Source organism: Novipirellula rosea (genome assembly GCF_039541335.1).
GTDB classification, from domain to species: Bacteria; Planctomycetota; Planctomycetia; order Pirellulales; family Pirellulaceae; genus Novipirellula; species Novipirellula rosea.
Window position 1 is genome coordinate 2,156 of record NZ_BAABGA010000005.1, and the last position, 57,671, is coordinate 59,826.

General features: G+C 54.6%; 41 protein-coding genes (1 of these 41 cut by a window edge). 18 read left to right on the forward strand and 23 right to left on the reverse strand.

What is annotated here, in order from left to right; translation table 11 throughout:
* The 5 genes from ABD971_RS00205 to ABD971_RS00225 form a co-directional block, all read left to right on the forward strand.
* Positions 1–218, forward strand: a 218-nt coding sequence (locus ABD971_RS00205; protein ID WP_345318304.1) for a hypothetical protein, incomplete at its 5' end; no start/stop codon positions are given.
* Between the two features lie 455 nt (positions 219–673).
* Positions 674–1,726, forward strand: a complete 1,053-nt coding sequence (locus ABD971_RS00210; protein ID WP_345318306.1) for a LacI family DNA-binding transcriptional regulator — start codon at positions 674–676, stop codon at positions 1,724–1,726.
* The gene (locus ABD971_RS00215; RefSeq protein WP_345318308.1) at positions 1,719–3,254 is read left to right on the forward strand and encodes a sodium:solute symporter family transporter; all 1,536 of its coding nucleotides are present in this window, start codon (positions 1,719–1,721) and stop codon (positions 3,252–3,254) included. The genes ABD971_RS00210 and ABD971_RS00215 overlap by 8 nt, the downstream gene beginning before the upstream one ends.
* Before the next feature lie 12 nt (positions 3,255–3,266).
* Entirely contained in the window at positions 3,267–4,886 is a 1,620-nt protein-coding gene (locus ABD971_RS00220) for an FAD-dependent oxidoreductase (protein ID WP_345318310.1), read from the forward strand.
* Positions 4,883–7,759 (forward strand): exo-alpha-sialidase, encoded by a 2,877-nt coding sequence (locus ABD971_RS00225; RefSeq protein ID WP_345318312.1) that lies wholly within the window; start codon positions 4,883–4,885, stop codon positions 7,757–7,759. The genes ABD971_RS00220 and ABD971_RS00225 overlap by 4 nt, the downstream gene beginning before the upstream one ends.
* Before the next feature lie 110 nt (positions 7,760–7,869).
* Here the strand turns inward: ABD971_RS00225 and ABD971_RS00230 are convergent, their stop codons facing one another.
* The 3 genes from ABD971_RS00230 to ABD971_RS00240 all read right to left on the reverse strand — a co-directional run bounded on the left by ABD971_RS00230 (position 7,870) and on the right by ABD971_RS00240 (position 13,305).
* Entirely contained in the window at positions 7,870–11,034 is a 3,165-nt protein-coding gene (locus ABD971_RS00230) for an ATPase, T2SS/T4P/T4SS family (RefSeq protein ID WP_345318314.1), read from the reverse strand.
* A gap of 29 nt (positions 11,035–11,063) precedes the next feature.
* Positions 11,064–11,735, reverse strand: a complete 672-nt coding sequence (locus ABD971_RS00235) for a MerR family transcriptional regulator (protein WP_345318316.1) — start codon at positions 11,733–11,735, stop codon at positions 11,064–11,066.
* Positions 11,736–12,177: 442 nt separating this feature from the next.
* Positions 12,178–13,305 carry an EAL domain-containing protein gene (locus ABD971_RS00240; protein ID WP_345318319.1) on the reverse strand — a complete coding sequence of 376 codons (1,128 nt, stop codon included), beginning with the start codon at positions 13,303–13,305 and terminating at the stop codon, positions 12,178–12,180.
* A gap of 471 nt (positions 13,306–13,776) precedes the next feature.
* On the opposite strand from ABD971_RS00240, the gene ABD971_RS00245 reads away from it, so the two are divergent.
* Positions 13,777–15,102: an ATP-binding protein gene (locus ABD971_RS00245; protein ID WP_339944301.1), complete on the forward strand. Its 1,326-nt coding sequence runs from the start codon at positions 13,777–13,779 to the stop codon at positions 15,100–15,102.
* Between the two features lie 93 nt (positions 15,103–15,195).
* Complete coding sequence (locus tag ABD971_RS00250) at positions 15,196–18,468, forward strand: protein kinase domain-containing protein (RefSeq protein WP_345318323.1); 3,273 nt, start codon at positions 15,196–15,198, stop codon at positions 18,466–18,468.
* 11 nt (positions 18,469–18,479) lie between these two features.
* On the opposite strand, the gene ABD971_RS00255 is transcribed toward ABD971_RS00250, so the two are convergent.
* Positions 18,480–19,052, reverse strand: coding sequence for a hypothetical protein (locus ABD971_RS00255; protein ID WP_345318325.1), 573 nt, complete (start codon positions 19,050–19,052; stop codon positions 18,480–18,482).
* A 137-nt stretch (positions 19,053–19,189) separates the two neighbouring features.
* On the opposite strand from ABD971_RS00255, the gene bioB reads away from it, so the two are divergent.
* On the forward strand, positions 19,190–20,233 hold the full coding sequence (gene bioB, locus ABD971_RS00260) for a biotin synthase BioB (protein WP_339944295.1): 1,044 nt from the start codon (positions 19,190–19,192) through the stop codon (positions 20,231–20,233).
* 216 nt (positions 20,234–20,449) lie between these two features.
* On the opposite strand, the gene ABD971_RS00265 is transcribed toward bioB, so the two are convergent.
* Positions 20,450–21,985, reverse strand: a complete 1,536-nt coding sequence (locus tag ABD971_RS00265) for a sialate O-acetylesterase (RefSeq protein WP_345318328.1) — start codon at positions 21,983–21,985, stop codon at positions 20,450–20,452.
* Positions 21,986–22,464: 479 nt separating this feature from the next.
* Between ABD971_RS00265 and ABD971_RS00270 the strand changes: the two genes are divergently transcribed.
* Complete coding sequence (locus ABD971_RS00270) at positions 22,465–23,355, forward strand: DUF2314 domain-containing protein (protein WP_345318330.1); 891 nt, start codon at positions 22,465–22,467, stop codon at positions 23,353–23,355.
* Positions 23,356–23,438: 83 nt separating this feature from the next.
* Here the strand turns inward: ABD971_RS00270 and ABD971_RS00275 are convergent, their stop codons facing one another.
* Positions 23,439–24,047: a response regulator transcription factor gene (locus ABD971_RS00275; RefSeq protein WP_339944289.1), complete on the reverse strand. Its 609-nt coding sequence runs from the start codon at positions 24,045–24,047 to the stop codon at positions 23,439–23,441.
* Between the two features lie 1,352 nt (positions 24,048–25,399).
* On the opposite strand from ABD971_RS00275, the gene ABD971_RS00280 reads away from it, so the two are divergent.
* Entirely contained in the window at positions 25,400–26,599 is a 1,200-nt protein-coding gene (locus ABD971_RS00280) for a hypothetical protein (RefSeq protein WP_345318332.1), read from the forward strand.
* 210 nt (positions 26,600–26,809) lie between these two features.
* Complete coding sequence (locus ABD971_RS00285; protein ID WP_339944285.1) at positions 26,810–27,106, forward strand: hypothetical protein; 297 nt, start codon at positions 26,810–26,812, stop codon at positions 27,104–27,106.
* A gap of 14 nt (positions 27,107–27,120) precedes the next feature.
* Here ABD971_RS00285 and ABD971_RS00290 read toward each other — a convergent pair whose 3' ends face one another.
* The 11 genes from ABD971_RS00290 to ABD971_RS00340 all read right to left on the reverse strand — a co-directional run bounded on the left by ABD971_RS00290 (position 27,121) and on the right by ABD971_RS00340 (position 39,669).
* Positions 27,121–27,942, reverse strand: a complete 822-nt coding sequence (locus ABD971_RS00290) for a hypothetical protein (protein ID WP_345318335.1) — start codon at positions 27,940–27,942, stop codon at positions 27,121–27,123.
* A 402-nt stretch (positions 27,943–28,344) separates the two neighbouring features.
* Positions 28,345–28,866, reverse strand: a complete 522-nt coding sequence (locus tag ABD971_RS00295; protein WP_345318337.1) for a gamma carbonic anhydrase family protein — start codon at positions 28,864–28,866, stop codon at positions 28,345–28,347.
* Between the two features lie 11 nt (positions 28,867–28,877).
* Entirely contained in the window at positions 28,878–30,221 is a 1,344-nt protein-coding gene (gene accC, locus ABD971_RS00300) for an acetyl-CoA carboxylase biotin carboxylase subunit (RefSeq protein ID WP_339944280.1), read from the reverse strand.
* 15 nt (positions 30,222–30,236) lie between these two features.
* On the reverse strand, positions 30,237–30,719 hold the full coding sequence (gene accB / locus ABD971_RS00305; RefSeq protein WP_339944278.1) for an acetyl-CoA carboxylase biotin carboxyl carrier protein: 483 nt from the start codon (positions 30,717–30,719) through the stop codon (positions 30,237–30,239).
* A 56-nt stretch (positions 30,720–30,775) separates the two neighbouring features.
* Positions 30,776–31,861, reverse strand: coding sequence for a M24 family metallopeptidase (locus ABD971_RS00310; RefSeq protein WP_345318340.1), 1,086 nt, complete (start codon positions 31,859–31,861; stop codon positions 30,776–30,778).
* Positions 31,862–31,864: 3 nt separating this feature from the next.
* On the reverse strand, positions 31,865–32,701 hold the full coding sequence (locus ABD971_RS00315; protein WP_339944274.1) for a leucine-rich repeat domain-containing protein: 837 nt from the start codon (positions 32,699–32,701) through the stop codon (positions 31,865–31,867).
* Positions 32,702–33,482: 781 nt separating this feature from the next.
* The gene (locus ABD971_RS00320; protein WP_345318342.1) at positions 33,483–35,351 is read right to left on the reverse strand and encodes a hypothetical protein; all 1,869 of its coding nucleotides are present in this window, start codon (positions 35,349–35,351) and stop codon (positions 33,483–33,485) included.
* Positions 35,352–35,839: 488 nt separating this feature from the next.
* The gene (locus ABD971_RS00325; protein WP_345318344.1) at positions 35,840–36,292 is read right to left on the reverse strand and encodes an RrF2 family transcriptional regulator; all 453 of its coding nucleotides are present in this window, start codon (positions 36,290–36,292) and stop codon (positions 35,840–35,842) included.
* Between the two features lie 48 nt (positions 36,293–36,340).
* Positions 36,341–37,600: a sulfate reduction electron transfer complex DsrMKJOP subunit DsrP gene (gene dsrP, locus ABD971_RS00330; protein ID WP_339944270.1), complete on the reverse strand. Its 1,260-nt coding sequence runs from the start codon at positions 37,598–37,600 to the stop codon at positions 36,341–36,343.
* A gap of 93 nt (positions 37,601–37,693) precedes the next feature.
* Entirely contained in the window at positions 37,694–38,623 is a 930-nt protein-coding gene (locus tag ABD971_RS00335) for a 4Fe-4S dicluster domain-containing protein (RefSeq protein ID WP_339944268.1), read from the reverse strand.
* On the reverse strand, positions 38,620–39,669 hold the full coding sequence (locus ABD971_RS00340) for a hypothetical protein (protein ID WP_345318347.1): 1,050 nt from the start codon (positions 39,667–39,669) through the stop codon (positions 38,620–38,622). The genes ABD971_RS00335 and ABD971_RS00340 overlap by 4 nt, the downstream gene beginning before the upstream one ends.
* Before the next feature lie 203 nt (positions 39,670–39,872).
* Here ABD971_RS00340 and ABD971_RS00345 point away from each other — a divergent pair, with 203 nt between their 5' ends.
* The 6 genes from ABD971_RS00345 to ABD971_RS00370 all read left to right on the forward strand — a co-directional run bounded on the left by ABD971_RS00345 (position 39,873) and on the right by ABD971_RS00370 (position 45,900).
* Positions 39,873–40,145, forward strand: a complete 273-nt coding sequence (locus tag ABD971_RS00345; RefSeq protein ID WP_345318349.1) for a hypothetical protein — start codon at positions 39,873–39,875, stop codon at positions 40,143–40,145.
* Between the two features lie 124 nt (positions 40,146–40,269).
* Positions 40,270–42,693 (forward strand): molybdopterin-dependent oxidoreductase, encoded by a 2,424-nt coding sequence (locus tag ABD971_RS00350; protein ID WP_345318351.1) that lies wholly within the window; start codon positions 40,270–40,272, stop codon positions 42,691–42,693.
* Positions 42,690–43,517 carry a diheme cytochrome c precursor gene (locus ABD971_RS00355; protein ID WP_345318353.1) on the forward strand — a complete coding sequence of 276 codons (828 nt, stop codon included), beginning with the start codon at positions 42,690–42,692 and terminating at the stop codon, positions 43,515–43,517. The genes ABD971_RS00350 and ABD971_RS00355 overlap by 4 nt, the downstream gene beginning before the upstream one ends.
* 5 nt (positions 43,518–43,522) lie before the next feature.
* Complete coding sequence (locus ABD971_RS00360; protein WP_345318355.1) at positions 43,523–44,257, forward strand: 4Fe-4S dicluster domain-containing protein; 735 nt, start codon at positions 43,523–43,525, stop codon at positions 44,255–44,257.
* Entirely contained in the window at positions 44,250–44,561 is a 312-nt protein-coding gene (locus tag ABD971_RS00365) for a DUF167 domain-containing protein (protein WP_345318357.1), read from the forward strand. Before ABD971_RS00360 ends, ABD971_RS00365 begins: the two co-directional genes overlap by 8 nt.
* A 1-nt stretch (position 44,562) precedes the next feature.
* On the forward strand, positions 44,563–45,900 hold the full coding sequence (locus tag ABD971_RS00370; RefSeq protein WP_345318359.1) for a hypothetical protein: 1,338 nt from the start codon (positions 44,563–44,565) through the stop codon (positions 45,898–45,900).
* Positions 45,901–46,311: 411 nt separating this feature from the next.
* On the opposite strand, the gene ABD971_RS00375 is transcribed toward ABD971_RS00370, so the two are convergent.
* Entirely contained in the window at positions 46,312–47,757 is a 1,446-nt protein-coding gene (locus ABD971_RS00375) for a trypsin-like peptidase domain-containing protein (RefSeq protein ID WP_345318361.1), read from the reverse strand.
* Between the two features lie 1,089 nt (positions 47,758–48,846).
* Here ABD971_RS00375 and ABD971_RS00380 point away from each other — a divergent pair.
* Positions 48,847–49,344 (forward strand): hypothetical protein, encoded by a 498-nt coding sequence (locus tag ABD971_RS00380; protein WP_345318363.1) that lies wholly within the window; start codon positions 48,847–48,849, stop codon positions 49,342–49,344.
* Positions 49,345–49,674: 330 nt separating this feature from the next.
* Here ABD971_RS00380 and ABD971_RS00385 read toward each other — a convergent pair whose 3' ends face one another.
* The 5 genes from ABD971_RS00385 to ABD971_RS00405 form a co-directional block, all read right to left on the reverse strand.
* Positions 49,675–51,024, reverse strand: coding sequence for an HNH endonuclease (locus tag ABD971_RS00385; protein WP_339944254.1), 1,350 nt, complete (start codon positions 51,022–51,024; stop codon positions 49,675–49,677).
* Positions 50,981–51,724 carry an ion transporter gene (locus ABD971_RS00390; RefSeq protein WP_345318365.1) on the reverse strand — a complete coding sequence of 248 codons (744 nt, stop codon included), beginning with the start codon at positions 51,722–51,724 and terminating at the stop codon, positions 50,981–50,983. The genes ABD971_RS00385 and ABD971_RS00390 overlap by 44 nt, the downstream gene beginning before the upstream one ends.
* A gap of 942 nt (positions 51,725–52,666) precedes the next feature.
* Positions 52,667–53,551 carry a hypothetical protein gene (locus tag ABD971_RS00395; protein ID WP_345318367.1) on the reverse strand — a complete coding sequence of 295 codons (885 nt, stop codon included), beginning with the start codon at positions 53,549–53,551 and terminating at the stop codon, positions 52,667–52,669.
* 119 nt (positions 53,552–53,670) lie between these two features.
* The gene (locus tag ABD971_RS00400; RefSeq protein ID WP_345318369.1) at positions 53,671–56,388 is read right to left on the reverse strand and encodes an MGH1-like glycoside hydrolase domain-containing protein; all 2,718 of its coding nucleotides are present in this window, start codon (positions 56,386–56,388) and stop codon (positions 53,671–53,673) included.
* A 144-nt stretch (positions 56,389–56,532) separates the two neighbouring features.
* Positions 56,533–57,671 carry the 3' portion of a DUF1559 domain-containing protein gene (locus tag ABD971_RS00405; RefSeq protein ID WP_345318371.1) on the reverse strand. Its footprint extends 469 nt past the window's final position, so only the last 1,139 of its 1,608 coding nucleotides appear in the window; its start codon lies beyond the right edge, outside the window; its stop codon occupies positions 56,533–56,535.

The following is a 57,671-nucleotide window of genomic DNA, read 5'->3' on the forward strand; positions in this document are numbered from 1 at the left end:
TTTTCTTGGCGTTGGTTTTCGTCGTTTGGGGAGTCGCTTCGGCACTGGTTCATCCGCTGCGTGTCAAACTGGCGGACCATCCGCCAAAGATGTCCCAATGCGCAAACGCCGTGCCAAAAACCAGTGAAATTCAATGCGCAACTTTCGTGCCGAACAGTATTGGGTTTGACCCCTTTGTTTCTCATCGGCGTGAAGCGACCTACGACGAGGGGATGTAGTCGCAATCTTCGGCACGTTGCCGCCAGCCTGGAGTGGAGCGAATTCGCCGATGGCACTGCGACCTAAATGGTCGCCGCACGAGCAACAAAGTCTTCGAGCGTGAAGCGAGCCCGCATGCGGTGGAGACTCTGTATGAAGTCATCGAAAACCACCCAACAATGCTGACACATTCACACAATCGGCAAATGGGACTTCCCATCTCCATTTTCATTTCCACAAAATCACTCGGTCTCATGACTGCCTTCCTTCACTTTGGAAACAGCTATTCTCCATGCATAAGTTACATTTAGAGGTATAAGCCACTTGGAATTGGGCCCTCCTGACGCTGTTGAGCTTGATGTATATCAATCGAGGCATGCCAATCGATTCATATGCATATTCATGCTTGCACGTTGCTTTTATTCAGATAGACTTTCAGTGCGTTCCAGCATTCACTCTTGGAGAACAACGGCCGATGTCGAAAACAGTGCCCAGGACGATGACCGAAGTGGCTCGGCGGGCCGGCGTCTCTCAAGCGACGGTCTCGCGGGTCGTTAACCGAAACGGTTACGTCTCGGACGAGGTCGCCGAATCGGTAACCAGGGCGATCGAGGAACTCGGTTACCAACCCGTGGCACGTCGCAGCACCCCCGAAAAGGAAAAGGCCCCCTCACCGACTTCGCCCCCAGGCAACATGATCGCATTGGTGATGCTGGACGATTCCATGGATGCAAATCCGACGTTGGCGTTATCCAAACTGCGTGGTGTCGAAGCGGCGGCCGCAAACGAAGGGTTGACGGTCTCGATTACACGGATGCATGGCGGTGATCCATTGCCACTGACGCTACAGCGGAAAGACATTGTCGGCATATTGCTGTGGGGGCGATCAGCCGACTCTGCGCTGAAGCGTGCCCTCAGCCACCTTCCTACGATGTGGCTCTCTTCGCACGCCGAGGACGGAGGCCAGGTTGTGCTGGTTGGCAATGAGCAGGCGGGGCGTATTGCGGCAGACTATTTAATTCAACACGGCGTCACGCGGCCGGCGTTCCTTTGTCTATCTCCGGACCGCCCCGCCTTTGCGCAGCGGGGCAACGGATTTCGATTCGGCTTGCATGTTGCCGGGATGGAGTCTGCGACATTCGTCAGCACCGAATCCGGCAGCGTACCGCTAGATTCGTTGTCACGCTCAGAGAAATTTCGCATCGTCGCGACACTAGTGGACCAAATGCTAACGTCCGAGCATAGCACCGACGGCATCTTCATCCCGGATGATCAGATCACTTGTTTGGTCTACGCGGAATTGCGAAAGCGAGCAATTGAACCTGGCAAAGACATCCTCATCGTGTCGTGCGGAAACGAAGACGCCTACCTGCATGGACTGCACCCGCGACCGGCGACAATCGATTTGGCCCCCGAAGCGACGGGACGCTTGGCTGTGGAACAGCTACTAAGGTTGGTCCGAAATCCCGTCGCTGGCAAGCGAGCTTCGGTAGTCGTTACTCCGGAGCTGGTGCTTGGCGATGAGTGAACTGCAAGTGCGTTGGCTCGATTACGCCGCCATTTTTTTGTATCTCGGCGCGATGGCTGCGATGGCGGTGTACTTCGCGCGGCGGAACACGAACACCGAAGAATACTTTGTCGGCAATCGCGGCTTTTCGGGATGGGTCATCGGTCTGTCGATGTTGGGGACGATTGTCTCGTCGGCTACCTTCTTGGCGTTGCCCGCAGCGGCTTATGCACTGGATTGGCGGCAGCTAGCGGTGAACTTGGCGCTGCCGTTTGTGGCGGTCATTGCGGTACTGGTTTTTATTCCGTTGTTTCGACAGGGGAAGATGACGACCGCATTTGAGTACCTCGGAATGCGATACGGAATGGTGCCGCGACTGTACGGCACGTTCAGTTTCATCGTGATGCAGCTGATTCGTTCGGCCCAGGTGCTTTTTTTATTGGCGCTGCCGATTCAATTTTTGACCGGGGCACCGCTGGGCATTGTGATTGTGGGAGCAGGCATTTTTGTGGCGTTCTATACGGTGATCGGCGGCATCGACACGGTGATCTGGACCGATGTGGTGCAGACGGTTGTGTTGTTTTGTGGAGGGATTGCTTGTGCATCGGCGATCATCGTGGAATTGCCTGGTGGCATCAGCCAAGTCATTGAGATCGGGACAGCACAAAACAAGTTCTCCTTTGGCAGCTTTGATTGGGATCTTTCCCAACGAACGTTCTGGACCGTTGCGATGTTAGGCGTCGTCAATTGGCTGGCGATCTATGGCGGAGATCAAAACATCGTTCAGCGTTATGTGTCTGCCAAGTCAACTCGCGAAGCTCGCAAGGCAACCATCATCTATTCGAGTTTGGCGCTACCGATGTGGGCGTTTTTCTTTTTCGTCGGTACAAGCGTCTTTGCGTATTACCAAACCTTCCCCGATCCGGCGGTTGCGGCATTGCAAGCGGATCAGGTGCTGCCCTTCTTTATCTTGAACCATATTCCCGCTGGTTTGGCGGGGTTGATTGTGGCGGCCATCATTGCCGCCGCGATGTCGACGCTCGATTCGAGCTTAAATGCGATTGCCACCGTCACGGTCGTCGATTTGATGAAGCCTCTCTTGGCTCGTGATCGCAGCGATCGGTTCTATCTGGTTGCGGCGCGGGTGATCGCGACCGCGGCAGCCGTACTGATGATCCTCGGTGGACTGATCTTCGCGAATCTACCCAAGGAAAGCATGAACGACATCTCATTGATCGTGACCTCCATCTTTGGTGGCTGTTTGATGGGGTTGTTTATGGTTGGCTTTTTCACCGAGCGGGTGGATGGCTTATCGGCGACTTGTGCGCTGCTAGCGGCCGTTGTCTTCAACGTTTATCTCGGGCTCGGTGCACTGCAAGTCTTGCCTGTCGATTACCGGCTTCCGGTTCATAGCTACTGGACGGGCGCTCTCGTCAATTTCACGTTCATCGTGTTCGCCTATGTGACCGCAAGGGTGCGAAACCGCGCGCCCCGTGACCTAGCGGGGCTGACGGTGTGGACCCTCAATGTCAACCTCAAGCAAAAGTAGAAACAGTCTCGCATGAGCGAATCCAAACCTCAAACGCAAGTCTTTGACGTTGTCGTCATCGGTGGGACGCCCGGAGGAATTTCCGCAGCCATTGCGGCAGCCCGAAGCGGATGCCGCGTTGCGATTACCGAACATCATGCTCACCTTGGTGGCATGTCGACCAGCGGTCTAGGCAAAAGCGACATTGAAAATCGCGAGATGATCGGAGGCATCTTTGCGGAGTTCGTGGCGCACGTTCGCTCGTATTACGCAGAGCGTTTCGGAGAAGATTCGCAGGATTTTGCTCTGTGTCGCGAAGGTTACTATTTCGAACCCTCGGTAGCCGAGGCGATCTTTGACCGGATGCTCGAGAACGAGTGTGAGCGAATCTGCGTGCTGCGAAGTCACTCCGTGCAATCGGTGGAAGTGATCAATGGACGCGTTCGCCGGGTTCACGTGATGTCCAGTGAAACCGCTTCCCAATTGCGGCTAGAAGCTTGCGTGTTTATCGATGCGACCTACGAAGGCGATCTGTATGGGTTGGCCGGTGCAGAGTTTCGCTTGGGACGCGAGTCGCGAGACGCATTTGATGAACCGCATGCTGGTCTGGTTTACTATGACTACGAAGAAGGCAAGTTCTTAGCGGGCACCACGGGCGAAGGGGATGGCCGTTTACCCGCCTACACCTATCGATTCTGTCTGACCACCGATCCCGATAACGGCTACGTTCTGCAGCAGCCTCCGGAGGATTACGATCCGGAGTTGTATCTGCCGTATCACGACGACTTAGCGGCGGGGCGTTTGTCGGCACCGCGACAACTGATGCCGGGTTGGGGATACTACCCCGAACATTTTGACACCTTGTTGCGGGCTCTGTCGGTGACAGAACTTCCCAACCAAAAAATTGATGCGAACATCAACCCGCGGCCTTTAGCGTTTCCGTTTGCAGAGCAAAACGTGGGCTACGTCGAGGGGACCGCCGAGGAACGCGAGCGGATCCGCCGGCGTCACCGCAACATCGCATTGGGGCTGCTGTACTTTTTGCAAAACGATCGTTCCGTTCCTTTGAAGCAGCGAGAAATGGCTCGGCGTTACAACTTGCCGCTCGATGAGTTCACCGACAACGATCACTTCCCGTATCAGCTTTATGTGCGTGAAGCACGTCGCTTAAAAGGGCAGTACACGCTGACCGAGCATGACATCGCCCGGACAAGCGATGAACCGGCCGCCGGGATGCATGAGGATGCAATCGCGGTGGGAGAGTTCCCGATTGATAGTTTTCCGACTCAATCGCGAAAGCCAACGGATACGCGGGTTCTCGAGGGGTACTTGGGCATGCTGAACAAGATCACGCGTCCCTACCAAATTCCGTATCGGATCATGCTGCCCGAACGCGTCCGCGGCTTGATCGTACCGGTTGCCGCATCGACGACTCACGTTGCCTACTCGTCCATTCGTATGGAGCCGACCTGGATGGCAATGGGTCAGGCCGCTGGCGTCGCCGCGTCCTTGGCAGTGAAGGGTAATTGTGATTGCGACGCGATATCGATTGACGATTTACAACAAACGCTCCGCGGACAAGGCCAGATTTTGGAACCACGTCTCGCCACAGCGACATCAACCAACCGCACAAAAGCCGAGGGCTCTGTATGAATATCAAGTCACTGTTCTACGCGGTTTTAAGCGTGGTAACGATTCACGGTGCGGTTTCGATTGGCAGCGAAATTGACTATCCCAACGCCGTTTCGAATCCAACGTCACCGTTGATGCTGGCGGGAGACGCCTTCCCGGACGACAAGCATCAGATCGATCAAGCCAAGTTGCCTCGCGTGCCCGGTGAACACTCCGTCGTCAGCGACGTTAGGGAAGCTCACGGAGTCAATCAACATAATTACTTGGTCAACCATCAGGGCAAGTACCTGATCATGTGGAGCGATGGTCCCGAGCTGGAGGACCGCGTCGGGCAACGAGTCAAGTTCGCGATCAGTGACGATGCGGTGCACTGGGGCGAACCTCGCTTCCTGACACCCGAGCCGCCTCACTCTGGACCGGACTCGCCGTACTACAACACACGGTCGCCCAAAGGTTTCCGCTATATCGCCCGCGGCTTCTGGCAACGCGATGGTGACTTGTATGCACTCGTCGCGCTGGATGAGGCTGCGGGGTTCTTCGGCCCCAGTTTAGAACTGCGAGCGTTTCGATTTGATGTCGAAAACGAAAACTGGCACGACACCGGTGTCATCGCCGACAACGCGATCAACAATTTCCCGCCCAAACGCATCCCCAGTGGTGAGTGGATGATGTCGCGTCGCCCCTACAACTATGCATCGGCGGGAGTAGATTTCCTGATCGGCGGCGTCAAGTCGATGACGGACTGGGAATCGTTTCGGGTGCTTGGTACGAACAGCCAGCTTCGCGCCGAGGAGCCGCTGTGGTGGGAGCTGCCCGATGGAAATCTGGCCGCTCTGTTTCGAGACAATGCCCACAGCAAATTTCTGTATCGCGCGTTTTCAACGGATAACGGACGGACTTGGAGCAAGCCGGTCAAAACGAACTTCCCCGACGCGACATCCAAGCTTTACGGATTTCGGTTGAGTGACGGACGTTACATTTTGATCTCCAACAGCAACCCACGGGCGCGTGATCCGCTCACGATCGCCATCAGCGACGATGGGTTGGTGTTTAACAAACTCGGCTATCTCGCGGGCGGCCGACAAGTGGATTATCCGCATGCCATCGAGCACGACGGAAATCTATTGGTTGCCTTCGCCAGCGGTAAGCGAACCGTGGAAGTATTGAAGATCAAATTGTCTGCGCTGGACCAACTCGCAATGCCTGAGACGCTGCAGGCCGACAAATCCTTGCCAGCCATCGCAGCCCCCAAACCGGCCGCCAACGCGGACTGGATCGATCTCGGCGAGGAAGGCGACCAGTTCTATTTGGCCGCCGACTTTGACGTACCCGAGCGAGGGAAAACTTTCGCGTTGAGTCTTGCCACAAGCGGTGGTGACGAACGAGTCACGATTGGAATCGCTGCCGATGGGAGGCTGTCAGCCCGGTTGTATGAGAAGATTGAATACGGTCCGACACTGAATCAAGGCGAATCGCTTTCGCTGCTCGTTCGCATCGCCAGCCACGACAATCAGCCCGACGAGCTGTTCGTACAAATCGGTCCAGCCGGCAAAATCCCTTCCGAACCGACGAAGCTGTCGGATTGGACATTGGTCAATCGCGAGGGATGCAGCCGGGCGAATCTCGCTCGCATTCACGTTGCCGCAGACAAAACCTTACTCGAATCCACTCACGTTCGAATTGGCAGCACCGCGTCCGATTTGATCGATGCAAAACCGACCAAGTTCACCGTCGTCTCGCCCAAGGCTCGCGTGGCAATGCCCGATCTGTCGATGGCGGATCCGGTTGCAAACCCGACGAGCGGACTGATGTTGCGACTTTCCGAGACCGGGACGGATCCGAACAAGATCGATTTTGATCAGCTTCCAAAATTGCCGGTTCAGCACGCCATCATCAGCGACGTTCGAGACCAAGGAGGCAATTGGGTGCATCAGCACGCTTACGTTGCTCGACACGATGGGCGTTTTTGGGCGATGTGGAGCGATGGTCCTGGCAAACGAATTGATCACGTCTCGCCCGAGCGGCATCGCAATGTCGTTCCGCACCATGATCAGGCGGGAACTCGCGTCTCCTACGCCACCAGCCTCGACGGTGTGAACTGGAGCAAGCCTGCCGATTTGACCGGACCGCCCCGCATCGAAGGCTTTGGGTGGATCGCCCGCGGGATGTGGATTCGCGATGGAGAACTGTTGGCGCTAGCGAGTCATTTCCGGGCTCCTGGTTATCCTGGTGAAGGACTCAGTCTGGAGGCGTTTCGTTGGAATGCCACCGAAGGCAACTGGGAAGCTCACGGAACCGTGCTCGATGATACGCTCAATAACTTTGCCCCCAAACGGTTGCCTTCGGGCGAATACATGATGACACGCCGCGATCACCAGCGCCGAGTTTCGGTGATGATTGGCGGCGTCAAGGCGTTTGATCAATGGCGTACTTTGCCGCTGGCCAGCTACGGCAAGGACGGTCAACCCGAAGAACCGTATTGGTACGTGCTACCGGACCAGAAGAGCATCGTCGGTTTGATTCGTGACAATGCGCGTTCGGGCCGATTACTACGCACGTTCTCGACAGACAACGGGCAAACATGGAGTCCGATTGTCGGCACGAATTTCCCTGATGCGACAAGCAAATTTTTCGTCCTTCGCACGTCGCGAGGCTACTACGCCTTGGTCTCCAATGCCAATCCGCGAAGACGCGATCCGCTGACGCTCGCGATCAGTCGCGACGGACTGGTCTTCACCGACCTCTTTTATTTGATCGGTGGACGACATATCGACTATCCCCATCTGATCGAGCACGACGGTCATTTGTTGGTCGCATTTTCAGGTGCGAAACAAACGATGGAAGTGCTGAAGATATCACTGGACGAAATCGACACTCGGATCTCCGCTCCGTAACGTTTTGCCCCAGCTAAGAATTAGGATTTGTCAGTAGTCGTCGAGACTTTCATTTTCTGCGATGACCGGAACTCTTGACAAGTTCCGCTACCTCAGTAAGAGAATCGACGTTATTGGAGCGTCGATTGCATTGCTCTTGCTTCCCACCATTCCCGCACACAGTTGGGCTGGCCAGAGGCCATTGCATGTTCTCTCAGGGTAATCGCCGTTTGTGCGACACGGCCGAGTTCAATGAGCATGGTCGTGCCATCACTGGTTGGGGCAAAATGAACTTGATGAGTCGACGCTGTTGCACCAACGGTGATGTTCATCGTGCCTGTTTGAAGTTGGTCCGTGATCGAGACATCGACCTTCGCCAAAATCTTCAATCGAGCAACGATCGCTGACAACATGCGACGTGGAACGTGTTCGCGATCCACCACATCACCGTCGATCACATACTGAATAACAACCGCATCTGGCCGAGCAGTCAAGATCACATGAGTCGCACGCATCTGAATCGCTTCGGACACAATCAAATTCACCAGTCGAATGACCGGAGCGTTACTGGGTGACGAAGATTCCTTCACGGTGCGTTGGCGGCGTGATCGCATCGGCGATGGAGCAGGAAGGGGCATCGATTGAATCATGCAAATGTCGTCATCTTCGAGCATACCATCGATAATGATCTCGTCGGACATCCCCAATGATTCGTCTGAATGTAATTCGAGATAGTCGTCGTCACTGGTTTCTGTGAAGTCGATAGCAGTATCGGTAAACTCCTGCAGCATTGAATCTGCCGATTCGCCTTCGACTTGACCATAGTGCAGGTTGATACTTTGCAAGATGGCGTCGGGGGAAGCGATCATGGTTTGAATGTTGCGGTTGAGAATGAAACGCAATTTTTCGACCGTTTCCAAGTCGGTCGGATCGCTGACCAGGACCGTCAACGTGCCGCCTGACTCGCTCAGCGGCATGACTCCGTTTTCGCGAACGACCGATTCAGGAATCAGTTCGATCACTTCTATCGGTATTTGCGTGTGTCTCAAATCAACGTACGGCATCTTGTACGATTCGGCTGTGACCTGGGCCACCTCCTCGGCAGTGGCGTACTGCATACGCACCAATGCGTTGCCAACATTGGTGGACGTCGAACGGGACAGCGCCTCGGCCTCGGAAAATTGATCCATCGTCACGATGCCTTTCTGAAGGATCAAATCAGCAAACTGCTTTGGCAACACGGGTCCGCCCGTTGGTTTCGAGACGGACATCGAACGACGTGCAATGGGCCGTCCAGCGGATGGGTGACTCGGCAACGAGATCAAGCGATCGCGCCCGAGCGGTGCAGAATGCATCGGTTTCCAGCCTTCGGGCAACTCAACGGGTTGGCTGATTGCATGCGTAGAGCCTTTCGTATTGACGCGTTCCGATTCGTCGACTGCAACAAACGCAGTAAAGCGAGAAAGCACTTGCGTTTCGAGCGAACAACGAACGATCTCTTCTTGCAGCAATCGATCCGGAGCCGATTTGCCCGCAAATTCATCTTCCAGTTCTCGCAAAATTGCACGCCCCCACATCGCATGCAGCAAGTTGACCGAGTCGCTAGATAAAGTCACCGTCTCCGCTTCGATGGTTTGGCTCCAAGGCTCCCCGCTAGCTAATGTTCCATGCACTGCGATTCGAAGCGACGATGGTTGTCGCGACCGACCGTAGATGGAAAGAGGGCGACCGGGATATAGAAGCGTATGGTTGGTAGGGGCGATTTGGGTGATCCAACCAGCATCGTCGACCGCTTCGATCCGCAGATCTGTGATCGATGGGGATCCAATTTCATCCCCAAAACGCTGCATGATTTCATCAAGTCGTTTTTCAGACTCCACTCCTTCGTAAATACCTCCCGTAAACTTGGCCAATCGTTGCAATACTCCCGCGTTGACGGCACGATCGATCCCAAGGCAGAACAGACGAGGACGCCGTGGCTTGGGTACTTCGCCGAGTAATCGCAGCAGCGAATCTTCGCCCGTGATCTGTCCATCGGTGACCAAGACGATCGACGCGGAACCTTGGCCGTTGTCATTAGACTGAAACATCTGCAAGCCTTGCTGGATTGCCCGTCCCATTTCAGTGCCGCCACGTGAACGAATCCCCGCCAACCAGCGAACCGCCCGATAACGGTTCGCGTCGCTCGCAGTCTGCAACGAATTGGAATGAGACCTTTCGGACGGTGATTCCATATTGTTATCGAAGGCCAAGACTTGAAACCGGTCGTTCGGCCCAAGCGTGTCGATCAAGCGACTGATCCCACGACGGGCTGCGTCCATCTTCCAACCCGACATGCTGCCGCTGCGGTCCAGCAAGAAAACAACGTCTTTCGGCAGATCCGATTTGCGCGACGGTGGAACGAGGTGGATTGCAAACGTCCCGCTGTCCGGATCACACAACAAGGAACCAACCACTTTGGATGATTCGATCGGCCCACGCAAAATGAAATCGCGATCGACCTTTTCTCCCGGACGAATCTGAATTCGACAAGATTTCGCGACCGATTGGTCGTCGCCGTCCGATTCAACCGCGATTGCGTGCAGGCTGCTACGAAGCTGGGACGGCCAATCCGCATGACCGCCTAAGCCACTGTCGTGGTTGCCAGGCTGGACGTCGATTTCGATTGAAAGATTTACAGGGCTAGGAAACCCAGGTAACCACGTTGGCGGCGTGACCGTCGACGCGTCAGGCACTTGATCGGTGTCAACGGCAGTGCCATTTCCCACTGACGCTCCCGGCAACGGGAAACCGGACGTGTATCGAGGTGCGACAACCAATGGCATCCGTAGCGTCCATTCGCCATGAGCAACGGCAAGGTTTCCGATCGTTTGGATGCGAACTTGGATCGCTTCGCCAGGCGGAATGTTCCCGACCTTCATCGAAAAAGTTTCGCCACGATTTTGTTCCAATAACGCCGCTCGGTGACCTTGATGGATTGCACGCCGGTAATCGGACCGCGCTTGGCCACGTTCCTTTAACTCGGCACGCACCAATCGATCGGCTACCCAGATCTCACATCCCACCACAGCTTGCTCGCCTTCGATCGGAAACACATAGGTCGCTTCGATGCATTCGTCGAATGGGTTATAGAACGTTTGTTTGATCGTCGTTTGCACCGCCAATCCGACCACGCGACTGCGGTAAGCCAACTGTTGTAGCGGCAAGTTGCCAACATCGGTCTTGAGCGATCCAAAACCATTCTTCACTTCGGAATCGTCTATATCGTCAAGTCGCGGCAACGTGAAAGAAGTCATGGTAACAGCCTCCGAAGAGAAGAAGAAAGTCAGGACCGAGCATCATGCCGAGGTGTTGACGGGGAAACAATCAAACTCTGGCGAACCAGTTCACTGATCAGCGATTCAGCCGCAGACTGCAATCGCCGAAGGCTGGCGGCGTCGACAACTTCCGCACTGGCGGTCGTATCGATGGATAATTGGACCTGGGGGTGCAAATTGATTCGCAGTGTCTGAGACACCTCACGGGCGGACGAATCTTCCGGCGGTACCCCTGGAGCTGAGGGCAATGCCGCTGTTCGGCTCCAGAATTCATCGCTGGCATCAACATCCGTCGAGTTTTCCGATGCTACGGGACGCTTCTGCGATTCACGCAAGTAGCTTTCGGCCTGCTTCCAGAAATCGTTTGGTAATGCCGCCAGCGATTGCAGCTCTTTGGGCGGCAGCCCGGTCAGTCGCTGTTGGATATCTGACAGTGTTTTGTTGTTCGCCTGCAGTCGCTTGATCGCGACCAATTGCATCACATGTTTTCCGTCGTAAAAGGCGGTGCGCCCCCGCATTTCGGCGGGACGATCCACCAAACCCAGCGTTGTGTAATAGCGAATCGTTCGCGTGTTGGGCACAGCTCGCACTCGCGCGGAAGCCGCCGGAACATAGTCTGTGTCCTGCAGCGCCCTCGCAACCAGCGTTCGCAACTCGGCCATCGAATAAAATCGGTCCATGCCACAACATTAACACTGTCATATTACAGTGTCAAGTTTCTTAGCTGTTCTCGAGAGGGGATTCACGGAAGCCGGGAACCACTGGCGAATAATCGCGCCCGCCGATGGTACGAAACGCTTTAAAGCATTTTGAGCCAACAAATTGCGGCATTTAAATTCTGTAGCGACGCTTGCCAGAGCGTGAACAGGCGTGATTTGTTGCCGTCCAATACGCGTCGCACCACCTACTGGCAAAGGTGGCTACCAAAAGATGCTTCAGAGTTCTGCGTTTTGGCGAGTGAGCAGGCGGGCCCCACATAGTGCCCGGCACCTTACGGCTTGCGGCTCAACGCAGTGAAGATGCTGGTGGCAGTGAAGATGCTCGTGATCGAGTAATGCTGCGGGGGCGCGAGAATGGCGAGATCTTGTCGATCAAGCTCGCGTGGCAACCGAGAATGCGGCGTTACGCCGGGGATGGGCGTCCGTAGTAGTAGCCTTGGCCGAGCTGAAACCCGAGATCGATACAGGCTTGCGATTCGCCTTCGGTTTCCACTCCCTCGGCGAGTGCCAAGATGTCCAGATCACAAACCATGTTGACAAGGTTCGACAACATCTTGCGTCGACTCTCACTGGCGGTATCGATTCCTCGAATCAACGAGATATCGAACTTGACCACATACGGTCTGGCTTCGACCAATTCGGCCAACCGTGCTTGGCCGGAGCCAAAGTCGTCGTAGGCGAGTCGAATATTTTGTGACTCGAGGACTTCGACGAGATCGTCCATCACGGCGCGGTTCGTCACCGCAGACTCGTGAATCTCCAGTACAAGATTGGCGTTGCCAGCCATCTCGCGTGCTTTGATCAGCGATTCGATCAAACCCTGGACGTCACCAATTTCCTTGGGATGTGTATTGACAAACAGCATCGGGCTTTCGGGAAAATCACGTCCGACGCGAATTCCTTCCCAGCGAAGCAATCGGCTCAGCTCGACTTCGAGACTCAGTTGCTCGGCGGCTTGAAACATTGCGCCGACCGACTCGAGACCAAACACGCTTCCTCGCCCGAGAATCTCGTGTCCGATCATCTCACGATGATCGCTGCGTAAATCGACGATGGCTTGAAAGTGCGGTCGAACCAAACGCTCGGACATCAGTCGGTCGAATTGGACCAGTGCTAAGGCTTGGTCGCAGATATTTTCGGCAATCGTGCCATTGGTCGCTCCCATGACCGATTGACGATAAACGCGGAACGGTGCTTCGGCAAAATGAATCAGGTCTTCTTCGCTGATTCGAATGGTCTGGTTTGGCTCGACTCGTTTGCCATTAACATACGTACCGTTGGTGCTGCCAAGATCGGTCAACTGGAGTGCGCCGTCGCGGATCGATAGCGCCGCGTGACGACCGCTGACGGTGCGGAATTGCAGCCGCAATGAGACGCCCGGCTTGCGACCGATGACATACGGTTCATCATCAATGGGCAGATGAATGATCGTTTCGCCAGGCTGAGTCGGGCCCGACAAAAACCAAATGTCCTCCATCAACGCATTGCTGCGCCGGAGTCGTTCGAGTGCCGAGTTTTCAATCGTTGCCATTAATCTTGTACGCTCAAGGGGCCATGTTGTGTTCGCAGCGAGAACTTCCGGGGGGGGGTGATCAATCTGCGGGACCTTGAAAGGTACGACGTAAATAGACGGTCGTCACCGCGAGAGTCGAAAATTCTTGCCTAAAAGTTCGGAATCCAACTGCGAAGTGTTCGGAAATAACTCCGCTGTTTCCGTTTTCCCTCCGTCGCTGCCCCTCCCCCCTGCAGAACCGTCCCTTTGATGACCGCTTCGCTGCGGGAGATACCGCCCCCGAACAAGAACTTATTTACGAACGATTCGATAACCGGCTCCGATGCTCTTATTTGCGAGCTACGTTTGAGGGCGGCAATACAGGCTGGCAAACATGTCAAGTTTGCGGGGCGGTGCAACGACGACAACGCACGGCCCGCGCATGCCGCACAATCGTTAACACCGATTCGTTATCCGCATCGTTCATTCATCAACATCGCTAAACACGTTATGACTGTACTCGCAAGCGACACTCAATCCTTCGAACCGAGCATGTTAGGCGGGCTGTTGTCCGACGACACGTTTTGGCCAACGCAGCCTCGCGATCTACACGAAACCGGGCTCAGCGCGGCTTACGTTGACGGATTAATGCTGAAAATCCTGTTGGTCGGTGGTACCCTCAGCGGCCGCACCTCGTCGGAACGGATCGGGATCCCTTTTCGTGTCATCGAACCGATTCTTGATGCACTACGAACACGCAAATTGGTAACGCATGTCCGGCCAGCCCCTTTTAATGATTACTACTACTCGCTAACCGAAGCTGGCCAAAAGCAGGCCAATCAACAAATGGCTCAGTGCAGTTACACTGGTGCTGCGCCTGTGCCATTGTCGGATTACGTGTTGAGCGTCGAAGCGCAAGCCGCCGGTCTGGACGCGGTCGATCGCGAACAATTACGCACCGCGCTCAGCTCAATCTCGTATCAGAACGAACTGCTTGATCATCTCGGACCCGCGGTGAACAGTAACACGGGCATGTTCTTGTTCGGGCCTCCGGGCAACGGAAAAACGACGATTGCCCGCTGTCTGACTCAATGCCTTGGCCAAGAAATTTGGATTCCCAACGCGATCCTTGACGATGGCAACTTGATCAAGTTGCAAGACGATGCCTTTCATCGCCCCGCGCCGGTTCCCGAAATCGCCAGCGACATATTGAAGGGCCAGGAATGGGACAATCGCTGGACTCGGATTCGTCGCCCGACCGTGGTGGTCGGTGGCGAATTAGTCATGGATAACCTGGAAGTCCGCCACGACGCGCGATCCAACATCTGTGAAGCGCCGCTGCAGATGAAGAGCAATTGCGGATGTTTGTTGATCGACGACTTCGGTCGTCAACGTATTGCGCCCGAGGAACTACTCAACCGCTGGATCATTCCACTGGAAAACAAATGCGATTACTTGACATTGCCCACCGGAAAGAAAATTCAAATTCCGTTTGAGCAGTTGATCATCTTCTCGACCAACATCGACCCCAACTCGCTGGTCGACGAAGCATTTTTAAGACGAGTGCCTTACAAAATCTTCGTCTCCGACCCCGGTCGTGAAGAGTACCGCGAATTGATGAGCGGCGTGATGCGAACCTTGGGATTCCCGGACACGCCGCAAGCCGCAGACCATCTATTCAAGTTCTACGAAGACAGTGGTCGCAACATGCGACGTTGCCATCCGCGAGACTTGTTGACTCAAGTGGCAAATTACTGCAAATACCGCAAGTTGCCATTGACGTTACAACCGGATTACTTGGATCACGCCTGCCGTAGTTATTTCAGCCAACTGTAGAGCGTACAGCCGCATTTCAGCGAAATCCTTTAGTTCCTTGCTTCAACCTCCGCCCCTCCCTTTCAACGTTTCTCAGTAGAAAGCCGTCTCGCGATGAAAGCGACAGAACCCAAAAAATTCAGCGCCGGCTACGAACCGATCCCCGGTTATGTGCTTGAAAAGCTTATCGGTCGTGGTGGATTTGGTGAGGTATGGCGTGCCGATGCGCCGGGTGGAATCAAGAAAGCGGTCAAGTTCGTTTTTGGAGCTCACGACCAGCAACGTGCTGCACGCGAGCTGAAGTCACTCGAACGGATCAAAGGCGTCAGCCACCCGTTTCTGCTGACACTCGAGCGGTTCGGCATCGCCGACGACCAATTGGTGATTGTCACGGAATTGGCCGACGGTTCACTCGAAGACGTCTTTCGTGAACACCGAGACCGCGGTTCGTGCGGCATTCCCCACGAAAAACTGCTTGCCTATCTGAACGATACCGCCGATGCACTGGATTACCTGCACGAGCGTTATCAACTGCAACACCTCGACATCAAACCAGCGAATTTGTTGGTGATCGGCGAACATGTCAAAGTAGCCGACTTTGGCTTATTAAAAGATCTGCGGGATGCCGAGTGCAGCATTGTTGGCGGATTGACGCCGGTCTACGCGCCGCCGGAAGTCTTCGATGGGCGTCCGAGCATGCATAGCGACCAATACTCGCTCGCGGTGATGTACCAAGAACTGCTGACGGGAACGCGCCCGTTTAGCGGACGCACCATCGCTCAGCTGGCAACCCAGCACGTTCACAATGCTCCCGATCTCGAACCGCTTCCTCCGAGCGACCGACCGGCGGTTGCCAAGGCGTTGGAAAAGAATCCCGTTCGTCGTTTTGAAAATTGCCGCGCCTTTGTCCACGCCTTGACCAACCCGCATCGCCGCAGCACTCCGCTACAATCGCGGCCAGGCGAATTGAGTCATGATGACACCGCCGAAGGAATTCCGCTCGGAGTCGGTTCGCAAGCTGCCGCGACCGAGGACTTGCCGGCGCTCCGCGACGGCGAGGTCAAACGTGATTCGCGTACCGTTTCCGATGTCCTTGTCGTCGCACTTGGCGGCACGGGGGCAGAAGTGCTGCATGATATCCGCAGCCGCATCGCCAGCATGCATTCGGCGTGCCCGATCCGCTTTCATTCACTGCTAATCGATACCGATGAAAAAACGCTAGGCATCGCACGCATCAGCAACTCGACGGCATCATTGCCGCCAACCGAGATTGTGCCGATTCCGCTTCGCTCGCCCAATGAGTACCGGCAATCGCTGTCGATCAAACGGCTTGCCACCGTATCACGACGTTGGATCTACAACGTTCCTCGCAGTTTGTCGACCGAAGGCATGCGACCGCTCGGCCGCTTGGCACTGGTGGATCATGGTGCGAAGGTGAAAAACGCTATCGCACAAATCGTCAAAGACCTCACCAAAACGCGTGGCGAGGAGATTCCGTCGATCTATGTCGTTGGATCGCTCAGCGGGGGAACGGGCAGCGGTATCTACTTGGATGTTGTACATCTGCTGAGACATTTCTTGGACGAAAACCAGTTCGAGCAAGCCAAGATCCTCTCGATGCTGGCGATGAAAGGGTTGACACGAAACCCATCCGTTTCGCTTGCGCATCATGACGCGCAAGCCGCGTTGATGGAGATGCGTCACTACTTGCATCCAGAGAATGGCTATCCCGGCGACGAAGGTGCCGGTTGGCCAAGCGTCCCCGCAGCTCGGACGCCACTCAAAGACGCCTATGTGGTCGCCAGCAATGAGTTCGATCCAAATGCGCCGCGTCCGGTCAACGTGATCAGCGACTACCTGTGGTCGGATTCAACCGGGGCTGGCGATTTGTTGGCCGAAGCACGCTCCAGTGCGACCGAATCGCCAGACGTCTCGATCCACAAACCCCAATTGCGATCGGTGGGCATCGTCCCTCTCGGTGTCGTGCGCCGTCCCGAAGAGAAGATCTTGACGCCCGCAACCGTGCAACATTTGTTGCTGCGATGGTTGGGGCATCCCGGACACGCTAAAAAGAACGCAGAACCATTGTCGCAGCGATTGATGCGGCGTACCGGTTTCGCTCACAACCCTATCGTTGACGTCATCCAAGAGCCGCTCGGAAAAACCTCTCACGATCGCCACCACCAATTGCAACAACACATCCGATTGCAAACGCGTGAACAAGGGCGGGTGATCACGCTGGGGGATGCAGGCGAATTGGCGCCCCAGTGGGCCAGCGAGATCGCGGACGCTTCGAATGCCGCCGCGTCGATCGACCAAATGACGAGCGTGTTTACCAAGGAGTTGTTTAATCGATTGTCGCACCGCAGTACCGACATAGCGACGGCGGTAGCCGGTTTACAACGTTTTCAAAGGGAAGTAATCGCAGTCGCCGATTCGCTACGAACCGACGCCAATACCGAGATTGCGAAATTCCAAAGCGAGCCCGACGACGATGATCGGCCCCTAACTGCTTCGCATGCCGAAGCAATGATCACCCCCGAACTGCGAAAACTTGCAGCCGAGCATCTCTGCGTATTTGCCGAACGCATCGATGGCATGATCACTCGGCTGAACAATCTTGCCACGACGTTCGCGGTCACCATTTCGAAAATCGCCGATGGACGAAGCGCGACGCTCAATCCTTGGGACGATATGCCCGAAGAAATTTCGTCGCAGTTTGAAGGCATCGTCACCGAGCTGCACACCGCGGCGGTGAATCCGATGTTGATTCGGCCGCTTGCGACCGGCGCAATGGCGATGGATGCAAACGAAATCAAAACACGTCTTACCGAAACCGTCTCGCCGTTGGTAGGACGGGCGCTAGCGACCCGCAGCTCATCAAGCGTCAACGAATCATCGTCTTTGAGTTCATCGACATCATCGAGTGTCGATGTCACTGCGACGTTGCCAAGCCCCGCCGATGCAGTGGCTATCAACGAGACGTCCACCGTCACCGCCTATGTCGCCCCGTCCTCGACCAAATCCAACGAGACTCGGCCCGAGCAAGCGGTCACATCGATGGCGACTGCACTGCAATTCGCACGTCCCTCGCTGCTGGACTGCGGCGGGGTGCAACGTTTGATTCTGGCCGTGGGGACTCATTCCGAACAAGTCCGTTTAGAAGCAGAATTACGGCAGTTCCACTCTGGCGCGTTGACCACGACTTTGATTCCGGGGACCACGGCGAAATTAATTCACGAGGCTCAGCGGATCGACTTGAATGATGTGATCGCACGTTTAGCGACGATGAACGCGGGTAACGTGCAAGTCAGTGGCCGGCTGATGACGCGGTCAGACATCGATTGGCGAAAGAGCGAACCTCGTTCGCAAGTCGCCACTTACTAAGATCTCGGCCGCTATTTGACAGCACAGGCGGCCTTGACGGCACATCCGGCACACCCGCTGCCGCAGCCATTTTCGGATTCAGCGGTGCCACACCCCGGGCCACAGCCCTCGCCCAGCAATTTGGCAAAATGGCGAGATCGCACGATCGACTCGTAACGCTCGGTGACCTCTTTGGTGATCGCTTCGGCGGTTTCGTCGACGTCACCCAAAAAGTGCATCACCAACGATCCTCCGTCGAACACTTGGTCGACATCTAACAGCACCGCGGTAGAGCCGGATTCGGCCAACGCAGCCCGGCACGCTTCGACCGCTTCGCGTTTGTGCCGCTCGAGCCTACGAATCAGCAGTTCGTCTTCACGCGTGGTTTGGCGAATCAGCCGGATGATCGGCATTTTTTCGCTCGCATCGAGACTGCGGCGAGCTCCCTGCTGCGCCTCGCCCAGGAGGGTGCCAAGCTCGACCCCCCGGGCTGTTCGCACGATCACACGCATTCCATACGAAAAATCAGGCGTCACGGCGGACGCGGTGGGTTGGCCCACGAAAATATCGCCGAGAACGCCGATTCGTACGTAATAATGGCTCATTGGGAAAAACACGCTATAGACGACTTGCCGATTTGGCTCGGCACGTTCACCATGTGGGGATTCTCATGGTTCACGATGAGTGAGAAAAAAAAACAAAACCGAGCGAAGATCGACTAGAGAGAATAAGGCAAAAAAACATGACGGCCAGTCCCGAAGCGACCGCAACGCCCCCAGAAACACAGATCCAAGCGGATCGATACCAAAAGCTCGCTGAACGTGTCTTGGCGGGCGAGGCGATTTCTCGCGAAGACGCCCTCTCTATCTTAACCGCCCCCGACATCGATGTACTTCCCATTTTGTCGGCAGGCTATCAAATCCGCCATCGCTATTTCGGCCGATCGGTCCAGCTGTACTTCTTGATGAATGCCAAAAGCGGCCTTTGTCCCGAAGATTGTCACTACTGTAGCCAATCGAAGATCTCGACGGCGCCGGTTCCAAAATACAACATTTTGAAGCGTGACGACCTGATGAAAGCGGCTGAAATTGCCGCCAATCAAGGCGCCAAGACCTACTGTCTGGTGATTTCCGCTCGCGGGCCAAACGAGCGTGAGATGTCGGCCGTCGAACAAATCGTACCCGAGATCAAGCAAAAATATGGGCTCGATATCTGTGCCTGCCTGGGACTGCTGAACCGCGAGCAAGCGGATCGCTTGAAGGCATGTGGCGTCGACCGAGTCAATCACAACCTGAATACCAGCGAAGAGCACTACGCCGACATCTGTACCACGCATACGTATGCCGACCGAGTGCAAACCCTGAGAAACGTTCGAGACGCCGGAATGGAAATGTGCAGCGGCGGCATCATCGGCATGGGTGAGTCTCCCGAAGACGTCGTGTCGATGGCATTTGACCTTCGCGATCTCGGCGTCCACTCGATTCCACTGAATTTCCTGAATGCGATCGAAGGCACACCGCTTCAAGGCAACATGGATTTGAATGCAAACCAGTGCTTGAAAGCATTGGCAATGTTCCGATTCGTCAATCCTGACCGCGAACTGCGAATTTCAGGCGGACGGGAAATACACCTGCGTTCGCTGCAACCGCTCGGCCTGTATGTCGCCAACAGCATGTTCGTCGGCGACTACTTGACGACCAAAGGACAGGCCCCGCAAGCCGATTACGACATGATCACCGACCTCGGTTTCGAAGTCACTCAGAATGTCGAACCGGTGAGTGCGTAACCGCCCCGCGGTTGCAGAACCATTGTCGCACGGCTTTCCAAGCCGTCAGCGAAAAACCGTGTTCGAGCTCGCCCAGCAAGCGAGCTCGAATAACGGGCAGACGCCGATCTCTTACCACGTGAGTCCGACGTTTTCGCGTCGAAGTTACTTCACGAGCTACTTCACGAGCTACTTCACGAGCTACTTCACGAGCTACTTCACGAGCTACTTCACGAGCTACTTCACGACGCCTTCAGTTTTGCCCGGCCAATCGTCGGTGCGAAACGGTGTCAACGCCAACCCTTCGCGGCTCTGCACGTTACAGACGGGGTTGTCGGCCCAGGCGTAACGTACCGCAACCGGTTTATCGACGCCGTCTGACCAAACCTCGATCGTTTCCTTATCAACGATCTTGGCCTTGGCATTGACAAACTTTTGGTCAGCCCCGGCGATGCTAAAGCCGATCGCGTCGTTGATGTCAAACGTATCGAGCCCGCTGCCGACGTGATCAAACTTTAACCTTACTCGATCTCCGGTGACCTGCATTGCTTCATCGCTGCCTCGATAGGTCGGACTTTGATAGGGGATTTTGTAGCCATAGTCTTTCGCCAAAGCCCAACGCGCCAAACGAGTCCCGACGCCCTGTTTGTTCTTGGGGTGAATATCGTTGGCTTCGCCCAGATTCAAGATCACTGCTTCGCCGGTGTTAGGCAAACGCGACATCGTCATCGTTTGGGCTTCACGCAGTTCAGCCCAATCGCTATCGACGGGTGAATCGACTTCATTTCGAAAGTCGGCAAGTTGGACCCAGTAGAACGGAAAATCACCTTGTTTCCATTCGTCGCGCCAGCTTTGGATCATCAGCGGAAACAAATCGCGATATTGGTACGCTCGGCTCGCATTGGATTCGCCTTGGTACCACACGACGCCGCGGATCGTGTAGCCAATCGTCGGTTTCAGGACCCCGTTATAAATGTTCGATGGACGATGATTTCCAGTCAATTCGTTGCGAGGGGCCCGCGGCGGGTTGCCTTTTTTAGTCTTGGCCCATTCCGCGTGCCGCTGCTTCCACTTGGCCATCGCCGCTTCGTGATCATAAGTCGCAGCGGTGCGGTCCCATTTCTCGAGCAACTCGGCGTATTTTCCGTCATCCTCTAACACCTTTCGCTCGACCCAAGCTTCGGCCGACGAGCCGCCCCAAGCGTTGTCGATCAAGCCGATCGGAATATCGAGCGTTTGATGCAATTGGCGACCAAAGAAATAGCCTGCGGCTGAAAAGTCTTTGACGGTTTGCGGGGAGCATGCGGCCCAATTGCCGTTGAAATCCGTTTGTGGTTCTTGCGTGCCCACCTGTGGTACCGAGATCAGACGGATGTTGGGATAGTTCGCTGCCAACGCTTCTAAATCGGCGTCATTCGAACTGGCGACCGACATTCCCATATTGGATTGGCCCGAACAAATCCAAACTTCACCGATCAACACATCTTTGAATGACTTTGACTCGTCTGCCGCGATTTTCATTTCATGCGGGCCACCTGCGGGCAACGCGTCGATGAAAACGTCAAAACGCCCCGAATCATCGGCAGTTGCCGCAGCCGAATGTCCAGCAAGCTCGACCGAAACGTCTTGCCCGGCGGTCGTCCAACCCCATACATGGATCGGTTTGTCGCGTTGAAGCACCATCGAATCACCAAAGATCGATGACATTTTTAATTCTGCGTGCGCTGTCGATGCAAGCAGCAGAGTGAGAAGCGAAAGAAGTCGAAAACGCATGAAGAAAACTCTCGTGGGTTTTGATAGGTGGGAAGCGAACAGAGGATTTGAAACGCCAATGATAATCAAAACGACACCTGCCGGGGGAGCTTGGGGCGCAGAAAGCCGCCCGACGTCCAAGGCTAAAGAAATGAACCGCCCGGATCCCGCAAATCGCAAATTCGAGCCTCCCGCAAGCGGCAGCGTTCGGCCGCAAAATCAGAAAAATATACATCCTTCATTCGCAACGCCCCCCATGCAGAGGACATCGGTGGTAGTCTATTGAGTCAGAAACTTCACTGCCGGCTGGGCTCTGTCTGAGAACGCATCCGGGGCGGAACTTGGTAGCGGAATTCGTCGAGAATTTCGATTCCCCAAGGGGTTATGCCATGCTGCCGAAAGTCTTGACGACTTCCACTACGATTTTCAGACAGAGCCAAATCCCAGCGGGATACCGAGGCACATCCGATTTAAAATCTTGCGATCGAGGTACTGCAACCGTGGCCCAAGTTTATTTGACCGCCGACAATGATCCTGAAATGCGGGCTGCGAACGAGCGAGCCCGCCGCACGTTTCGCTTCTTTTGGCGAGAACTTTCCTGGGAACAGCGACGCATCATCCCCGGGCTCGACCTCGCGTGCGTGAAAGTGCCTTTCGAAGATCCTCCGGAGCTACGATCGGCCGAGAACAACGAAGGTGTCGAACAGATGTGGCTCGGCGACGTTGATTTTGATGGGCGAAGCGTCTCGGGAACGCTGCTGAATTCCCCCAATTGGCTAAAGTCAATTTCCGAAGGCGACGAAGCAAAGTTCCCGGGAAAGGCACTGTCGGATTGGATGTACGTCATCAACGGTCGCGTTTACGGCGCGTTCACCGTCCAGGTACTTCGTGCCAAAATGAGTGCCAAAGAACGCCAACAACATGACAACGCTTGGGGGTTTGATTTTGGTGACCCCGAAAGCATCCATGTCGTGCCGCCCGAATGGTTTACAGACAAAAGCGACGAACAACCGTCTTCGTCCGAGACAGCCAAGGGTGGATTCTTTGGCAAACTTCTAGGGCGATCAGCCAAAAAGCCCCCGTCACCTGTACCGCCGGCGGACCCGCAGTTAGTTGCGTCGATGGAACACCCCATGGCGGCAAACATGGCTGATTCGCTCACCGAATATCTTCAGCAGAATCCCGAACAGGTTCACACGAAGGACGATCGCGGATGGACAATGCTGCACCAGCAAGCGTTGGCCGGAACCGCGATCGGCGTTGCCATCCTGTTAAAGCACGGTGCCGATCCCAATGCGGTCACCGCGAATGGCGTCACTGCGATACAGCTCGCGAAATCTCTGGGCTGGAAAAAGGTTGTCGATGTGTTGGCAAAACACGGGGCAACTTGATCGCCCCCTTTGTCGTCTGAGCGGCAACCTATCAACGGTCGGTAGAGGGAAACGGTTGGTAGAGGAAAACGCTCGAGAAGATATCAGCTGGGATTCGCGAGTACCCAAATCTGCACTAGTTCTGCGACCGATTGAACGTCCAACTTTTTCAAGATTGTGGAACGTCGCTTTTCGATCGTTCGCAACCCCGAGTCCAACCGTGACGCAATTACCTTGTTTGCCAAGCCTTCGACGAGCAACTTGGCAACGTCCATCTCTTTTTCGTCTAAGGTCGCAACCAAACGCTTCGCCTCATTAACCTGTTGGTCCTTTTCCAGGTTTTCCTGCTCGAGCTGGACCGCCTCTTCAATCCCTTTCCGCAACTCGGCCTGCCCACATGGCTTTTCGATCAAGGTGATCGCGCCTCCGCGAATTGCCCGCACTGTTGACGGGACGTCGGCAAAGCCAGTCACCATCACGATTGGGATTGTGATTTGCATATCACGCAACCGTTCGATCAATTCGACACCATTCATACCTGGCATCTTTTTGTCGGTGACCATGCAAGCAGGACGTTTGCCGTTGTACCGGGAAATAAAATCTTCGGCTGACTCGTACGATTCCACAGCCAAATTCATTGACCGGACAAGCTCCACCACAACTTGGCGGGATTCCTTGTCATCATCAACAACGTGAATGGTGGGGAGGTGCATCAAAATCAATTCATCGAAAGCGTTGAGTTATGAATGTCGAAAGCAAGCGTTGGAGAGGACAATGACGCTGCTAGCAACAATAGAACATATTTCACTGGACAAGATCGCGTCAAACTTGACAACCCGCCGCATTTTTTAATGCAAAAACTTGTAACATATCGTTCCCCCCTTTTCTCGTTGCCGGATCTTTTTCCAGCCCTCGCCCATCGACTCGGAAGCGAATCTTGGCAGCTGAGAAACCATACTTCACGCCGGCGAATTCCCACGTCGCAAAGCAACCAACCAATGGGGTCGACTACGGGCAAGCTCGAAACATCACGAGCCACACCCCCACAGAGGGGCCGCATTTATCCACTACGCCCCATTTTATTCGCTAAGCTCCCGAATTTTACTCACCGCCGCTAAACGCGTTCGATGGAAAAATAACACTCGATACGTTCCGCCGATAGGAATCCGATCGAGACATTCGATGGCAATGGATTGAGCATTTTTGCGTTTGGAACCGGTCAACACAATCACCGATGCGATACATCACGAACCAGTTCCGTCATCCGTTTCCATTTTACAAGGCCGCTTGGCTTAGAGCCAGTGAAGCCCGATCGAGCGTTTTAGGCACTTGACGTCGTTCACACAGAGGATGCGGTTCCGCCAAGAGGACACGGTCGCCCGTATTTTGGCGAGGCCACGGATGGTCCCAGCATGTTTTGCCCAGCATGTTTTGCGACCGAGATACGGGCGATTCTTAGAGAGTCGCCGAAACGCTGACTTGGCGAATCGGTGAAAACGGCCGCAAAAACCGGCCGCAATTTAGCTTATTCAAACACGCAGTCAGGTTGCCCCAACCTGACTGAACGTGTTTGAACAAGCTTCCGATGCGAAATTCAATCCACACATTTCGACTCGCTCACTACAGCTGGCGAACAACGTTGGGTTGCCCCCCCAACATGGACCATTCTGTTATGAACCGGGTGAAAAGTGGGATTGATGCCCCATTCGCAACGGTCAGCGATGATTTGGATAAGACATCGCCTTGCACACTAAGAGTATCGGATAATTTTGTCTTCAATGCACCAATTCATTGCGATGTTTGCGGCAATCCGCAATGCATCCCATTCCGTATGGCTTCGTCAGGTTCATCAAGTAGATTGCGGGGAGCGATCGAAAGCCACTCTCGAGCTGCTGGCGTCCCCGCCATCGCCCTACCCGCGAGCAATTCGACAAAAGTACGATCCAACCGCCCCCCCCTTGCGATCAGGCGACCGAATGATCGCATAGGATTCGTGAATGCGACATCGACCATGCAAAGGAGAAATCGAACTCCTACAATGCAAGCAGCTAAGGAGCCAGCAACCGTGTCCACGCCACCGTCAAATGCAACCCAGGTTGTATCGAAATTCTTATACCAGCATCACTTTGAGCAGTCCGAAGCTGCGATCATCGTGTTGCGACTGCAGCCCACGGTGACCCTGATCGCCGCCAACGATCGTGCACGCGGCACCTTCGGGCTGCCCAAAGATTGGTCCGCAGATCGGCCCGACAATTACCAAAATGCGAGCATTGCGGAACAGATCCTTGCAACGACCGAGATCGTCGACGACGCCCGAGCACGGTCGCATCATCATCGCTGCAAGCTTGGACTGGTCCAGTGGACTCCTTTCGCAGAAGACGATGCATCGTACGCAGTGCTGACGATTCTCTCCGCCAGCGAGTCGTCGGTGACGAAGGCTACCGCAGACAACGAGATCACCGATTTGCAACCGGATACGGTCCCCAACCCGGAATCAATGAACGCGATGGCGGTTGCCCATTGGCTGAAAACATTCATTCATCAAGTCAGCCAACCGCTGCACGTGAACCAAAACACCGCAGACATCCTGCAAATCGAAGCCGAGCAAAACAAGATCGATTCGCAGTCCATTCAACCTCGATTGGAACGAATGCAGTTCGCGGGAAATCTACTCCGCGAATGCCTGTCGGATCTACGTAAACAGATCCAGTTGATGTCGTTTGAATTTTCGCATGTCGACATCCAAGAAACATTGCAATGCGTTGCAACTGAATTCCAACGCAAACATGCGGCGCCGCTGCAGTTGCAACTTTCGTCGCTGGGCCCAAAGCGTTTCATTCATGGCAACGCGACACTGTTAAAGGAAGCCCTCTCCAGCAGCCTTGATCTATTGTGGGGCAAGCGTCGGGAAGAGCCTATTCATCCGGACCGCGACGACGCGCCGGATTCCTGCTTGTCACTGAGTGCCTTCGATGAAGACGGACACATTCAAATCCAGATCACAGTAAATTCGGAATCCGAAAATTCGATCAAGTTTGTCGATTATCCGCTCATGAAACAAACGCACATGAAGCTGATGCCAGCTGCGACCTGGGGCGTGTGCGAGTCGATCATTCAAGCACACTACGGCGAACTTCGCCACGAGGAAAACGAAGAATCAGAGCAGATTCAAATTCGTTTGCCGGAATCGTGTGATCGGACACAACAGCCCAACATCAACGTGGCTCTGCATCGCGCATGGTCGCAACCCGGCGACGCAACATAGACGCAACGGTTCACGAACATCCGTGAACACAGTTTAATGTCAATGTTTTCTGAAGTTCCGTTCTGGGACAGGCATCACGGTGCGATTGACTCGATTGACGAGTCTCCGCAAAAACTTTTTGTACGCATTTGATCACACGTTTCGTATCGGCAATCGCTGCGGGCCTCTTTTCCCGACGACTCGTTAACAGGTCGTCCGCTTCGCTGGCAAATGCAAAAGAACGCGTGGCCGCAATCGCTTTCGGATCTTCGCGCCGTCGGTCTAACGAGCGACGACTGGCAAATCATGCCGGGTGTCGAATTCGGTTATCAACCCTCGGCACTTCTGCCGCAAAGCAAAGCCGACAGCGAAGTGGTTTTGTGGACTGCTGAACTGGACAGCGGGCCTATCGACGAAGCAATTCAGCGTTTTGCTGCTGGCGTCGAATCGTCGCGGCCTCCCACGGATGCCTATTCGACGAAATTTGACATGCAGCGAATCACGCTGATTCGCGATTTGTCTCAATAACCACCGACCTGGCACTACACGCCGAGTGCCGCACCTGAATCGAGACTCGGTGCTTCGGTGGGACTACGGTCGGTAGCTTCGTCAAGCTCAGGCACGGGAACCAATTCGGCATCCGTTTCCGAGTCTTCAAGTGGCGCTGCTTCGGTTGGCACTGCTTCGGTCGGCACTGCGGAGCCGCTTCCCGAATTCAGCTCGATCTGCGGCGAAACGGCGGTACCGTCGAGCGGGCCAACCGATACGACGGTCGATCCATCGGGAAGTACCATTCCAGGACGAAGGTCCGACGATGATGGATCAACACGACCTACCGAATAGGGCGGCTCGGCAATGGGTTGATGCTGGAATTCGCTGCTGTAACCGGGCACCCCATATTGAGGTTCAATCGCACTTTCGTACGGGTAGACGGACCCGCCATAGGCAGGCGCAGTGTCGTAGCTGAAACCGGGGTAGGCCGAGCCATAGTAAGTCGAACCGCGATAGATCGGCGAGTAACCGGTTGCCGGATAGCGATAGGAATCGCCGAGGCCACCATAACCGAGGCTGCCATAGCCAAATCCGCTGTATCCGTAAGGGTAACCACCCCCGATTGAAATGCTAAAGCCGCTCCCGGAATAAAGGTTACCGCCATAAAAGCCACTGCCAAAACCATAGCCGCCGAAGTGGCCGTGATCATGATGGTGATGATGATGATGCCCACCGCCGTGATGTCCACCGCCATGGTGCCCACCGCCGTGATGTCCACCGCCATGATGCTGAGCCATCAATGAGGATTGTCCCAAGACCAATCCTGAAACAGCGATCCCCAAAACAACGCGACGCATATTAGAAAACAACATCAATTCCGGCTCCCGCGCGAGTCATCGCGACACAAACGAAGGCACGCTGACGAGATCGCTCGTAGGCGACACAGCGAGTTTAGAGACACATCCCTAAAACCATTCCAATCGCCGTCAACGGTGCGCAATTCAACCACTTCTATCCTAGAACATGGCTAAGGATTGGCAAATGAATTAAGCAATTTCTACGTCAGCAAATGACGGCATTGCATTCTGTAGCGAGGCTGGCCAGAGCGTGGATGGTTGCCGGTTGGATGGCGACGAAACCGTGGCTAGTGCCAAAACGAGGGCGCTGTGAAGCATTTTCTCTTAAAGGGTTTGTGCTAATTTAGCGTAGCGGAAGTCGTCAAGACTTTCGTTCCATGATGCATGCCCCCGAAACTCTTGGCGAGTTTCGCTACCCTAGTCGCGGGCAGCTTTGTAGACGCTTGCGGAATGCACGTAGTGCTTGGCGGTTTCAATCAACCGTTTCCGCTGCTCTTCGCTGACGTCAGCGATTACTCTTGCCGGAACCCCCACCGCCAATTTACCGGCGGGGATCACGGTGCCCTCGGTCACGACAGCCCCTGCACCGATGATTGCACCCGCGCCGATCTTGGCACGACTGAGCACGACGGCGCGAATACCAATTAACGCACCGTCTTCGACCACCGCACCATGCACCACCGCCGAATGTCCCACCGTCACATCGTCACCGATGACGCACGGCGAACCATGGTCCGTGTGTAACAGCGACAAGTCCTGAATATTGGTTCGATCACCAATCTTGACGAACTCGGTGTCACCGCGAACCACCGATCCGAACCAAACGCTCGAGGATTCTCCGATCGTGACATCGCCATAAATCGTGACGTTGTCCGCGACAAACGCCGACGCGTCGATCTGATCAGGGCGAAATACGGGATCGATTCGGCGGTCTGACATCGCGTCGCTGCTTACTTTAAAAATTCGCGTTCAACAAACTTAGTATCGTGGCGACCTTCGAGAAACTCGGGGTGTTGCAAGACTTTGTCGTGGAACGACGCCGTCGTGCAGATGCCTTCGACCTGCATTTCCCGCAATGCTCGTCGCATCGTTGCAATTGCCTCGGCACGTGTGGGTCGATGGACGATCAATTTCCCGATCATCGAATCGTAGTAAGGCGGCACCGTATAGCCGGCATAGACATGCGAATCAAACCGCACTCCCAAACCGCCTGGGACGAACATTTTGTCGATGCGTCCCGGGTTAGGCTGGAAATTTTTATCAGGATCTTCGGCATTGATTCGACATTCAATCGCGGCGCCTTCGCACTTCACATCCTCTTGCGAGAATGACAGTTTTTCGCCTGCCGCGACACGAATCTGCTCTTTGATCAAATCGATCCCGGTGATCATTTCGGTGACGGGATGTTCGACTTGAATTCGAGCGTTGACTTCGATGAAGTAGAAATTGTTATCGGCGTCGACAATGAATTCGACCGTGGCCGCATTGGTATAGTCGGCTCCGCGGATCATTCGCACCGCTGCTTCACAAATTTCGATTCGTCGATCTTCCGGAAGACTCGGGCTAGGCGCTTCTTCGATCAACTTTTGATGACGCCGCTGGACGCTGCAATCACGTTCGAACAAGTGGCAGACGTTGCCGTGCGAATCGGCGATCACTTGGACTTCGACGTGACGAGGCGACCCGACGTAGCGTTCCAGATAAACGCCACCGTTACCGAACGCCGCTTCGGCTTCGGTACGTGCCTGAGAAACCGCCGTGGCCAACGACTTTTCATCCTCGGCGACCCGCATCCCTTTACCACCGCCGCCGGCAGTCGCTTTGATCAAAACAGGGAAGCCAATTTTTTTGGCGACTTCGATCGCTTCGGCGTTATCGTTGATCAACCCATCGCTGCCGGGGACAACCGGAACGTTGTTGGCGATCGCCATTGCGCGAGCGGTATTTTTATCGCCCAACTTTTCCATCGCTTGCGGGCTCGGACCGATGAATTCGAATCCGCTCGAGCGACACACTTCGTTGAAATGAGCGTTCTCGGCTAGGAATCCATAACCGGGGTGAATCGCATCGACTCCGGCCACTTCGGCTGCGGCGATAATTTGGTCGATTTTCAAATAGCTGTCGCTACTGCGTGGTTTACCAACGCAATACGCTTCATCCGCCAATTTGACGTGCATCGAATCGGCATCGGCTTGGCTATACACCGCCACCGAACCGATCCCCATTTCACGACAGGCGCGGATCACGCGCAGAGCAATCTCGCCACGATTGGCAATCAGGATCTTTTTAATCACAGAGTTGTCTATGTTTTAAGCGTTCGGATCGATACGGAACATCGGCTTGCCGAAGTCCACCGGTTGCTGGTCGCCGACCAAGATTTCGACAACGGTTCCACTGCATTCCGCAGGGATTTCGTTGAAGACCTTCATGGCTTCGACAATACACACGATCGTGTCTTCGGTAACGCGTTGACCGACTTTGACAAACGGCTCGGATTCGGGATTGGCACGCGAATAAAACGTGCCGATCATCGGAGCATCGATCGTGATGGTGTTCGCATTGGCTGCGGGCGTTGCCGCCGCCGCTGCTGCGGGTGCTGCTGCAGCGGCAGGTGCCGGTGCAGCGGCCGCCGGCATGTACACCGGAGCGGCTGAACCACGATTGAGTTTGATTTTCTCATCGCCTTGCTGGAGATCCACCTCCGACAATTCGTGTTCTTCCATCAACTCTACAATCATGCGAAGCCGGTCGATATCGAAAATATCGGAACTTTGCTTTCCGCCTTTACTCATACTTGACTCACCGTCAGAAAGATTGACGTACATGTTAATTTTGGGATGCGGAAGTTTTACAGCACCAACCGACAATCATCGAGACCCTTAGGTAGGGTAGTGAGCACTTCGCAACCAGTTTCCGTCACCAGTACATCATCTTCGATGCGAATGCCAAATTCGTTACCGATATACACTCCAGGCTCAACGGTGACAATCATACCCGCAGTGAGTACATCTTCACAATTCGACGACATCCGTGGAGATTCGTGGATTTGCAGCCCAATTCCGTGCCCCAAACCGTGGTTAAACTTGTCTCCCAGCCCCGCTTTGGCGATCACACCGCGAGCGATTTTATCGATTTCCTTGCCCTCGACTCCAGGTTTAATCGCTTCAATCGCTGCCAATTGGGCGGCCAACACGACCTCGTATGCCCGCTCAAACTCGCTGGAAACGTTGCCAATGGACAAGGTCCGCGTAATATCGCTGGCGTAACCACGGTATTTCGCCCCCCAATCGATCAACACGACGCCGCAGCTAGGCATAAAAATTTCGGCGGGATGGTAATGAGGCAAGGCGGCCGCGGCATCAAACCCGACAATCGGCTTAAAACTTGCCGATTCGGCGCCCAAAAATCTCATTTTCGCTTCCAATTCGTGAGCAATCGCCCGCTCGGTCCATTTTGGGGACAACATCGGCAGCAGCGCCTGGAAACTACGCTGGGCGATCGAGACGGCCCCGCGAGTGGTTGCAATCTCGCCGTCGTCTTTGACCATTCGCTGACGCTCGACCACCCCGGTGGTCTCGATCCAAGAAATATCAGGACACTTCTCACTCATTTTGCGATAATCGCTTAGCGAGACGACGGCCGACTCGATCCCCACTCGGCTGTACCCTGAATCGCCAAGCACCTGCTTGACCAAATCCATCATCAATTGACTCGGCGGGCGAATCGCAGCCGAAATGGATGGACATTCGCTCGCCAATTGGATCTCGTAGCGTCCATCGCTGAGCATCGTCGCTTGATCGGGCCCCACCAACAGATAGGAGCTGTCACCGGTAAAGCCGGTCAAATATCGAACATTAATTTCGTCGGTCACCAACATCGCATCGATTTCTAGCGAATCCAGCGATTGGCGAAGGGCGTCGAGTCGTTCAGTCATGATTCAATCGTGGTGTGCGTGGGCTTTGGGATCGTAATCGTGATGTTTTTGATTCACATGAACATGAATCTGAGGATAGTTTGTGTACAGCCATCGCCATCCCGACTCGGTCACCAACGAATTGTCCAAATACAAGGACTCGAGGTAGGGCAGCGATGCCAGTGATTTCAGTCCGTCATTGGTAACCGGGATGTCGATCAAATGAACGCCGCGCAACGATCGGATCGCCGCGATCTCGCGAGTCACTTCGTTACCGAGTTTCGGAGACGCGATTCGCAGTTGTCGCAACTCGGGAATCGCCTTTAACAACTGAACTCCCTTTGCCGTACACTGCGAATGAGGCAAGTTGACGTACCACAGCGAACTGCACTTCGCGAGTGTCGCCATGCCCGCGTCGGTGATTGGCGAATACCGCAACCGGACCAACTGCAGATTCGGCAACGTCGGCAGATGAACGATTCCCTCGTCAGTGATCCGTCCTTGATCGACGATCACGGTTTCAAGTTTTTCAAGATCCTTGATCTGCAACAGCATCGAATCGGTGATTTCAAAATCGTCGACCTGCAACGTCGTCTCTTTGTCGTTAGCAAGCCGCTCTCGAATCTGATCAAATTTTTCTTGCGGCGATGGCTCGACCGCCTCCGACTGCACCTTGGTCTCCGTCGATTCGATCCAGCGGTACCCCGAATAGGCAATCACCGCAACAAGGATCGATGCACCAATCAAAAATCCTTTGCTGCGAAACCGGGAAACCCTCGCTGCATCCACGGAACCAGGATTCGCGACGTCGCCCGAAGTGTCGTCACCCGCAGCGGGTTCATCTTTTAAGTCTTTTGCCATGCCCACGATCTTAACGACGCGATCTCGGTTGGAGTAGGTCTATCGACATCGAGGTCTATCGCATCACGTGATGCGTGAAACCTCGAGTCCATATAACAGCGGCAATTCAACAGTGGCCAAATTAACAGTGGGGGAGCGACACGAAGGGGGAGCCTCGCTGAGGGTCAGCCCCACTGGCGTCAGTCCCGCCGGTGCCGTCCCGAAGGCGTCGTCCCGCCGGTGCCGTCCTGCCGGTATCAGGGAGGGGTAACGCTGGCGTGTAGCGTAGTTTGCGGTGACGCGATTTGCGAAAGATTCGAAGCACTCGCTGGCGGCTGGCTTTGCGGCCGCAGATGAATCCCTGGCACTTGTATCGTGGCATCGGGGTTTCGCCGAAGCAAAACCCCGATGCACAAAGAAGTTTCATCGCCGAGCGACTTAGCGAGACGATTGACCCAGTAACCGTCGCCCTAAGACATGTCCTAAAACATGGATGCTCAAACCATCCTAAGATGGCGTTTGAACGAATCCCGCAATACGTTCAACCACGATGAAACTTCTTGATATTCGTTTAGCCCCGCGGCTGCTTTTGCAACCGTGGGTGTGGGATTAACACCTAGCCGAAACAGCTGTCAACGGCGATTCGAGAATCAAGAAAACTTTTTCAGTTTCACACTCCGCTGGAAATCGTCTGGCCACTGTGACGCAAGTAGCGGAATTCTCGCAAATTCCGCTTTAAAACGTTCCCAGGCTGCAACAAGTCTGGGTGACTCATGCAGCCTGGGTCGACCTTGCGTTTTTGTTAGCGGAGGTCGCTTTGCACCGACAAGTCGCTCTCCAAAACCACTTCCGCGACCTGTACAGATGCTTCTGCGGCAGCGACCGCTCCGGCTCGCACCAACAACGCCTCTCCAACCGACTCGGGCACCGGCTGAACCGCAGGGGCTGGCTGGGCGGCAGGAGCTGGCTGGACCGCGGGGGTTGGCCAGATACCGGCAATCAACTCCACCGCTTGGCTGGCCACCTGGCTACTCGATGTGGCGACGGTATGGAATCGTGAACCAAGCAATCGGCCGAGCCGGCGAGCCGAACCGCGACGGAGTTGGCGTGTCATTTTGGGCGTGACCGCATCGACCTTCCAAACCAACTCGTCCAGCAAACAATCCGCCGAGGCTTTAATTACAACCGGGTCCGCATCCGCGTTGGCCACAGAATCACTTTCCACCACAGCCTCAACGACCGCTTCGACCTCGGCAACCGCTTCAACTTCGGCAACCGCTTCGACTTCCGCAACCGCTTCGACTTCGGCGTCCATTTCGACTTCGGTTTCGACATCGGCGGTGGACCACATGTCGGGCTTTTCGACGTGATTGTTGCGGTCCAAGATGCAGTAGGGCTTGTAGACGAGCGGATAGAAGTTCCAAACCTGGATATCCGCAGCCGCCAAATCATACGGCAGGTAGGCTTCTTCGATCGTCGCGATGATTGCCGAAGAACCGATGATCGCGTCCGCAGAAGCGGCGTCTGCCGCGATCGCATCAAGCTCCGCTTCGGCTTCAAATTCATCCGCATCGGCTACCACTTCAACTTCCGCTACCACTTCGACTTCCGCATCGGCCACCGCTTCGACATCCGCACTGGCCACTTCAACGTCCGCCGGCTCGGCTTCGTCCCGCACTTCCACATTGGCCACTTCGGCTTCCGCCTCTTCCACCTGGGCCAGCTCCACATCTGCTACTTCCGCATCGGCTACTTCCGCAGCTTTGACTTCCACTGGCTCATCTGCGGTGAAGTCGGCCGCCAATGATTCGCTGGCGGTGGGGGGTTCGTCGGCGAGTACTTCGGCTGCGGGAGCCTCGGCGGTTACCGGTTCGGCGGTTACCGGTTCGGAAGGAAGGGGTTCATCAACCGCAGAACCGATCGATGCTTCGCTCTTGGGAGGGGTGGTCGCCATGACATAGCTGCTACTGAGCAAGTCTTCGGCTTCGTGACCGGGAGCGTCAACATCGATCGGTTCTTCGTCAGCGAGTGATTTCAAATCGCTGCGTTCCTCATCGGCAGTCGCGAGATCGCCAACACAGTGATTGTCGGGGGTGTCCACAATCGGTGCTGGCAAGGTTCCTTCGTAATAAGAAACCTCTTCCGCTTCCGCCTCATTATCGCTAGACGCCACGGCGTCATGCGTGCTGCTACTCTCTTCCGCCATCTGCTGAAGCCGCGAGATTTCCTCGAGCGAGCTTTGAGCATAAGGGGCGACCATCGCAAACGGTTCGATCATCTGTTGGATCGACACTCCGCCACGACGACTGACGCTTTCCGCAACGGCAAACAACGCGTCCAGGACCGCACTCGACTCAGGTGCGTTCGCCTGATCCTTTCCGTTTGCCTCAACCTCTTCACAAGCTTCGGTTACAACCGAAATATCCTTGATTTCATTTACTTCTTGCAAAGTTGCGGAAAGCGTCGACATTCCCAGTGGCCCCGAATCGTGAGTCCCCCATCCGCACCACTGATCAAATCCATTCACCGTCGAATCAAGCGGTGCGACATCCGTCTTGGGATCAAAGTTGACGTCCACTGCATAGCTCGCACCGGAGCCTGCGACAGTGATACCGGCAATGAGACATGACAATAGGAAGCGGCGAACACGCTGAGTTAAACAAATTTTCATGGATAAATCCTCCTGATAAAATTCTGCATACCTCGCAATGTCTCCGACAAGGGACACGGCCGGGACTCTAAACAAAGAGCCAGCGAGGTACACAGAGTGCGTCGCTAGCGAGGGCGACTCTATGCGGATGGGTCTGGCGGGAAATAAAATTCCGAAGACGGTGGGGCTCACGATGAGCCAGTGGCAACCAAACCAGAGGTTGATAATCTTGCGGAACAATAAGCGTATCGGCGACTTTTCGGGCTACGGTTACTCTAGCGGCCACGAAAACGATAACGATGCCATGCGACCGTTCCGGTCGTAACGGCTGGGAAGAGCCAGGACCAGGTGGCGGATTTCCGCACAAGTTCCCCAGTCCAGCAAAGCCCGCATTTCCATGCGAAAACAGACCGCGTCACCTTCAACACGTCGCCTGGGCGTCACCAATATCGCTTTAGGTTCGCAACGCTGTACCATCGTCGCGATGGCCTAGACCCCAAACGGCCAAACTACCGCGATCGACGCAATCGCCAACGCGAACGGCCTTGGTCCTTTACATAGGCTTTGCGAAAGGCATCAAACGTGGTGTTGTGAAGCACTGCATCAGTGGCCTTGCGAACATCGGCTAACCGATCATGCAGCGGGCACTTTTCACCGACGCCACAGACGCCGCCGCCAAACGGGCAATGCGTCGAATGCTCCTCTCGCTCGAACAACGCAAAAACGTCATACAGTTTGACTTCGCGCGGGTGCATCGCAAAGGTGAACCCGCCTCCGGGCCCCCGCGTTCCCTCGATCAATCCTGCTTGCGCAAGCGTCGACAGAATCTTGCCCAAGAATGGACGCTGCAATCCTCGATCCTCGGCGATCTCGGTCGCGGAAAGTCGTGTTGTCCCACCATCATAGACCTCCGCCAACCGGCTAAGCGCAGCGATCGCTGTTTCTGTCGCTTTTCCGTACATGAGATCCACAAAATGAAATGGGGAGGCGACAGCCACAATCCATCGAGCTTAATGCGATACTGCGTCCGCTTCGGCCTCGGGATGATTCAATCGCCCTGTAAACACGTTGGCGATCAATCTTAACATGACAGTCAAAATCAACAATCCGAAGGCCCAAATCCCCGCAGTCACCTTCCACTCCACCAAGCTGGGTGTGTACTCCACCATCTCGTGTAGCGTCGAGGGAATGAACCCAGGAATGATCAGCCCCATCCCTTTCTCGATCCAGATCCCGACGATCACCAACAAACATGCGATGATTCGTATCGAACCTCGCTGCAGTGCCGCGGGACTAAAGAACAACACGGTGCCGATCAGATTCATGGCGATCGCGGTCCAGATCCAAGCGACCAAACCGTGATGACCATGCAATCCAAAGAACAGATACTTTGCCGACACACCGTGCGCCCCGCCGGTGTAAAACAGCGTAAAGATCTCGCTCGCCAACATTACTAAGTTGATCACCATGGCGACGCGAATGATTTGAATCAACGTTCGTGCGGGCCCAGGCGGCGCCGTATATCCGCTGGTGATCCGCAGGACTCGCATCACCAAAATGATGAACGCGGGGCCGCTGACAAATGCCGATGCCAGAAACCGTGGTGCCAATAACGCCGTGTTCCAAAATGGACGTCCCCCCAAACCGCAATACAGAAACGCGGTGACGGTATGAATACTGATCGCCCAAACGATCGACAGAAAAACAAACGGGATGTACCAGACCGGATTCGGTTTGCGGCCCAAATACCGCATGTAAAGCAAATAGCCGACGATGTGCAGGTTGATCACCAGGTAACCGTTCAACACGATCACATCCCACGTCAACATCGACATTGGCCAATTGAACCGACCGATTCCGGGGATCAAATGCCAAAATCGATCGGGACGCCCCAAATCCACCAGCACGCTGAGTGTACACATCACGATCGCGGCAACCGCAACCGCCTCGCCGACGATCACCACCTTGTGCATCTCTTCGTCATCGTACAAATAGGCGGGAATCACCATCATCACGCCCCCAGCAGCCAAGCCGACGCAAAAGGTGAAGTTGGCGATATACAGTCCCCAACTAACGTGATCCGTCATGTTGGTGGTGATCATTCCGGCCGAAACTTGGTTTGCCCAAGCGTTTGCGCCAACCAGTGCCACCGCAGTCAACGCCGTCATCCAGGCATAAAACCCAAGCGAGCCATCGGTTGCTAGAGAGAGCGAACGCCGCAAGAAGGCAGGATAGCTCAATATCGCGGAAGGTTTTTGCAGAGTGCTCATAGGAGATTCGTCAGTCACGGCGCGGCGGATGTTTTTTGCGTTCCCATGGGCGATCGCGATTGGGCCACTCAAAATCTACTTGTTGAAAAAGATTTACTTGTCAAAAAAGTAGAAGAAGGCTGGCTTCGTGCCTAATTCTTCTTTCAGCACATACACACGTTTGTTTTCGAGCAGCCAGCGAATGTTGGAATTGGGATCCAAGATATTGCCAAACACCCTCGCCCCCGTCGGACAAGCCTCCAAACACGCTGGCAGTCGTCCGCGGCGAGTCCGGTGCAAACAATAGGTACACTTTTCGACCACACCTTGAGGCCGGATGCGATTGCTGAGGTAACTTTGATCGGGGTTCACTTCCTCGGCTGGCACCTCGGGTTTCTTCCAATTGAAACGGCGGGCGTGGTACGGACAGGCAGCCTCACAATAGCGACAACCGATACACCAGTTGTAATCGACCACCACAATGCCATCCTCCTCCTTCCACGTGGCTTGGACAGGACACACGTCCACACAAGGCGGCTCGTCACACTGTTGACACTGAACCGGCAAATAAAACTTGCCGTCCGCAGGAACCGTATGCGTGTACGTCGTATTCCCCTGTTCCATGTCCATCGTGCCCTTGGGCATTTCAAGCACACGGATATAGGACTGGTTTGTGGCGCGGTCGTGATTGTTTTCTTTGTGGCACGCTTCGACGCACTTGCCGTTACCGTTACAAATACTCAGGTTGATCGCGTAGACAAACTTCGTACCTGGCACGGGGCGATCGTCGCCGATCGTCACGTCCGCACCATATTCCTCTTTCGTCTCTTCCTGTAGCCGCGCAAGCACCTCGCGTTTATCTTCATCGCTTAGCTCTTGATAGTGTTGCTGCATGAACTCTGCAGCCGTTGTTTCTTTGGCCGCATGACGCAGCGGCGAGATCGCACCGACAAACGCCGCAGCACCCAGCGTGGCAAAACCACCCTTGACCGCGGTTCGACGAGTCACAATCGGCAGCGACTTTTTCAATTGCGAATCACTCATACCGCCCACCTCTGGTTCAAAATTCGAATTGGATCATCGCAATCTTCAGTGAGCCGTGACGCGTAAGCGGCCGGGTCTCGCACGCTCCGACTCACCATGGGTGTAGCGAAAGTCGTCAAGACATTTGCGTCACAGCAGAATCTCCCGAAACTCTTGACGAGTTCCGCTACCCTCGCCTGCCCGTAGCGGAAGTCGTCAAGACTTTCGTCCACCCCACTCTTCCCGAAACTCTTCCCGAAACTCTTGACGAGTTCCGCTACGGAATCGTTCACGGCACTGGGATCTGCCTGGGAAACAGGCTTTTCAACAGCGGCGCCATGGGCATCGTCCGCCGGCGGACTCAGGAAACGATCGCGAGGCTTGAACGTTGGCTGCATCTTCGGGAACGCTGGCACGTGCGGATCGTGGCAATCGATACAGTTGTTTCGCGTCTGCGGACCACGCGTGAGGTCCCAATAGCCATTCATCCCGCCATGAGCCCCATGCTGATAATCGCGATACTGAGGGCCGTGACATTGAGCACACAATGTCATCACATCGACATACTGAACCTTCGTGCTATCGGCCAACCGCAGCGAATCGGCATCATCGGGATGGTGACACGAATAGCAGGTTGTCGATCCGTGCGAAAACGCCATGCCTTGATGGAATTGATCCAAGTCGGCTGGCGAACGGTTGGCAAAGTTCGGCTCGCGAACGCTGTGACATGTAGAACAGGCGATTGTCCCCGAGCGGCCTTGCGGGTCCACAACTCCTGAATCAATTCGAGGCGGTCCGTCCGGTCGCCGGATCGTTGCCACAAACAATCCGGCTGCATCCCTTGAACCAGCGACTGAATCAGCGACACCCTCAAGTGTGCTCTTTGGCACACCCGGCTGATTGTGTGCGGTGACGTCACTTAAATCCGACGCGAGTGTTTCTTGGGGACCAACACTGCTGGGCTCTGACGCTTCTCGGACGTTACGTCCTGCAACCCACAAAGCGACTGCGAGCCAGCCCATCAGCAACACAAAGACGGCTAATCGATAGATATTTCCTTGATACACGCAGTCCTCTCATTGCTTGCAAGAACGAGCCTGCGATCGAAGGCTAGTCATGAACGCTCGCGTCGACGCACTTAGGATCTTATCAATTCCCCAACGCCATTCAAGACAAGTTGGTCGTTTGTTATTGTTTATTTTGGACAAATTGGTATTTTATTCAGAGACGCGTCGCAGCTTCTCTTTTCGATTCCAATGATTAGGTGATCGTGACCATGCCCATCAGTGGACTTGTTGTAACTCTTTCAGACAACGACACCGAACGTGCCAATGCATTAAACTCGCTGCGTCGTGACCCGCGAATCGAGTTAGGGATAAGTGAACCGGAGCAGCGACACGCGATGCGAATCCCGATCGTCGTGGACACTCAATCCAACGACGAAGACAAGCAGGTTTGGCAATGGCTAAACGAACTCACCGGAGTCGTTTTTGTGGATGTGGCGTTGGTTGGCTTTGAGTCGGATTCGATCAACGATTCCTAACCCAGCGATACGGACAGGCAGCCTGCAGAACATCGCAGTGAATGCAGGCTGACAGCCTGCACGACGTCATTCCACGATTCCTCATCCTCCGCCACTTGCAGCAAAAAACCATCAGGACGAAACGATGAACAACGATCGCCGGGCATTTATGAAACAGGCGGCTATGGCAGCAGCAACCGCCGCAGCCACTCGATCGGGCAGTGCGTTTGCGTTGCCGGTGGTCGATCCGACGGAAACAGACGCTTCATCGTCAATTAATTGGAACAAGGCTCCGTGCCGTTTCTGTGGCACCGGTTGCCATGTGCAAGTCGGTGTGGAAGAGGGCCGCGTGGTCGCTGTGGCCGGCGACAAGCACGCTGATGTGAACAAGGGTCTGCTGTGCGTCAAAGGCTATCACGTCGGCGGCATCCTGTACGGCAAAGACCGTTTGACCAAGCCGCTATTGCGTGATGGCGATTCGTACAAACAGATCGATTGGGACGAAGCCATCGATATCGTTGCCAAACGGATCATGAAATCGCCCAAGACGTTTGCGTTTTACGGCTCGGGTCAATGGACGATCCCGGAAGGCTACGCCGCTCAAAAATTCATGAAAGGCGGTCTGTCGAACAATCATATCGATCCCAACGCTCGGCTTTGCATGGCGTCGGCGGTCACCGGTTTTCTGGCGACCTACGGCGTTGACGAACCGGCGGGATGTTATGCGGACTTGGACGAATGTGATGTCTTAATCACCTGGGGTAACAACCCTGCCGAAATGCACCCGGTGCTCTTTTCGCGAGTCATCGACCGGCGTTCCAAGGGCGAAAAGGTGCGATTGATCGACATCGGCACCCGCCGCACTCGAACCACCGACGCCGCGAACGACTTTCTGATGATGAAGCCGCACGGCGATGTCGCGATTGCACTGGGGATCATGCATCTGCTGATCAAAAACGGAACCTACGACAAAAAGTTCGTCGAGAACTTTGTCAACTTCCGTGCTCCGGAACCGGAAAACCCAACACTGCAAGGCGAAGCGATCTCGTTTGACGAGTACAAGAAACGAATCGCGAAGTACACGCCCGAACATGTCGCTGAATTGTCAGGATTATCGGTCGAGCAAATTCGAATGCTGGGCGATCTGTTCGGAAACCCCGAACTGAAAATCACCAGCCTGTGGTGCATGGGGATGAACCAGCACACGATGGGCACGGCGATCAACAGCTTGGTGCATGGCGTTCATTTCTTGAGCGGGCATTTTGGCAAACCCGGCGATTCGCCCACCAGTTTGACCGGGCAACCATCGGCCTGCGGCACCGTTCGCGAAGTCGGCACACTGGCACATGCATTGCCCGGCGGACGCGTCGTTGCCAATGACGAACATCGTGCCCAGTCCGAAGAGATCTGGAACATGCCGGCCGGCCGGATCGATGCGGTCCCCGGTTACCACACTGTGAAAATGTTCGATCAATTTACCAAGGCCACCGACGAAGGAGGCGACATCGATACGCTGTTCGTCCAGGTCACCAATCCTGGCCAAACGCTGCCTAACTTGAACTTGCTGTTCAATGACAAAGAAAACCTGAAGGACAAATTCCTGATTGTCTCGGACGTCTACCCGACGGCCACCACACGACTGGCCGACTTGATCTTGCCGGCGGCGATGTGGGTAGAAAAAAACGGCATGGTCGGCAATTCGGAACGACGAACGCAGCAATGGTTCAAAATGGTTGATCCGCCTGGCGAAGCACGCGACGATTGTTGGCAAACGATCGCAATCGCTCACCGCTTGTTCGAACTCGGCCACGAGGGAATGAAGGACAAAGACGGCAAATTCATCTTTGCGGTTTATGACGACGACGGCGAAGAGGTTCCGGTGTGGCAGTGGGAACACTACTACGACATCAATGTCGATAAGGCGTTGTTCGAAGAGTACCGCAAATTCACGGTGATGAAACACAAGAATCTGGCACCGTACGAAGAATACGTAAAAGCACGCGGGTTGCGTTGGCCGGTGGTCGAACAAGCCGACGGATCGTGGCGGGAAACCATGTTCCGTTTCGCTGGTTTTGATGATCCGTTTGTCGCCGAAGGAAAAGAGATCGACTTTTACCATTCGGTCACTCACGACGGTCGCGGCCAAGTTTGGTTCCATGATTACCAACCGCCGCCGGAGGTGCCCGACGACGAGTACCCGTTGTGGTTGTGCACCGGCCGTGTGCTGGAACATTGGCACTCAGGAACGATGACGCGGCGTGTGTCGCAACTGAACCGCGCGATGCCCACCGCCTATATCGAAGTTCACCCGGACGATGCATCGGCGCTGAACATTCGCCAAGGCGAAGTGGTCACGGTTGAATCTCGCCGCGGCAGCTGTGATTTGCCTGTCTGGATCAACGGTCGCGGACAACCACCCAAGGGATCGATTTTTGTTCCGTTTTTTGACGAATCGAAACTGATCAATAATGTCACGCTCGAAGCTCACGATCCGTTTTCGAAGCAGCCCGACTACAAGAAATGTGCCGTGCGAATTCGCAAACCGAACGCCGAGGTGGCCCAGCGATGAATAGCGAATCCAACTCGAAAAACCTAGCGACTCGTGGTTCAATCGCCTTGCTGGTCGCTGTCATCGGCGTTGCCGTGGTCGGCTACTTCGTCGGCATCAACGACGGGGTCCCGCAAGAAGATTTCGAGCAGCAAGCACCGTGGCTATCGTCGCAAGTCGAGGGAACCGAGCGACCCGCGGAACCTCCGTCCACGTCCACGATTGCCGCCGTCACTTACGCGGAAATGCGGCGTAGCGAGACGGGACCGACAAGTCAGTGGAAGCCGAAACTCGACCAGATCCCGCAGCCTCAATACGATTTGTTCGCCGTGATCAAACCGAGCGAAGAGGCTAAGCTGCAGTCGACGCTAACGCGTGCATCTCGCCGGGCTTTCAACGGAGCTCCGCCGATCATCCCGCACGTCGTCGAAGGCACAAACGACGCGGCTTGTTATGCGTGTCACGGCGAAGGCAAACGCATCGAGAACCGAGTCGCCAACCGGATGTCGCATGGATTTTTGGCAAACTGTGTCCAGTGCCATGCTCCGCCGCCGCCGAAACCGTTCACCGACTTTGACTCCGAGGTGCAAACCACGTTTGTCGGCCTGCCCGCACCGCTCAACGGCGAGCGTGCCTTTCCCGGTGCCCCGCCCACGATCCCGCATTCAACTTGGATGCGAGACCAGTGTTTGGCGTGTCACGGTGGCAACGTCGGTTGGGCAGGACTCGAATCGACGCACCCTTGGCGAACCAATTGTCTACAATGCCATGCTCCTTCGGCAACACTTGACCAATCGATCGTGCCCGAGCAAATCGGCTTCCTGCCGGAACCCAACGTAAAGTAAACGTGATGTCAGACCAACAACCGCCACGCGAGGGTCTTTCCCGCCGCGACCTGCTGCACGGTCGGTTGTTTGGTCATCGTGATCCCGAGCCCACTGCGGAACCACCGACGACGACACCGCCGCCCGAGCGACGCCATCCGCCGCTGGTGATGCGGTACCCACGGACAACGCGCGAAGTCGGTGCTGCGGATGCGGATCCGGAAAAGTCGATCGAGCCCAACACGGCGCGTCGCCGCACGATTCCTATCCTGCGGCCTCCCGGCGCGATCGACGAAGAGAGTTTTCTGAACGAATGCACGCGATGCAATCGCTGTATCGAAGTCTGTCCTCACGACGCGATCGTCCATGCTCCGCCGCGAATGCGCGAAGCAGCCGGCACGCCGATGATCGATCCCGACCATCAACCGTGCATGATGTGCAACGATTTCCCTTGCATCACCGCTTGCGAACCGGATGTGTTGACCACGCACGTACGCCCGATGATGGGAACCGCGATCGTAACCGAGCATTTGTGTCTGGCGCACCACGGAACAACCTGTACCGTGTGCAGCGAGCGGTGCCCCGTCGAGGGCGCCATCCAAGTCAGCGAGGGAAAACCCAAGGTCAAGGAATCCGCGTGCACGGGTTGTGGTGTCTGTCGCTATGTTTGCCCGGCGCCGGAAAACGCGATCCTGCTGATGCCCGCCTTCATCCGTCCGACTCCAAAAACAAGACAGCGAAACAAGCCAGTCAATGAATGAACCACACGACGCGCTCGATCCAAACGAGACCCCTGAAATACTCGAAGCTCACTGGGACCGCGAACAAGTGGTTCAGCTGTTTCACGACCTCAGCGAAGGTGCCAACGTACAACACGTGCAAGTGCGTGCTGCGTCCGATGGTCGCGCGGCCGATCAATCAGTCACGCTTCTCGAGGCCAAAGCTCTCTTTGAGCAAGGCGAAGCCCGGGCGATTCAAATTCGCTACGACTTTGACGAGCAGAATTGGTGCGACACGCTGATGGTCAAGCCCGACGAAGTCCATATCATCCGCACCCGAGTGTAACGTGACTGAATCGGCCAGCATTCAATGGGTCCGCCACCTTGCGGTGCAAACGTTGGTTGCGGCTGTGGCAATCCAGTGCCTGATGGTGAACTCAGCGTCGGCTCAATTGTCGTACGAGCGAGAACCGATCGAGTACTCAACAACCGCTTCGAACGATCCGGTCGCACGCCTGTTAACGCGGCTTTCCTCCGATAACGATTCACTTTCGAACGACAAAAAATACGGCTACCTCCCCGCGCTGCTTCGCGAACTGGACGTCCCGGTCAATTCCCAAACGCTGGTGTTTTCTAAAACCAGTCTGCAGCGGCACCTAATTTCTCCATCCAATGCCCGTGCGATCTACTTCAACGATGAAACCTATATCGCCTGGGTCCCCGGCGGCGAAGTCATCGAGATCGCGTCGACCGATCCAATGCTCGGCACTGTGTTCTACACCATCGCGGAAGGACCAACCAATACGACAGGCAAATTGGTTCGGCACAACGACCGCTGTTTATTCTGCCACGGATCAACCGACACGGGTCGCGTTCCCGGATTGATCATGCAATCGGTCTACACCAACGCCGATGGTGACCGCGTTTTTCCATCGCGTTCGATTCCCACCGACCCGCGTGGCACACTGTCGGGCCGCTGGGCAGGTTGGTACGTGACCGGCACCCACGGTTCGCAATCACATCTGGGCAACTTGATGTTGTCGTCGGGCGATGAAGTGCAGCCGGCAGAAACGCTTACCACAGGCAATATCACCGACCTCTCGCCTTGGCTCGACGTTTCAAAATACATGATTCCCGACAGCGACCTGATCGCCTTGATGGTGCTACAACACCAAGTCTCGATGCACAATCGGTTGACCGAGATTAATCACAAGACACGGCTACACCAAAGCGAAGTAAAAGCGATTCACAATGCGAATGACAATCCTCCCTCTCGCCCGACGGATGATCGTGAATCGGATGAAGACGCCTTTGTTTTCAGCCAGTTAGCCGAGCGACTCGTCGATGGATTGCTGATGGTCGACGAACCTTTGCTGAGCGACCAAATCAGCGGCACCAGTTCGTTTACCGAGAGTTTTCAAACGCGAGGCCCGGCGGATCCGCGAGGCCGTAGTTTGCGGCAATTCGATCTTCGCACTCGGTTATTCAAGTACCGATGCAGTTACTTGATCTACAGCGATTCGTTTGATGCGATTCCCGATCCTGTCCGAACACGTGCTCTTAAGCGACTAAGAACGATCCTGAGCCAAGATTCTCCCGAGCCGAAATATTCATCGATGTCCAAAGAGGAACGAACTTCGATCTTGCAAATCCTGGACGCCACCAAGCCCGAGTTCCGCCTGTAACCGCAAAGCGGACTTCGCGGTGATCGCCACGACGGATTACCAGGCTCCCTGCCCGGGAACCAGATGCCTCGCAGGCTCGCGGCTGCTGTCATCTACTTTGGTAACAGCACGGCGCGCACCGTCCGTTTGCGGCGAGTCACTCCCTTGAATTAGACCGGGCGGCTTGCGATGGGCCACTAAAACGTTGGTATAGACGTCGGATATTGGGTGCCGTTTTTCTTCCGGCATAAAGTGCAGTCACCTCTCCACCGACGAAGAAGACTGCTGGTTTCGTAGCAATCGAATAGGCCGGAGGCCGAAACATGACAATACCAGAGTTTTAGCAGGCACTGCTTGCGCCGCACCGCTACACACGCCACTCGCTTAATACCAAAGTAGATGGCGGGAGCCTGGGAACGAGTGCCCATTTCCCTACTGGTCACCGCTGCGATGAAAGAACACCGAATCAGGGATCGCCGACATCGCGACATCTCCGTATTGCCAGCGTAAGCTGAGCATTCGTCTACCGCGGCCTTGAAAATAGTCAAGCCGAAACGGCACAAGCCCCGCCTGTAAACGGATCACACACGACTCCTCAAGTGCCGGATGATCGCCATCGTTAACGATTCGATCGCGTCCGCCGATCATCAATCGGCTGCCGTCATCCGAAGCGAGATTGAACGTATAGACACCACTCGTGGGTACATTCAAAAAACCATCAAAGCGAATCGCAAAGTATTCGTCGCGTGGTTTGACCGCTTCGACATCCAGCCCCATCGCGACGCTCGATTTCGGCTCGGGAGCACGAAAAGCCATTTCCAAGGTGTTGTTGAATCTCCTTGGATCCAGCGGATAGGCGGTAACGGTCAAACCTGGCTCGGTCGCGTCGGCAATCTCCGCGTCCACCCCCGCGACCGGCACCGCTTCGGCTAACGTCAAACTCACTTGCATCCGCTGGTCACCGCGCACGACATCGAGCTGAATTGTCTCCCCCGCTTTCCTTCCCACTAGTGCCAGTGGCCATTGGTAGGCATGCCGTGTTTCGTTGCCATTGACGCTTACCACTTGGTCACCGAGTTGCAGTTTGGCATCGGCCGCAGGTCCAGAATCGTCAACCGAGGTCAAAGTGGGTGGATCCACAAGCGGATCAACGTCACATCCTGCAGTGATTCCATCGCGAGCTTCGATCGCCAGCACGCGCGGGATCAATTCGCGGATTCGGTCAGCTCCCATTGCCAACCCCAGCGACTCGGAATTCGAATGCAGTCGCAGTGCCATGCCGATTTGTGCACCTTCGGCGTTCACCAAGGGACCACCCGAGTTGCCTTGAAACAGCGGCGCCGAGGTTTGCACCATGCCGGACGTATAGACATCGTTTTGAAAGGAATAGCGATTCAGCCCACTGAGAATGCCTTCGCTGACCGTCAGTCCCACGCCATGCGGGTTCCCGATCGCGACGATCGGTTCGCCGAGCATCAAATCGTGGCTGCGGCCGATCGGCAAGGTTGGCAGCGGCTCGCCGGCGAGGATACGGATGATGGCCAGATCATAGGCTTCGAGTTCGGCGATCGGCTTGTAGCGAAATTGTCTCCCCTCGCTGTCCTGAACGATCCCCGCCGCAGCCCCCGTGATGACGTGCGACGCCGTCAACGCATACCCTGCCGCATCAATCGTGCTGGCGGAACCGGTCCGGCCTTGTTGTCGCCCGGAATCGTCCTTTCCCAAAAAAGCAAACACTGACGTCACGGCCGGAACCGCCTTTTGCAGCATGCGAACTTGCGGCGTAAAACGCGGGCTGTCCTCGGAAACCGTATTTTCAGTCAACGTCGCGCGAGGCTCATCCGCCATTAGCAAACGGAGCGATGGGCAGACCATCATCAATACGAGGATGAAAGTTATTGGAAACAGTCGGAACAAAGCAGATCCCTTTTTAATAAAGACGCGTTCATGAACGCAACTAACGATACCAGATAACAGGGCAGCCAAGTTCGGAGGCCGAGATAATCTATGCCGGTGGCGAATGCCAGCGGAAGCTGGGGTTGGGCACTAACAAAGCCCAGCGGGCGGCACACTTGCGGACATTCAATCGGCCTCTGGCCTGGTTTTCCTAGGGCTTTCGCCCCACTCTACCCACTGCCGCCACTCCGAGGTCAATCAACGCTAATTCGAAACTCACGTATGGGACGACATGCTGTTGCGGGCAACTAGGCCGGAGGCCGACATATCCTCTGCCGGTGGCGTGAGCCACCGGAAATAGGGCATGGGCACGAACAAAGCCCAGCGGGCGGCACACTTGCGGACATTCAATCGGCCTCTGGCCTCGCGTCGGCCGCTGACACCTAGACCGTTGGCTCACGCCAACGGCATTCACAGTTTCGGGCTCCGGCCTTGTTTTCATGGAGCTTTCGCGCCACGCTACCTACTGCCACCGCTCCGTAGTCAAACATCGCAACTTCGAAACTCGCGTATGGGACGACATGATGTTGCCGCCATTGTCGCTAGTTCACAATAAACAAACTGGCAATTTCACACCTTGGGACCATGACATCAGTGTGCACCAAGTCTCACTCAAGTCCACGTAATTGCGGTTGGTTCTCGTGCATTCCGGGGTCAATCGATGCTTACAGCCGTTACGTTGCGACTAGTGGAGGTTGATGGTTTCAGTTGTTGGCATCCGCAATTTCAACGACTCTACAATCGGCCATCGAACCTATCAACGTTCGATGGAATTCGTCGAGCCGCAAATTGGTTGTGTACACGCAAACAATCTATCGGACAGTAAAAAAGCCGGTTAAATCAGACACCTCTTAGTGAATACGACCACTACTTCCCTCCGCTACTATCTGCCGTGCGAGAAAAAGGAGCCTGGGAGCGAGCGTTTTTTACTGGCGATTGCCAAGAGGAGTCACAAATCATAATTTTTTTTACCTCACTGAAGAAAAAAACTTATACGCAGACTGAGCTCGCATGGATCCGAAACACTACTCACTGAAGCGTTCCGACCAATGGAAATGGGAAGGCAGGTACACTGCCGAAGAAGTTGTCTCGCGAATATCCGAAGATCAACTTGGTGATGACTGGCTTGTCGCCCCGTTTGCTTCCGAAGAACCGCCTGTAGATGCTCGAAAGTTCGCCAACGACCCGTCTATTTTCGTCGCACGTCGACGACGGCGTCAGCAGATTGAAGACCGTCACGCAGAGATATCTGCCAATGTCGCTACGCCATTATTACTGACCTGGGGTAAGCGCGGCCTTGGATTATTTTTTGCCTTTCTTTTGATCGGCCGGGTAACAGTGAGCCTGTTTTTCCCTCACTTGCGTGGCAGCGGCATGACACCCGCCGCCTGGTTTCTCTTGATACCTGCCTGGACTGTCGGGGGAGCAAGCCTGATTGCGACTGCGATCGGATTGCTGCAAAAGAAATCTAGAGTTTCAAAAGCCATCGCAGATTCATGCCATCCATAAAACACCTCCGATTCATCAGCATCGGTCCCCCTGTCGCTTTCTCGGCGAGAGCCCGCCGACTAAACACACAGCGACTCATGACTCATGACTCATGACTCATGACTTCTGACTTCTGACTTCTGACTTCTGACGCTCAGCGGATGGATTGTCGTGAGCACAAGCTAGTGGTGCTTACTTAAACGTTCCGTCAAAGTTGGTTGAATGTCAGACAAATCACTCAGGGCAACAGCGGTCTACCATACCTCAATTCGGTCACTGTTCCGGACTCACCCTCCACCTATTTTCCATCTGATGAAGGCAATCGCTCACACAAGAGATACTCCAGTGGAATCAAATGTGATCAGATTTCTTCAAATTACATCTTCGACACAGTAGCTGAATGTTTGCATCTAAGTTGCTGCCGCCCTTGGCGACCGGAATAATGTGATCAAATTCCAAGTAATCTCGAGCACCGCAGTCGGCACATTGCCCGCCGTATCGCTGCCATACCCGCTGGCGAACCTGACGTGGTATATGTCGTGATGTCGCTACGTCACTGGTACGTGTCGCTGTCTGGTTGGCAAGCTGAACCGCCTTGCGAAATATCAATAGGAGCCAAGGGTCACTATGATGCATCCGAAATGACCAAACAGGCTTGCCAGTTTGCTGAAAGTTGATCTGCTTGGCATCCCCCCACAAGCTAATGACATTCCTGAAGTTTACAGACTGAGCGTAGGTTGGACTCTGAAAGACAGCACGGTTATCTAGCAACAATAATGCTCCTCGATGGATATCCTGGACAGGACCTGATTTGAGAACCTTTGTAACGATCAAGTCCGCGTCTGCGTACGAATGAACAATTTCCCCGGCACGTATTTCAAAAGATTGCGGAACATCGAGCGTGGGCAACTGTCCTTGTGAAATGCTGCAGTACATTACAAATTCATTCATCTGACGACGAACATAATCACAAAAGGTGTCGTCTAGCCTCAACATAACCAGCAAGGATTCCACCTTTTCTCGTTCGTCATCGGTTAGGACGAAGTCAGCCTTCGCATCCGCAAGAACATGTTCGACAAACTGTTTCGCTGGACTTTGTATGAGCCGATTTAATTCGCTCTCAGAGAAACCAAATCGAATACTGGTTTTCACAAGCCTCTGCCATTCCTCGCGTGCGAGCTCACCACTCTCAGTTGCAGACAAAAAGATTGCTCGTAGAAACCCTTCTCCCTCTGACTCAAAAAACTGTTTTGCAATTGTGGGCGCCGTGGACCCGACGACCGACGAAATATGCTCCAAATGCCGGTACTCATCATCCGACAAAGTCCCGTCATCCATCGCGTGTGCCAGCGAAGTGCGGAACTGTTCCACTGCAAATTCTCGCTGCATCGCGACGGCATCTTGGTCAGATAGTTTCAACGCCCTTACGACCCACTGCACCGTTTCTTTCTCTTTTTCAGAAACGACTCCATCTTTCCAAATGTTGCGCAACAATTGCCTAAAAGCTAACCTCGCAGCATTCCGGACATCGGAATTGGTGACATCGAATCGCGCAATCTGTTCTTCAAGACTGAACTTCTGGCGTTGAGTCTTCAAACCACGGAAAAGCTCAGCAGCAAGTGCCTTCACCCTTTCCTCACGACCCGGGTCGTAGGCTTCAACGACAGTCTTTTGTATCCGTTTCAAAAAGCTCTTTACCATCTTCGATCTCGCGTGCTTTCGAAAGTGCTGATGCAACCAAGCCGGCAGGGACAGAGACGATCCCTAATCCGACAAGCAACACCAAGAATGTAAAGCACCGTCCCCCCACAGTCACCGGGTAAACGTCTCCGTAGCCAACCGTTGTTAGCGTCGCGGTGGCCCACCACAAACTGTGAAACACGGATGCAAATGCCTCGGGCTGAGCTTCATTTTCGAAATAGTAGATTCCAACCGCTGCTAAATACAACAATATCAAAGCAACTACAGCAAACAGAACAATTTCTTCACGAGCAATCAGCAAAGCTCGGTGAAAACGACGAACCGCTTGATTGTACCTGACCAGTTTCAGTATGCGAAAAAGCCGCAGGAATCGAAAAACACGTACTGAACGGAGATCGATTCCCAATGTTAAATAGAAGGGTAGGATCGCGATCAAGTCGATCACACCAAAGAAGCTAAATACAAACGCTATTTTTCTATCGGCCACCCATAAGCGAACGATGTATTCGAACGTAAACACAACAACGCAAAGCAACTCCAACGCACTCAAGAGCTTTTGGTACGAAGGAGATAAATGAGGTAGCGTTTCAATTGAGAAGGTAACTAGCGACAGTACAATTAACGCTTGAATTGAAAAATCGAATAGGCGTCCTAGCCGAGTGTCACTTTCCTCAACCGTCTCTTTCAAGGATCCGGCCATCAATCACGACTTCCTTTGCTTCGTCAACATAGAATTGCAATCAACTCTCGTGTGTTTTCTATCATGATAACGATGAGACTCTGGTCCATGTCGCCGCGTTGCGACACGCGTTCGCCATGAAACATCGCGTGACTGATTCGCGTTCATTCGCGGGCAAATTTTTGCAGAGTCAATTCGCGCCGTCTACCAGGCAGGAACCTCGATTGCTGCCGCCACTACCGAGGCTTTGAAATGCCGGATTCCCCATGTGTTCGCACTTTGCAGCAGCGAGTTTTTGAAGTGCCGGAGGCACGATCGCATTTAGCCTGGGGCGAAAGCCATCTTTCGCCTACACATCTCACAACGAAGGTTTTTCGACACTATCCCGATAGGGATTAAAGACATTAGCCGTAGGTAAGCGAGGCGCCACCTACGGAATCGAAAGTACAAATTCGATCTCGACCCTGGAAGGGTCGCAGCCCGATTGTCTGTGACCCTTTCAGGGTCAATTCCGAGGTTGGTTTAGTTTACCGGTGGTGTTCGCTTCGCTCGACCACCGGCTAATTGCTGAAACGCTTTCAGCGTAAACTGACGCGTGAATAACGCACTGAATCACGTTCCGGGGCTGTTAGTCTATCGTCGGCAGCGGATGGCGTGAAACTCGAAAGATTGATTTCGTTGGTTGACTCTTCTCACCGGCCGGCGAAGAATCGTTTCGGTTTGAACGGATTCCCCTTTTTGGAGACGATGAAGTATGTGGGCTCGATTGTTGTACGGCGCTGGACTTGCCTTGGTTGCTTCTCAGCTGTTTGCACAAGCTCTGATCTAAGATCACACGATCGCTGCCGCGGCTAGTGCGTAACGACCTCGTCTCCGAGTTTGCGTCTGAATTTGGGGGCAATGGAACTCGCGTGAGATTTTCGGATCGTTTGGTAAAAGCAACAAAAGCCTCGACAACTTCCGCTAGGACCAACCCACGTTTTTGCTGGGCAGCTCGAAGCCTGTATCTTCCAACAGTCGACGATCACGTCGATGGCGTGCGTAAGCAAAAAATGGCTTCATCGGCCAGAGCTGCTTCCACGCCATCAAATAGGCGCCAACGAACGTTGCTCTGTACTGCGGTTTATTGAGCTGAACGGGTGGACGATAGGGTGAATCTTTCATTGCCGCAGTGAATCCGTCATGAGCGCCGCCAATGTAACGCAGATACCCGCGTGTTTTGGCGTGTTCAAATTCCGCTGTCATCCCCGCTGAGATGTAGGCTGCGACGTCACCTTCAAATTGCTCGTCGAGTCGATTCACTGACCGGCGGCGGATCGCGTGGTGTCGCTTGAGTGCTTGATGAGCCGCGAACAAATCCTCGACATTCTGAATCCGAGGATGCTGGGTCGACAAATAGCTCGACGGAATCGGAAACGCTCCGAGTGTCTTCTGGTTACCGGTATTGATTTCGCTGTCGTCATCAAACCGTGTGCAGAACTCGGTAAAACTTTCTTGCAAATTCCATGCGCCATTTTGATCGGCATACACCACTGCGGAAACGGCCCCCGTCGCCTCGGCTCGATTCAGAAAAACCACGATCAAACTTTTGACGTTCGTCACTGCTTGCGGCAAAAAGAACGTCCCTTCGTTGGAAAAGCCCAATCGAGTGAGTGATTCATGGACCTCGAAAAAACGCTGACGGACGACTTCCGGTAGCGGCTCGTCCGCAGGGACGGGTTCAATCGTTGGGAACGCTTCGGTGCGAAACGTCGCGAGGATCAACAGCGGGATTCCAAACAAATAGAGCAGTGGAAGTCCCAATAAGATCAGCGTACCGGTGGTGGGAAGCGAGTCAATGATATCCATGTGCAGGCCCGAGTGGATGGAACGACTGTTTTAGCCAATGGGACGGTTGATGAGTTGAGAAGTAGTTTTCGGCGCCGTTGACGCTATTTTCGCGGAGCGAAAAGCGACGATGAAACCGGTTACCTCCGCCACTCGTCGATCAATGAGGCGACGAGTCCGGTCCAGCCGGTTTGGTGATTTGCACCTAAGCCTTCGCCGGTTTCGGCATTGAAATACTCGTGAAACAACAAGCAATCACGCCAATGAGGATCGTGTTGCATCGTTTCACGTTGACCATAAATCGCCCGCCGTCCATCCGCATCGCGAGTGAACAGCGAGATCAACCGATTGGCGTGCCCCTCGGCGACTTCGGACAACGTCATCGTTTCACGATCCGCATCCGGCTCTGCCGGAACCCGAATGCTCTCTCCGTAAACCTTCGAGAGTTTTCGCAGCGATTCGATCATCAAAAAACTGGTGGGAAACCAAATCGGTCCACGCCAGTTCGAGTTTCCTCCTTTTAACCAAGTGGTCGATTCGGCGGGATCGTACTTGACGGTTTGATCCCCGAACGAAAACGGATGCTCCTGGTGATGTTTGGACATACTTCTTAACCCGTAGGGGCTCAAAAATTCAGCGTCATCCCACAGCACCTCCACAATCCGGCGAAGCTGTTCTGCATCGACAAGTGACAACAAATGCACCTTCCCCTCTGCATTCTCGCTGGTCGACAGACAGGCCTCGGTCAAGTGACTGCGGTTTCGCATGAACCAATCCAGGTTTGCTTTGAACTCGGGAAATTCGGACGTCCAAACCTCTTCGAGCCGCTCGACGGCGTACAGCGGAATCAGGCTGACCAACGAACGCAACCGGAATCGATGATAGGAGCCATCGGGGTAACACAGCGCATCAAAAAACAAACCGTCTTCTTCGCTCCACAATTCGTAATCCCGGCCCCCCATGTTTTTCATCGCTGAACCGATGTAAACGTAGTGCTCGAAAAACTTGATCGCCAACCCGACGTAGGTCTTGTTCTCTTTAGCCAGTTCCAAAGCGATTCGCATCAAATTTAGACAATACATCCCCATCCACCCGGTTGCATCGGCTTGTTTCAGCGACGAACCATCGCTGGGCGGCGTGCTACGATCGAAGGTGGTGATGTTGTCCAAGCCGAGGAAGCCACCTTCAAAAACATTGTGGCCTTCCGCATCAACCTTGTTGACCCACCAAGTGAAATTCAGCAAGAGTTTGTGAAAACACTTCTCTAAAAATTCGCGATCCGCACGTCCACTTTGAATTCGATCCATGTTGTAGACACGCCAGATCGCCCAGGCGTGTACGGGAGGGTTGAGGTCACTGAACTCCCATTCGTAAGCGGGGATCTGCCCGTTGGGATGTTGAAATTGCTCAAATAACAGTAACCACAATTGCTCTTTCGCGAACTCGGGATCGACCAGTGCCAACGGGATGCACTGGAACGCCAAATCCCAGGCCGCGAACCATGGATATTCCCATTTGTCCGGCATCGACAAAATTCGCATCGAATTGAGATGTTTCCAATGTTCGTTGCGAATGGTATGGCGAGACGCTGGCGGCTTGGCTCGCGAATCGTCCCCTTCGAGCCATTTGTTGACATCGAAATAGTAGAACTGTTTCGACCAGATCATCCCGGCCAGAGCTTGACGTTGAACGAGTCGCTCATCCTCGCTCGCTTTGGGTGGGTGCAGTTCGTCGTAAAACACGTCGGTTTCCGACTTCCGCTGCTTGACCACCGCATCAACTCCTTGAATCGCATCGGAGATGGGACGATCGGTCAGTCGCAGACGGATCACCACCGATTCGCCCGCCGGCACGGTGACGTTTCCGTAATGCACACAGGCTTTTGTGCCCACTTCGTCAGGGTTCACACAGGCGTCGCCGTTGATCACGTATCGATGAAAAGCGTCTTTGACAAACGGGGTAGGATCGGGACATCCATACATCCGCTCGCGGTGCGTTTCATTGTTCGTAAACAACGGCTGACCGCCTGATTCGGCATACAGATACCGTTTGCCGAGTGCATAATCGGTCAGCAAGTTTGACATCGGCGTCGCAGTCGAGTCGTCGGCGATCAGACACGCTTGTCCGCTGGGGTCTTTTGCATTTCGAATCGAAGGCGTCGGGCCTGGGACATCACCCCAAGACCAAGTGTTGCGAAACCACAATTGTGGCAGCACGTGCAAGTGAGCCGGTTCACTGCCGCGGTTAAAGAGTTCCACGCGGACGCAAATGTCTTCGGGATCCGCCTTGGCGTACTCGACAAAAATGTCAAAGTATCGGTTATCGTCGAAGATACCGGTGTCCAGTAATTCAAATTCAGGCTGCTCGATCCCGCGACGCTGACTCTCTTCGATAAGTTGTTGATAGGGAAATTTAGCTTGCGGGTATTTATATAAATATTTCAGGTACGAGTGAGTCGGTGAGGCATCGAGGTAATAGTAGTACTCACGTACATCCTCGCCGTGATTATTTTGCTGGGGCACGACTCCGAACAAGCGTTCTTTGAGGATTTCGTCTTGTCCGTTCCAAAACGCCAAAGCGAAGACGAGCAATTGGTAGCGGTCACAGATCCCGGCCAGACCATCTTCGCCCCAGCGATAGGCTTTGGAGCGTGCCTGATCATGAGTCAAGAACCCCCAAGCGTCGCCGTTGCTGCTGTAGTCTTCGCGAACGGTTCCCCAAGCCCGTTCGCTGACATAGGGTCCCCAAGATCGCCAATTCTGTGTTTTTAAGCGATCTTCGTCCAATCGCTTTTGCTCCGCAGAGAGCGGAGATTTTTGTGAACGGGAATGACGATCACTCGATGTTGCTCGTGTCATAGAAGTCAGCCAAGATGAGAATCATATTGAACCACTTAAACGCTTCACGATCGCTTATTGTAGACGCTGCGTGCAAAGAGGGTTGCCCCTTTTCGGGCAACCTGGGATTTCGCAGAAAAATGTTCATTCCCTGAAGACGTCCGGCTAGAACCGGACGACCTCTTTGCCTCTGTAAGTGAACAGGGCCTTTAGCGTTTCCAGCACAATGTCGGTTTTGAGAAACCGCACGGCGCCGTCTGCCATCAACACGTGAAATCCACCTTGATGCGTATTGCCTAATTGAGGCAGCGGATTATTGATGTCGATCTCGACATCCGCCGGCTTGGTCCAAGGCACGGCAATCGATCGGTTGGTTTCCACCACCATGATCGTATTGGACAAGCCATCGAGCACCTCCGCAAACCTGCGTTCACCTTGCTTAGGGAAAAGCGTCTCGGAGCCGACGGGCAGTTGAAACACGGTGTAACCAGGCTGTGGGGGAACACTTGGGTCGACGTAAGTGTCAGGCATCAACGGAAGCAATTTCAAGTTGTGCTCACTGTCCCAGGGTTCATCCAAGTGAAACTGTTCGTAGAGGGCTTGCTGTTCGATAAACGGCAAAATTTTCACCCGCCAACTCAGCAGCGGTTTGCCTTCGGCATCACGAATCGCAGGGTCTGGCAGCGTTTTGAACGCGGAATGATGGTTGTGCATTGCCAGAGCAATTTGTTTCAATGAGTTGCTGGCGGTCATTCGTCGTGCGGCTTCGCGAGCGGCTTGGACGGCCGGCAACAAGAGTCCTACCAGGACACCGGTGCTGGCAAAATTGCTTTCCAGTTGAACATTCACCCGGTTGCCGGACTTGGTCGGCCGGATGGCATCGGTGAGCTTGGTCGCCGCACGCACTGCGTACTTGTACGTCGCTTTGTCCGTTTCCGTGCCTCGCATGCTACTTATCGCAACCATCTGTAGCGCAACATCACGTCCATAGTCGATTGACTCGTTCAAGATACGCTGCAACTCGGTTGCGGCGGCGTCGTCTTGGGCAATTGCCGACACGCTGACGCTGCCGCCCATCAGTTGATAGTCCAGGTTCACAATCAATGCATCGGTAAGTTCCGAGACCTGGGTCAACTCTCGAAGTTTTTCGGGGAGTCGCTCCGCATTTTGACGGAGCAATCCGCTAACGATCGGGCGAATCGGCTCTAACACCGCGACCGCGGTAACACCTTGCTGTCGCCCAAGGCCGGATACGAGTTTGGGTAATTCCCCCGTTTCGCCACGAGATTCCATCATCGGCTTAA

Coding starts and splice junctions, on each gene's coding strand:
- ABD971_RS00255 (WP_345318325.1), bottom strand. CDS start 19,052: ATGAGCCATTATTACGTACGAATCGGCGTTCTCGGCGATATTTTCGTG.
- ABD971_RS00365 (WP_345318357.1), top strand. CDS start 44,250: ATGAATGAACCACACGACGCGCTCGATCCAAACGAGACCCCTGAAATA.
- ABD971_RS00380 (WP_345318363.1), top strand. CDS start 48,847: ATGGATCCGAAACACTACTCACTGAAGCGTTCCGACCAATGGAAATGG.
- ABD971_RS00210 (WP_345318306.1), top strand. CDS start 674: ATGTCGAAAACAGTGCCCAGGACGATGACCGAAGTGGCTCGGCGGGCC.
- dsrP (WP_339944270.1), bottom strand. CDS start 37,600: ATGAGCACTCTGCAAAAACCTTCCGCGATATTGAGCTATCCTGCCTTC.
- ABD971_RS00315 (WP_339944274.1), bottom strand. CDS start 32,701: ATGGCAAAAGACTTAAAAGATGAACCCGCTGCGGGTGACGACACTTCG.
- bioB (WP_339944295.1), top strand. CDS start 19,190: ATGACGGCCAGTCCCGAAGCGACCGCAACGCCCCCAGAAACACAGATC.
- ABD971_RS00230 (WP_345318314.1), bottom strand. CDS start 11,034: ATGACTTCTTTCACGTTGCCGCGACTTGACGATATAGACGATTCCGAA.
- ABD971_RS00295 (WP_345318337.1), bottom strand. CDS start 28,866: ATGTCAGACCGCCGAATCGATCCCGTATTTCGCCCTGATCAGATCGAC.
- accB (WP_339944278.1), bottom strand. CDS start 30,719: ATGAGTAAAGGCGGAAAGCAAAGTTCCGATATTTTCGATATCGACCGG.
- ABD971_RS00225 (WP_345318312.1), top strand. CDS start 4,883: ATGAATATCAAGTCACTGTTCTACGCGGTTTTAAGCGTGGTAACGATT.
- ABD971_RS00240 (WP_345318319.1), bottom strand. CDS start 13,305: ATGGCAACGATTGAAAACTCGGCACTCGAACGACTCCGGCGCAGCAAT.
- ABD971_RS00325 (WP_345318344.1), bottom strand. CDS start 36,292: ATGTACGGAAAAGCGACAGAAACAGCGATCGCTGCGCTTAGCCGGTTG.
- ABD971_RS00215 (WP_345318308.1), top strand. CDS start 1,719: ATGAGTGAACTGCAAGTGCGTTGGCTCGATTACGCCGCCATTTTTTTG.
- ABD971_RS00400 (WP_345318369.1), bottom strand. CDS start 56,388: ATGACACGAGCAACATCGAGTGATCGTCATTCCCGTTCACAAAAATCT.
- ABD971_RS00375 (WP_345318361.1), bottom strand. CDS start 47,757: ATGATGGTCTGCCCATCGCTCCGTTTGCTAATGGCGGATGAGCCTCGC.
- ABD971_RS00290 (WP_345318335.1), bottom strand. CDS start 27,942: ATGTTGTTTTCTAATATGCGTCGCGTTGTTTTGGGGATCGCTGTTTCA.
- ABD971_RS00235 (WP_345318316.1), bottom strand. CDS start 11,735: ATGGACCGATTTTATTCGATGGCCGAGTTGCGAACGCTGGTTGCGAGG.
- ABD971_RS00310 (WP_345318340.1), bottom strand. CDS start 31,861: ATGACTGAACGACTCGACGCCCTTCGCCAATCGCTGGATTCGCTAGAA.
- ABD971_RS00355 (WP_345318353.1), top strand. CDS start 42,690: ATGAATAGCGAATCCAACTCGAAAAACCTAGCGACTCGTGGTTCAATC.
- ABD971_RS00335 (WP_339944268.1), bottom strand. CDS start 38,623: ATGAGTGATTCGCAATTGAAAAAGTCGCTGCCGATTGTGACTCGTCGA.
- ABD971_RS00395 (WP_345318367.1), bottom strand. CDS start 53,551: ATGGATATCATTGACTCGCTTCCCACCACCGGTACGCTGATCTTATTG.
- ABD971_RS00385 (WP_339944254.1), bottom strand. CDS start 51,024: ATGGTAAAGAGCTTTTTGAAACGGATACAAAAGACTGTCGTTGAAGCC.
- ABD971_RS00350 (WP_345318351.1), top strand. CDS start 40,270: ATGAACAACGATCGCCGGGCATTTATGAAACAGGCGGCTATGGCAGCA.
- ABD971_RS00390 (WP_345318365.1), bottom strand. CDS start 51,724: ATGGCCGGATCCTTGAAAGAGACGGTTGAGGAAAGTGACACTCGGCTA.
- ABD971_RS00320 (WP_345318342.1), bottom strand. CDS start 35,351: ATGAAAATTTGTTTAACTCAGCGTGTTCGCCGCTTCCTATTGTCATGT.
- ABD971_RS00360 (WP_345318355.1), top strand. CDS start 43,523: ATGTCAGACCAACAACCGCCACGCGAGGGTCTTTCCCGCCGCGACCTG.
- ABD971_RS00220 (WP_345318310.1), top strand. CDS start 3,267: ATGAGCGAATCCAAACCTCAAACGCAAGTCTTTGACGTTGTCGTCATC.
- ABD971_RS00275 (WP_339944289.1), bottom strand. CDS start 24,047: ATGCACCTCCCCACCATTCACGTTGTTGATGATGACAAGGAATCCCGC.
- ABD971_RS00265 (WP_345318328.1), bottom strand. CDS start 21,985: ATGCGTTTTCGACTTCTTTCGCTTCTCACTCTGCTGCTTGCATCGACA.
- ABD971_RS00285 (WP_339944285.1), top strand. CDS start 26,810: ATGCAAAAGAACGCGTGGCCGCAATCGCTTTCGGATCTTCGCGCCGTC.
- ABD971_RS00250 (WP_345318323.1), top strand. CDS start 15,196: ATGAAAGCGACAGAACCCAAAAAATTCAGCGCCGGCTACGAACCGATC.
- ABD971_RS00245 (WP_339944301.1), top strand. CDS start 13,777: ATGACTGTACTCGCAAGCGACACTCAATCCTTCGAACCGAGCATGTTA.